The organism is Gordonia sp. p3-SID1431 (assembly GCF_025143765.1).
Classification (GTDB): domain Bacteria; phylum Actinomycetota; class Actinomycetes; order Mycobacteriales; family Mycobacteriaceae; genus Gordonia; species Gordonia hongkongensis.
Window position 1 is genome coordinate 1 of the sequence record NZ_JAMBDT010000037.1, and the last position, 44400, is coordinate 44400.

The following is a 44400-nucleotide window of genomic DNA, read 5'->3' on the forward strand; positions in this document are numbered from 1 at the left end:
CGGTCCCGGGGTCCCGACGGAAGATGCCGGCGACGATCGATTCCGCGCTCCGCGCCTCCTCCTCGGGTTCGGCGGGCCAGAGCAGCAGGGCGAGAACGGAACAAATGAGGAACCGTGCATCCGCCGGATCATCGGGATCGACGCCGACCAGATCGGCGGCCACCGCGTGCACCGCGGGAGACGACAGGACGGTCGGCGTCGCGTCGATGAGGTTGTCGGGCCGGAGGAACTGCCGGATGACCCGGTCGCCGCGTAGTGCGCGCAGGGTCTCGATGATCGCCGTCCGGGCGCGATCGGGCCCGGTGAGATCCGCGACGGTCGCACGGATGGCGGCGAGCACCGGTGCCGACGTGGTGGCCAGCACGGACTCGATCAGTGCGGCCCGACCGCCGGCATGGCGGTAGATCGTCGCCCTCGAACAGTGCGCCCGACGACCGAGCTCGTCGAGGTCGAACCCGTCGAGGCCACGGCGTGCGATCAGGGCCGCCGCGTGCGCGATCAGACGCTCGCGTGCAGCATCGTGCCGGTCTCCGTCGACCAGCCAGTCCCGGGCCATCGCTCCCCCGTTCTCATGGTGAGACGAACCATCTTGTCGATGAAGGACGTTCCAGCTGTTCACGAGGCTAGCCTGAGACACCGGATGGTGTCGTGACTTCTCACCGATCTCGACTTCGGGGATATGCGTGCATCGACGGCCCGGGGTCGCCCACGCTGGACTCCATGGACACCACCGCCGACCCCACGACCTTCTACTCGCGTCTGCACACCGGTTCGCCCGTGCAGCGGATCGGGGAGTCATCGTTCTTCGCCGTCGGCTCCTGGGACCTGATCGCCGACGCGGTCCGACGCCCCGAGGACTTCTCGTCGAACCTGACCGCCACGATGGTGTGGCACGGCGACGGCACGGTCTCGGAGTTCCCGGTCGCCGGCCTGGGCGACGCGATGCACGTCCTGGCCACCGCCGACGGGGCCCGGCACCGCGATCATCGGAAGCTCGCCATGCGGTCGGTGTCTCCGGCACGCATCCGCGAGCTCGAACCGACCATTCGTCGATGCCTCACGGAGGCATGGGCCGACGATCTCCGTGGTGGCCGGATCGACTGGGTGAGCGCTGTCGCGCAACGGATTCCGATGGAGGTCGCCACGGCGGTGATCGGATTGCCGGTCGCCGACCGTGCCACGCTGACCCGGTGGGCGATCGCGACGAACGTCCTGATCGACGGCGTCATCACGCCGGACCAGCTGACGACCGCGACCGCGGCGGTCGGTGAGCTGACGGCCTATCTGTCGGCGGCGCTGAGGCACACTGACACTGACACTGACACTGACACTGACACCGGCGCCGGCGCCGGGAGCGAAGAGAGCGGGCCGACCGCGCTGGGAGAGGTGGCACGCCGTGTCGCCGACGGCAGTCTCGATCACGAGACCGCGGTGATGATCCTGTTCCAGCTGGTCGCGGCGGGGGCGGAATCGACCACGAGCCTGCTCAACAGTGTCGTCTGGCTGCTGGACCGGCACCCCGACGTCGCCGGACGGTTGCGCCGGGATCCCGATCTCATCCCGGTGTTCGTGGAGGAGGCGTTGCGGCTCGAGACGCCGTTCCGCGGCCACTTCCGGCATGTCGTCGCCGACACCACCCTCGGTGACGCGCACCTGCCCGCGGGGTCGCACATCTTCCTGATGTGGGGCGCCGCCAACCGGGACCCCGCCCATTTCGTCGACCCCGCGGCGATCGACCTCGATCCGGCCGCGCGCCGGTCACATCTGGCGTTCGGGAAGGGCATGCACCTGTGTGTCGGGGCCGCGCTGGCGCGTCTGCAGGCGCGTCTCGCGGTCGAGCATCTGCTGCGCTCCACGACTGCGTTCCGGGTCGATCTGACGCAGGCGGCGTGGGAGCCCGGGGTTCTCGTCCGTCGTTTCACCACGCTGCCGCTGACGATCACCCGCTGACAGCAGAATCCCGACTTCCGCTCGCTCAGCAGCCCGATGGAACCGATATGCCGTCCGATGCGTCGAAGGAAGACCGAGGAACCCGGCCCGTCGCCGGACCGGTGATCGCCCATCGAACGGAGTACTTCATGGCCCGCGCCCTTCTGTTCCGGCTGCTGCTGACACTCGCGGTGAGTGCGCTCGCGTGCCTCCTGGTGTTCGCACCGGCCGCGGCAGCACCCACCACCGACACGCAACGCATCACGATCACGCTGATCTCCGACCACGAGCACAACGGCGCCGCAGCGTGGACGGACGCAGACGGAAGACTCCGCACACAGTCCGAAGTGCCGCTGTCGCAACGAGATCCAGACGGCAAGTTCAAGGCGTCGTTGGTGTACACGCGGGCCGCGGCCGAGGCACCGGTCGACGCGCTGTTCCAGTCCGGCGGGCGGTTCGCACGGTGTGAGATCACGGTCGACAGTGAACGGGTCGCCGACCACACCGCGCACGGGTCCCGTCCCACGAGTTCATGTCATTCCGGTTGACGCAACCCGGCGTGGGTTCCGCCCCCGCGTCGGTGAGAGGAATCGCCACCGAGACCGTACTCTTGAACTCGTCATGAGCACCAGAACACAGCCGGTCGAACGCCCGCGGGAGCGGTTGCGGGTCTTGGAGATCCGGCACGCGGAGTCCGAACCACCCGGCGCCTACGGACCCGCCCTGCACGCGATCACCGAGACGACCACCCTGCGGATCTGGCGCGAACCCGCGACCGTCGACCCAGCGGATTTCGACGCCATCCTCGTTCTCGGCGGAGCGATGGGAGTCGGTGACGCGGACCGCATCCCGTGGATCGCCGACGAGATCGACCTGCTCCGCCGAGCCCGTGAACGGGATGTGCCCATCTGGGGTGTCTGTCTGGGCGCACAGATGCTGGCAGCGGCTCTCGGTGGCGAGGTGCACACGAGCGACACACCGGAACTCGGTGTACGCCGGGTGCGTCTCAACGAGGCAGGGATGGCCGACCCGGTGTGGGGCGGTGCGGTCACCGCACCCGCACCACGCGACATCGACACCGTCCAGTGGCATTTCGACACGTTCACCCTGCCACCCGGGGCCACCCTGCTCGCGTCCTCCGACGCCTGCGTCAATCAGTTGTTCCGCGTGGACAACTGCTACGGAGTGCAGTTCCACCTCGAAGCCGGCGGCGATCTCGTCAGGGGGTGGCTGTCACACCCGGAATCACGGTCCGCGGTGGCCGAGGTCCTGGGCGCGTCGGCCACCGACCGCTTCCCGATCGACGCCGCGGCCGCCGAGAAAGTGACCGTGCCGACGGCGGAAGCGGTGATGCGGCGCTGGTTGCACGATGTCTCCGGCAGCGCACGGCCCCGCTGGTAGCGTGCGGCCGATGACCCCGACGTGGACTCGTCGTACCGCGTGCGCGCTCGTCGCCGTACTGACCGTCGGAGTGCTCGGCCTCGTCCTTCGCGTCGGCCCGGCCGTGGCCGTCCCGCTGCCGACCGTACCGCCTCCGGCGATCACCACGCCGGTCACCGATCACTGCCCGCACAAGATCTCCACACCTCCGGCCGTCGACGAATCCGAGGTCGTCGCACCGGGTTCGACGACCCCCGCTCCCCTTCCGGTTCCCTCTCCCGCCGTCGGGGGTGCCGATCTCGCCGGTTGCGGGGTCGTCGCCGATCCGTCGGCGGGTCCCGTTCCGCCACGGCTGACCTCCGCGGGTTGGTTGATCGCCGATCTCGAGTCCGGACAGGTCATCGCCGCCAAGGATCCCCACGGCCGTTACCGGCCCGCGTCGACGATCAAGGTGCTGCTCGCACTCGTCGTCCTCGACGAACTCGACCTCGCGGCGCCGATCGTGCCCACCGTCGAGGACTGGAGCACCGAAGGCGACTCATGCGGCATGGGGCCCGGTGGTGTCTACACCGTTCGCGACGTGCTCACCGGACTGTTGTTGGTGTCCGGCAACGACTGCGCGCATGCGCTCGCGCGTCAGCTCGGGGGCGTCGACGCGACACTCGAGAAGATGAATGACCGGGCCGCGCACCTGGGCGCGACGGACACGCGTGCTGCCAGCCCGTCCGGACTGGACGCCGCCGGGATGTCCTCCTCGCCCTACGATCTGGCGCTGCTGTTCCGGGCCGCGATGACCGAGCCGACCTTTCGCGAGATCATCGCGATGCCCACGTTCCGCTTCCCGGGCTACCCGCGGCGTCCAGATGTGCCCGGCGACAAGGATCATCCGCCCTACGACATGTACAGCACCAACCGCCTCCTCGTCGATGGGTATCCAGGAATGCTCGGCGGCAAGACCGGTTACACCGACGACGCACGGAAGACGTTCGTGGGTGCCGCCGAACGCGACGGCCGGACGGTGATCATCGTGCAGATGTTCGGCCTGTCCGTCGACGGGGATCCGTACTGGGACCAGGCGAAGGCGATGTTCGACTACGGATTCCGAACCGACCCCGCCATCTCGGTGGGCCGCCTCGTCGAGCCGTCGGCCGCGTCCGGACCGTCCTCGACACCAGCGCCGACGCAGACCGAGAACCGCGCCGTCGCAACAGGTTCCGACCAGGCGTCGTCGACCTCGGTCCAGATCCTCATCGGGCTCGTGGCCGCACTCGCGGCGGTCATCCTCCTGCTCATCGGGTTGAAGCTCTCCGGACGCCGCTGATCAGACGACCAGCGCCGGAGGTCAACGCCGCCGAAGGGCTCCGATCAGCGCGGCCGCGACTGCGCCCAGTCCGACGGCGGCCGCGAGGGCGCCGGGCCGGGGCGCCGGGCTCACCTCGACCGTCGGCGAGATCTGGACCGGCCGGTGCAGTTCCGCGTCCGGCTCTTCCACGACCTGGTACTTGCTGTTGATGGGGTCGGTCGCGCACCACGCGGTGGCATACAGCACGATCCGCGACGCGAGGTACGCGAAGACGAACACACCGAAGATCGGACCGAACGCCACCCCGGCCGGCGAGCCCAGGACCGATTGGAGATACAGCCCGCCAAGGGATTTCATCAGCTCGAACGCGATCGCGATGACCAGTCCGGCCTTCATGGCGTGCGTCATGGGCAGCGGCACCAGCGGTAGCCGCGCCAGCACGAAGGTGAAGAGCAGCCAGCTGGCGAACACCGACACGACGATGGCGACGGCCCGCACCACGACCGGGGCCCATGACGCGTCGTCGAGGCCCACCCAGGAGAGCATCGTGGTGGTGAGCCCGCTGTTGCCCAGCGTCGTCAGCGCCATCGTCACGGCGAAGGCCATGCCCAGCAATGCGAACGTGAGGAGATCCCACACCTTCGACAGCACGGGGTTGCGGTCGACGCGGCCCCCGTACATCTCGGTGAAGGCGACCCGGACGCCGGAGATCCACCCGATCCCGGTGAAGGCGGCACCGATCAGACCGACGATCCCGACCGCGGCGCGGGAGGAGATCGCCGAATCGATGACCTCACTGAGCTGCTCGCCCATCTTGCCGGGCGCGGCGTCGACCACCGCCTGTTGCAGGTCCTCGAGCAGCTGTGGTTGATTCGCCAACACGAACGCGGCGACCGAGAACACCACCATGATGATCGGGACGAGCGCGAGGATGCCGTTGAAGCTGATGGCCGCCGCATACACGTTTCCGCGCCGGTCGTTGTAGCGTTCGACGGTCTGCACCAAGTGCTCGACGGCGGGCCACTTCTCCCGCGCCGCGGCGAAGGCCGACTTGCCCTTGTCGACGGTCGTCATCCCGTTGTCCACAGCTGATTTCGCCGTGTCCACCGGTGATCTCGCCGAGTCTCGCGCGGAGGTCATGGATGGCCTTCCTGGTCGGATCGCGGGACGGCGTCCGGCGGATGCGGTCTCACCGGCCAGGCGCCAGGAACCCCACCTTGTCATAGACCGACGCCAGCGTCTCGGAGGCGATGGCACGCGCGCGGGCCGCGCCCCGAGCCAGGATGGCGTCGAGTTCGGCCGGGTCGGACAGGTACTCCTCGACCCGCCCGCGCAGCGGGGTGACGAACTCGGTCAGCACCTCCGCGGTGTCGACCTTCAGGTCGCCGTATCCCTTGCCCTCGTATTTGGCGATCAGATCGTCGACGCCGACACCGGACAGGGCCGACTGGATGGTCAGCAGGTTGGAGACACCGGGCTTCTCGACGACATCGAACCGGATCTCCGATCCGGTGTCGGTGACAGCCGACCGGATCTTCTTCGCCGAACGTTTCGGATCGTCGAGCAGGTTGATCAGACCCTTGTCGGTCTCGGCGGATTTGCTCATCTTGGCCGTCGGGTTCTGCAGGTCGTAGATCTTGGCGAACTCGGCGACGATGTGCGCCTGGGGCACCTTCAGCACCTTGCCGAACCGGGAGTTGAATCGCTGGGCCAGGTCTCGGGTGAGTTCGAGATGCTGCCGTTGGTCCTCCCCGACCGGAACCCGATCGACCTGAAAGGCGAGGATGTCCGCGGCCATCAGGATGGGGTAGGTGAACAGGCCGACGCCCGCCGCGTCGACGCCCTGCTTGGCCGACTTGTCCTTGAACTGGGTCATCCGGCTGGCCTCGCCGAAACCGGTGATGCACGACAGGACCCACGTCAGCTGGGCGATCTCGGGGATGTGGGACTGCACATAGATCGTCGACCGCTCGGGGTCCACACCGACGGCAAGCAATTGCGCGACGCTCAGGCGGGTGCGTTCGGCGAGGACCTTCGGGTCGAACGGCACCGTGAGTGCGTGCATGTCCGGGATGAAGTAGAAGGCCTCGAAGTCGTCCTGCAACGCCACCCACTGCCGGACCGCACCGAGATAGTTCCCGAGGTGGAAGGAGTCACTCGTCGGCTGGATACCGGACAGCACACGCGGACGGGTCGGCATCGACTCGGCCGTGGGGTCTCCGTTGCGCTCTACGTCGCTGGTCATGACGCCCAGTTTGTCAGACCCGGTCACTCGTACCGCACGGTGACCGGGGCGTGGTCGGACCAGCGGAGGTCGTAGGCGGCGGCACGTTCCACCTCGGCCTTGGTCGCCCGGCCGGCCAGCATCTTGTTGGTGAGCTGATAGTCGATTCGCCATCCCGAATCGTTGTCGAAGGCCTTACCGCGCCACGACCACCACGAGTAGGGCCCGGCGTCGTCGGGGAAGAGTTCGCGCGTGACGTCGCGCCACCCGGCGGCGAGCAGGTCGGCCACCCAGGCCCGTTCGTGCGGTAGGAAGCCGGGGCTCTTGAGATTGCCCTTCCAGTTCTTGATGTCGGCTTCGGCGGGCGCGATGTTCCAGTCGCCACCCACGACGACGTGGCGGCGTCGACGGACCAACCGATCCAGGTATGCGCCGAACTCACGCATGAAACGGACCTTCTCGTCGTGCTTGGCGATGTCCTTCTCGGCGTCGGAGAGCGCGGCACCCTTCGGCAGGTACAGGCTTCCCGCGGTCAGCGGTCCCAGGTCGGTGTCGACGTCGACTTCGAGATAGCGGCCGAGGTCGTCGAACTCCGCGCTCCCGAATCCGACGCGCACCGCCGACGGCGCGCTACGTGTCAGCACACCGACGCCCGCGTGACCCTTCACCGAGGACTCGCTCATCGTCAGATGCCATCCGGTGTCGAGCACCGGCGCCAGCGCGTCGCGGGCGAGTTCCTCGCTCGCGCGGACCTCCTGCAGCAGGACCACATCCGGTCCAGATGTGTCGAGCCAGGGCAGCAGGCCGCGGTTGGCCTCCGATCGATGTTTGACCGCTGCGCGGATTCCGTTGACGTTCACCGTGGAGATCGTGAGTGGCACGGGGCCACATCCTACGGCGGCGGTCCGACAGCCCATCGGCCGTGATCGCGCCACTCGGACAGCGTCGATAAAAGGTAAGGCAACCCTTGTGCGGACACCCTAAAATATGTAAGCATTGCCTAATCCAGGCACGAAGGTGAGTTTCCGAGATGTTCGTTTGCATATGCCGCGCCGTCACCGTGGACGAGGTCCATGCGCACTGCGATGCGGGCGCGTACACGGTCGACGCGATCAGCGACCGCTGCGGCGCGGGCGAAGGCTGCGGGACCTGCCTGGACGAACTGCACACCATCCTGAGCGAAAGGGCGTCAACCGCGACGACCGCTGCATGACCTGACCTCCGACCCGACGAACCTCGCGCGAGACGACGCGCGGGGGGTTTTGTCGTGTTACGGTTCGAACGGACATACACGGGAAATGGGAGGCGGACAGATGCGTGGCGACCCCGAGGTCATCGACCTCCTCAACGAACAGCTCACGAGTGAGCTGACCGCGATCAACCAGTACTTCCTGCACGCGAAGATGCAGCAGAGCTGGGGTCTCACCGAGATCGCCGCGAAGACACGGGCCGAGTCGATCGAGGAGATGACTCACGCCGAGGTCCTGACCGACCGCATCCTGTTCCTCGACGCCCTGCCCAACTATCAGCGCCTGCTGCCGCTGCGTATTGGGCAGTCGATCCGGGAGCAGTTCGAGTCGGACATGTCGATCGAGGTCGAGGTGGTGGAACGACTCCGCCCCGGAATCGCGATGTGCCGGTCCAAGGGCGACATCACCAGCGCCAACCTCTTGGAGCAGATCCTCGCCGACGAAGAGGAACACATCGACTATCTCGAGACGCAACTCGAGCTGATCAACAAGCTCGGCGAGCAGCTCTACCTGTCGAAGACGATCGCCACACCGCCCACGAACGGCTGATTGCACCGACTCGACGACACGAGGGCCGACCGGACTCATCCGGTCGGCCCTCGTCGTAGGTAGAACGGCCGCGCTCGTTCAGGACCCGACGGGCTGGTGCCGCGCGGTCGCCAGGGCCACGACGGTGACCGCGATACCCGCCACCGCGAGCATCACCCCGACCACCGACGGCGCCAGGTATCCGTAGCCGGCACCGACCACCACGCCACCGAGCAGCGCTCCGGCCGCGTTGGCGATGTTGAGCGCGGAATGGTTCAGGGCCGCGGCCAGGGTCTGTGCATCGGCCGCCACATCCATCAGCCTGGTCTGCAGCGCGGGTAGCATCATCGATCCCGTGAGCGCCACGAGGTAGGTGAGGATCAATGCCGCCCAAGCATTCTCGGCCAGCACCGCAAAAGCGCCGAGGGAGAGTGCGGTGGCGGTGAGTCCGCCGAGGATCGCCACCGCCACGCTGCGGTCCGCGACATAACCGCCGACGAAGTTGCCGGTCACCATTCCCAGTCCGTACAACATCAGGGCGAACGGCACGACCGACACCGACAGCCCGGTGTCGGTGGTCAGCGCGGAGTTGAGATACGTGTAGAACGCGAACATCCCACCGAACCCGACGGTTCCGATGACCAGTGTGAACCAGACCTGGGACCGCTTGAGTGCACCGAGCTCGGTGAGCGGGTCGGTGGTCTTCACCCCGCTGAGCGTGGGAAGCACCCGGATCAGCGCGACGACGGTGGCGATTCCGATCACGACCACGATCGCGAACGCGGACCGCCAGCCGAGCGTCTCGCCGAGCCAGGCGGCCGCCGGTACGCCGAGGACGTTCGCGACGGACAGACCGAGCATCACCTGTCCCACGGCCTTGCCACGGTTGCGCGGGCCGGCCAGATGAGCGGCGACCAGAGCCGCGACACCGAAGTAGGCGCCGTGCGGGAGGCCGGCGACGAATCTCGCCACCAGCAGCAAACCGTAATCCGGTGCGAGGACGGTCGCGAGGTTGCCGACCGTGAACGCCACCATCAAGCCGATCAGAAGCGTCCGACGGGACATCCGCGCGGTGAGCGCCGCGATCAGCGGCGCACCCACCACCACACCCATCGCGTAGGCCGAGATGACATGTCCGGCAGTCGGTTCCGAGACACCCAGAGATCCGGCGATGTTGGGCAGGAGGCCCATGGCGACGAACTCGGTCGTCCCGATCCCGAATCCACCCAGCGCAAGGGCGAGGATCGTCCACCGACGCACCCGGCGGGACACCTCGGCCGATTCGGCCCGCGCGGGGCTGCGGAGTTCCCCGGCGGTGGACGGACCCGTCAGTGAGGGGTCGGCCGGGGCTTCGGTCGTCGAGAGAGCATCAGGCACGGTTGATGCCAACCCGCGCCCGTCAGCGCTGATTCCTCAGCCGGTGGTGAGTTCATTCACACGCGCAGTGTCCTCAGCATCGCGCGGGGTGTCAGTCGCCGGCTTCGGAGCCCCCATCGCTGTCGGGCTCGGACGGATCTGGGGAGGGCCCGTCTGGATCCGAAGCCGTGTCGGACGAGCCGGCCCTCTCGCCGTCCTCTCCCCCGTGACCGTCGGTTCCAGACGTCTTGACATCGCTTCCCGAGGGATCGGTGACGGCCGGCGAGTCGTCGTCGCGAGGCGGGGCAGGCGCGGGCTCCGCGTCCGGCGTACCGGTCTCGGCATCGGTGCCCGTGTCGGCACCCGAGGACGTGTCGGTCGTGTCGCCCACCGGGGGCTGCTCGGCCGGTGACGGGTCGGTGGCATCCGGTTCGGCAGCCCGGGCCGCCGACGGCTCGGACGAGGGGCCGGACCCGCCCACTTCTTCAGCGCGGACCGGCCCCACGGACTCGTCGGGTACGGCCGCCAGTCGCGCGAACGTGGACGATCGCAGGTGCGACGTGTCCGCCGCGAGAATCGTGACGGCGCCGCCCTCCGACGCCACCGGCCCGATGATCGCGCCCGCCCAGTACCGGACGAAATTGACCGGCAGCAGGACGATGCTGCGGAGACTGGCGGCCAACGCTCGCGCGCCGCCGACGAACTGCGCCGGCGACAGCGTCAGAATGCCGTCCAGGATGTCCTCGAAGACGAACAGGTCCGGCAGATACGCGCCGTATCCGAGTTTCGGCAACGGTGGCAACAGATCCTGCACGAGCCGGACCACCGGCTGCAGGTTCGCGAGTTCGATGCCGTACGGCAGGTCGATCGTCGGACGCCCGGACAGGAAGTCGCCGATCGTACCCCGGTATCCGAGGTCGCGAGCCCAGTCCTGGATCAGTTCAGCGAAGGCGGAGTCCGCTGCGACGATGCAGACGGCAGTCTCCGGATCGCACTCGACCGCCCGCCCGTCGTTCCAGGCGGGCTCCTTCGGGTCCCGGTACATCTGGAACGGATACCGGCTGTGCTTCGTGAAGTAGCCGAGCAGACCGTCGATCGCGCCGATCGGGTCGTGGATCGGGTCGGGCAGGTCGCAAATGGGATCACCGTCGATACAGACCGACACCACCTCGCCTTCGAGCTCACCGAACCCGCTGTCGGTCTCTGATTTCCCCCGCGGGCCGGACATCGTCAGACCGGGGATGATGCCGATCAGCGAGAGCTCGATCCCGCGGCCGGTCTTGTCTCCCGCCCGACGGGGGTCGGAGTACAGCTCGCCGGAGATCCCGCCCGGCTCGATGGTGACGAGAATTGGTTCGCCGTTCTCGTCGAGCATGACCTCGCCGTTCTCGTCGGTCGCGACCACCTGTTCGGCGCGCCCGTTACCGATGTCGGCGAGCACGTCGCCGGCGACCCGGGCGCCCTGTGAATAGCCGGCGACGACTATGTCCGACTCGACGCCGCATCGCGCCTGGTAGCCGGCGATCGCCGACGCCGTCGCACTTCTCCCCTGCGTCGTGCTGTCGTCGTATCCCGCGGCGCCGAGTGGCCACAGCGTGGTCGGATAGTCGACGTAGATGACATCCTTCGGCGTTGCCAGGTAGTCACTGTCAGGGTCGTCCACGATGACCACGTCACCGTCCACCACCGTCGGCATCTTTCCGGTGTAGCGCTGTGTGACGCCGACGAGATGCGCACTCTCCGGGTCATTCGTTCCGGCGACGATGATGACCGCGCCGGTGTCGCTGCATTCGGCGGCCCCCGCCGGGGCGACACCGGACAGGCAGAGCGCGCCCGCCACCGCAAATGCGGTGAGGCCGGCGACCGTGAACGAGGCCCGTCGGGTCCGGAGATGAGCCATCACGGCCATGAGCGCTCCTGTGCGAACCCGGACCACCTGAGCGGAGCATTCCGGTGCAGCCGGGGCTGGTCGAACAGTAGATCCGCGATTGCGGAATCGACAGCACGCTGAGCGTCGCTAACTACCTTGACCAGCTGTTTTGTATCTGAACACACCCGATTTCACTCGGTCGGAGGACAGCCACCGGCACCCTTCCGGTGCACTTCTCAAGGGTTGGGCGCGGCCTGACCGGGACGGTTCTCGGGCCCTCACATCCGTGTTATATCCTTGTCGCCAGGTCATGAGTATCAGTGCGAAGCCCCGGCTGGCTGATCGGCAACCCTCCTTCCGCGGTGGGGTGCTCCGGGTGATGACCGGGTTGCGGGATCGCAGTGGCGATCCCCGGCAAGCGCGGGTCCGAAGGTCGGACCCCAACAGGGTCGAGTTGGCCCTGCCGACCGTAGAAAGTGATGAATCGCCATGTCTGATGTCCCTGACGGCACCCTCGACAGCAACGATCCCAGCGAGAACTGGAGCTTCGAGACGAAGCAGATCCACGTCGGGCAGTCCGCGGACGCGGTGACCAATGCCCGTGCGCTGCCGATCTACCAGACGACGTCGTATGTCTTCAACGACACCCAGCACGCGGCCAATCTCTTCGGTCTCGCCGAACCGGGCAACATCTACACGCGCATCATGAATCCCACGCAGGATGCCGTCGAGCAGCGGATCGCCGCGCTCGAGGGCGGCGTCGCCGCGCTGCTCGTCGCATCGGGACAGGCCGCCGAGACCTACGCGATCCTCAACGCCGTCGAGACCGGCGGGCACGTGGTGTCCAGCCCCCGCCTCTACGGCGGCACGTACAACCTCTTCCACTACACACTGCCCAAGCTCGGGGTCGAGGTGAGCTTCGTCGAGGACCCCGAGGACCCGGCGTCGTGGCAGGCCGCCGTCAAGGACAACACCCGCGCGTTCTTCGGTGAGTCGATCTCCAACCCCAACAACGAGATCCTCGACATCTCGGGGATCGCGGAGGTCGCGCACCGCAACGGCGTACCCCTCATCATCGACAACACCGTCGCCACCCCCTACCTGATCAGCCCGCTGGCCCACGGCGCCGACATCGTCGTGCACTCGGCGACGAAGTACATCGGCGGTCACGGCACCGCGATCGGCGGCGTCATCGTCGACGGCGGCACCTTCGACTGGCGGGTCCAGCGCGACGGGAAGGACCTGTTTCCCGGTTTCACCACGCCGGACCCGAGCTACCACGGTGCCGTCTTCGCCGACCTGGGCGCGCCCGCGTTCGCACTCAAGGCACGTGTGCAGTGGTTGCGCGACACCGGCGCGGCGATCTCCCCGTTCAACGCGTTCCTTCTGGCACAGGGCCTGGAGACGCTGAGTCTGCGCATCGAGCGCCACGTCGCCAACGCGCAGAAGGTCGCCGCCTTCCTCGAGGCACACCCGCAGGTCGAGTCCGTGGCGTACGCGGGTCTGGAGTCCTCGCCCTGGTACAAGCGCGGTCAGGAACTGGCCCCGAAGGGTCAGGGTGCGATCATCGCCTTCGAGATCCAGGGCGGAGTGGACGCCGGCAAGAAGTTCGTGGACGCGCTCAGCCTGCACAGCCACGTCGCCAACATCGGCGATGTGCGGTCGCTGGTCATCCACCCCGCCTCGACCACCCACAGCCAGCTCACCCCCGAGGAGCAGCTCGCCGCGGGCGTGGCCCCGGGACTGGTCCGGCTCGCCGTGGGCATCGAGGGAATCGACGACATCTTGGCCGATCTCGAACAGGGATTCGCGGCGGCCAAGTGAAACAGGTGAGGCAGCTTTGTCGGTGAGTATCGACCTGAATGCGACAGCATCTGATCAGCCCGACTGGGAGACCCTCCCGGACGGGGAACTCGTCGGCATTCCCATCGGCTCGTTGCCTCTCGACAGCGGAGCACGGATCGACGACGTCACCCTGGCGTTCCAGCGCTGGGGGACGTTGTCGCCGTCCCGCGACAACGTCATCCTCACGCTCCACGCATTGACCGGCGACTCGCACGTCACCGGACCCGCCGACGCCGACCACGACTCGGCCGGATGGTGGGACGGGCTGATCGGCCCGGGACAGGCCATCGACACCGACGAATGGTGCGTCATCTCCGCCAACGTCCTGGGCGGATGCAAGGGCTCTACGGGTCCGGGCTCCATCGCCCCCGACGGTAGGCCCTGGGGCTCACGCTTCCCACAGATCACCGTGCTCGACCAGGTCCGCGCCGAGGTGGCACTGCTGGACCGCCTCGGAATCCGCAGCGTTGGTGCGGTTCTCGGCGGTTCGATGGGCGGCGCCCGCGCGCTCGAGTGGGCCATCGAGTACCCCGACCGCGTCCGCAGCGCCCTCGTGCTCGCCGTCGGCGCCCGCGCGACCGCGGATCAGATCGGTATCCAGTCCGCACAGATCGCCGCGATCAAGGCCGACCCGGACTGGTGCGGCGGCGACTACCACGGCACCGGCCGCATTCCGTTGCAGGGCATGGGGATCGCGCGTCGGATCGCCCATCTCATGTACCGCAGCGAGCCGGAGCTCGACTCCCGCTTCGGCAACGACGCCCAGGGCGACGAGAATCCCCTGACCGGCGGGCGCTACGCGGTGCAGAGCTATCTCGACCACCAGGCGTCGAAGCTGATGTCCCGCTTCGACCCGGCCAGCTACGTCGTCCTCACCGAGGTCCTCAACCACCACGACGTCGGCCGTGGTCGCGGCGGAGTCGCCAAGGCGCTCAACAATTGCCGCGTTCCGGTGATCGTCGGGGGGATCGACTCCGATCGTCTCTACCCGATCCGGCTACAGGTCGAACTCGCCGACGAACTGGGCAACTGCGTCGGCGGGCTCCAGGTCGTCAACTCCGAGACCGGCCACGACGGATTCCTGACCGAATTCGATGCCATCAGCGATCTACTCAAGCGCACGGTCGAACTCGCGCGTCGCGACGCCTGACGGACCGTAGCCCAGCTGTCGGCGGCGTCTCGTCAGCGCGGCGCCGGCACCGACGGAACCGGGCTGCCGGACCGAGGTACCGGGGTCACCGGTGAGCCCGACTCCCCGTCAACGGACTTCCCCGGTTCGGCTACACCCGGAATCTCAGTCGACCCGGTGGCGCGAGTACTGCTCGGGCGCGGCGGGCCGCTGGGCGCGGAGCGCAACGTCGACGTCGAGTACGTGGGCGGCGGCGGAGTGGGCGCCACGCTCGGCGGACGCATACCCGGGGGCAGCAGGTCCGGCGGGATCGTCGGTGTCGAACCGGGCGGGAAGGTCAGGTCCGGCCACGGGAACGGCGAGAGGGTGCGGGTGCTGGTACTCGTGGACGGCCGCGTCGGCGGCAACTCCGTCGTCGCCCATGCCGGCGGGTCGTTCCAGCCGGTCTCAGGCGCGGGCCGTTGCGTCGGAACGGGAGTGACGACGGTGGGCTCGACGGGTTCGGCCGGGATTCGGGTGATCGGCTGGGAGGTGGGCCGCGGGGTGGACGGCGGCTCCTCCTCGCTGGTCGCCGCCGCGGGGGGCACACTGCTGACCGACGGCTGCGGCTCGACGGCCGGACGGTCGGCGAACGACGAGCTCACCGCGTAGATGGTCATCAGCGCGGCCGCGATGACCGCCCCGGCAACCGCAATCGGGGTCGCGGAAAGCCACTCGCGCTGCGGCTTGCCACCGATGAACGCCAGACGCGCTGCGCCCGAATAACTCTGGAGGGCCAGCAAGGCTGCGCCGGTGGCCACGACCAGCTCCGGCGCCGTCGGGTTCACGACCTCGAGCTCATGCTCTGCCGCGATCGCGCGCACCGCGGGGAGGTTGGCGAGTCCGCCGATGAACACCACCGCGTCCGGTCGTACGCCGCGTGACCTGACGGCCGCTACATAGCGGGCGAACACTTCTTTCGCATCACCGATCATCGGCGCGATCGCCTGCTCGACCTGGGTCGCGGACAGCGCCACACGACCGGTGTTCGCCGAGACCGCGACGACCGACTCGGCGGCCGCGACGCCGCCGTAGGCGATCTCTTCTTTCGCGGTCCGGCACGCGCTGCGCAACTCGCTGCGCTCCGCCCGCGTCCGAGTGGCGTCGCCCAGGACGGGATTGTCGGCGGTCAGCTGGTCGACGATGGACCGGTCGAGACGGCGACCGCTCAGCACGGTCGAGTGCTCGGCGTCGCCGATGCGACCCTCGCGGGGATCGACGGTGTACAGCGACATGCCGGTGTCGCCGCAGTCGACGATTACGGCCGACGAGAAACGGTCGATCTCTCCGGTGTCGGTCAGGTAGGCCAGCACGGCCTCGTCTTCGCCGGCGAGACGGACCTGACGCCGGGGTCCGCTGCCCCGTGAACGCAACTGCCGACGCTGGCTCCCCGTGCGTGCGGCGACCCCGATCGGGCCCACTCGCGTCCCGGTCTCGCGGGCGGCGCCGAGCATCACGTCGATCCCGGCGTTGACCCGGCCGGCGGAGTCGAGGCCGTCGGTGGGATCCACGTCGATCACGCGGGAATCGACCACACTGCGACCGAGATCGTCACGCGTCAAGAGGACGTAGTGGATCATGCCAGCCCCTGCTGACACGCCCATGGACGTCACTTCATTCACGGTGCCGTCGGTTGGTGATGCGGTGATACAAACTCCAGCGGTCGGTGTGTCTGCGCAGAGCAGCGGAAAATTGCCTGGTTGAGCGCATGACTGGCCCGCCAGGTCACGCTCAGGTCTCTATTGTAATCAATCCGTGCCCAAAGAGTCGATCGACGCCGCCAGCCACAGCATCACACCGCCGACCGTGGCCATCGCCGTCACGTCAAACGATTTGCCCCTGACCTGCAACAGACCTGCCTGCGACGACGGGATGAAGGCGCGGAGTACGGCTCCGACGAGCAGAGCCGCCCCGAAGACGAAGGACCCACGCCGCCAGCGATCGAACATCACGAGCAGCGCAGCGGCCAGCACACCCAGCATCACCAGCAGGTACGGGAGCTGGACAAGCACCGCCCGCAACCGGGAGGAGTCGGCGGCCCGACGCCCCCGGTGTCCGGGACGGGCGTCCGCGGCGCCGGGCGACTCGGAGTGAGCGGACTCACTCTGGTGCTCCTCTCGGGTCACGCGTCGCTGCCACTCCCCGAGGCGAGCATCTGCTCAGCGCGTTCGACCACATTGACCAGCAGGAACGCCCGCGTCAGCGGACCCACACCTCCGGGGTTCGGCGAGACGTGGCCCGCGACCTCCCAGACATCGGGATGAACGTCGCCGGCGAGACGACCCTCGTCAGTACGGCTGACGCCCACGTCGACCACCGCGGCGCCGGGTTTCACCATGTCCGCGGTGATGAGGTGCGGTACGCCCGCAGCGGCGATCACGATGTCGGCGCGCTCGATCTCCGACGCCAGGTCGGTGGTACCGGTATGGCACAGGGTGACCGTCGCGTTCTCGCTCCGGCGGGTCAGGAGCAGCCCGATGGGCCGGCCGATGGTGACCCCGCGCCCGACCACCGTGACCCGGGCGCCGGCCAGCGGGACGTCGTAGCGTCGCAGGAGGTGGATGACCCCGCGCGGGGTGCAGGGCAGCGTCGACTCCTTGCCCAGCACCAACCGCCCGAGGTTGATCGGGTGGAGTCCGTCGGCGTCTTTCAGCGGGTCGATCCGCTCGAGGGCGGCATTCTCGTCGAGATGCCTGGGCAGCGGCAACTGCACGATGTAGCCCGTGCAGGCCGGATCGGCGTTGAGCTCGTCGATCGCCGCGTTGAGCTGCTCGGTGGTGGCATCGGCCGGCAGGTCCTTGCGGATGGAGGCAACGCCGATCCGGGCGCAATCGGCGTGCTTTCCCTTGACATAGGAGTGCGAACCCGGATCGTCGCCGACCAGAACGGTACCCAGACCAGGCGTGATACCCGCCAGCCTGAGCTTCTCCACCCGCTCGGCCAGATCAGCGAAGATCTCGTCGCGCGTGGTCTTGCCATCGAGTCGTATCGCCGTCACGCCGACATTCTTCCACGGCGCTACTGTCGGAACGGTGACCGTGGTGCGCAGCGACGTCGACCTCGCCCGCGCGGCGATCGCACCCCACCTCCGACGCACCCCGGCGCTGCGCACGACCATCGACACCGTCGACGGGCCGGTCGAGGTGGTTCTCAAACTCGAGTACGCCCAAGTCGGCGGGTGTTTCAAACCGCGCGGCAGCCTCTGGGCAACGCTGCACGCCCAAGACCAGGGATTGCTGACCGACGCCGGTGTGCTCGTCGCCTCCGGCGGCAACGCCGCGATCGGCGCGACAATCGCGGCGCGGATCGTCGGCGTGCCGGTCACCGTGGTGATCCCCGAGACCGCGCCGCCGGTCAAGATCGACGCGCTGCGCGCCGCGGGAGCGCGCGTCCACCTCATCGGACGGCGCTATTCCGAGGCCGCCGACGCCGCCGTCGCGCTGGCGGAGCAGACCGGCGCGCTCGCGCTGCACGCCTACGATCTGCCCGATGTCGTCGCGGGCGCCGGCACCATCGGCCTCGAGATCATCGACGACGTGCCCGGACCGCTCACCACGGTTGTCTGTGTGGGCGGGGGCGGGCTACTGGCGGGCCTCACCGCCACACTGCGCCCGGGCGACCGCATCGTCGGCGTCGAACCACTCGGTGCGTCGTGTCTGCATCAAGCCCTCGCCGCGAGAGCTCCCGTACCCGTCGAACTCGAGAGCATCGCCGCGGACTCGCTCGGCGCCACCAGCGTCGGCGAGCTCTGTTGGAAGGCCGTCGCCGGGAACCCGGCGGTCGGCAGCGTCCTGGTGACCGACGAGCAGATCATCGCGGCGCGACGGATGCTCTGGGACACCCACCGCATCCTCGTCGAACACGGCACCGCCACCGCGGTCGCCGGTGTGGTCTCGGGAGCTGTTCGGCCGCAACCCGATTCGACGCTGTGCATCGTGCTCTGCGGGGCCAACACCGCGCTCGCCGTGTGACCGGCGCGATCGCGCGCATCTGCGACGGTCGTCACCGACTACGCTGGCACCATCATGTTCCGAATCATGTTCTACCAGCCGTGCATCCCGCCGAACACCGGCAACGCGATCCGGCTGGCCGCCAACACAGGGTGCGAACTGCACCTCATCGAACCGCTGGGGTTCTCGATGTCCGACGCACAGGTGAAGCGCGCGGGACTCGACTACCACGAGATGGCCAATGTCACCGTGCATCCGAACCTGGTGACCGCCTGGACGACGCTGAAGCCGGAACGGGTCTTCGCGTTCACCGCCCATGCCGAGCGCTACCACACCGACGTCGACTACCAGCCGGGCGACGTGTTGCTGTTCGGCCCCGAGCCGACCGGGCTACCGGCGGAGGTCCTCGACGAACCCGAGGTGACCGACCGCGTCCGCATCCCGATGCTCGCCGGACGTCGTTCCCACAACCTCGCCAACGCCGCGAGCATCGTCGTCTACGAGGCGTGGCGGCAGCACGGTTTCGCCGGCGCGGTCTGATCAGCCGACGCGGTAGCGCTTGGTGCGTGCCGTGGCACCGCCGATGAGCGCGATCTTGCTCTTCGGGACCCCGAGGTGGGCGGCGAGCAGTTCGGAGACGGCCTTGTTCGCCCGGCCATCGGTGGCCGGCTCGCGGACGTAGACGGTGATCGCGCCGCCGGGACCCGTCTCGACCAACGGGCCCTTGCTGCTCTTCGGTTTGACGGTCACCACGACCTGTTGCGGCATGACTCTTCCTGTTCTTCGTGAACACCGATCCGGCTCGGACATCCCGGCGCGTCCGCCGGAGGACTACTGCCAGTCCCGGGATCTGCTCCCCACCCGAAGATCCATGCGCTGCAGTCGATCTGCGACGACGGTCACAGCGCCTTCGGCGTTCTGCACCCGGCCGCGGATCAGCAGAGCGGGTGCCGTCTGAGCGAGTACACGGTACCGCGCCCACAAACCGACCGAACACACCACGTTGACCATCCCGGTCTCGTCCTCGAGGTTGATGAAGGTCACCCCGGACGCGGTGGCGGGACGCTGCCGATGGGTCACCGCGCCACCGACCAACACGCGCGAACCGTCGGGCACCGACAGCAGGCGATCAGCGGCCAGCACACCCATCGCGTCGAGCCGGGGACGCAGGAACTGCGTCGGATACGACGTGGGGGTGATCCCGGTGGCCCAGGCGTCGGTGGCCGCCAGCTCGACGTCGGAGAGACCCGGAAGCGTGGGGGTCGCCTGCGCCGATTCCAGGGCCAGCTGATCGTCGCGCACCGTCGCGGCGGCCCCGGCCTCCCACAGGGCCTGACGCCGGCTGAGGCCGAACCCGTCGAAGGCGCCGGCGCCGGCGAGCCCCTCGAGTTCCTTGGTCGTCAACCGGGCGCGCCGGGAGAGATCGGTGATGTCGAGGTAGGGACCGTCGGACCGACGGTCGACGATGCGCTGCGCCGCCTCCTCCCCGACGCCGCGCACCCCGTCGAGACCCAACCGGACATCGAGACCCTCGTTCTCCAGGGTGGCGTGCGCGAGTGAGGCATTGATGTCGGGGCGATGGACCGCGACACCGTGCCGTCGGGCGTCGGCCACCAGGGTCTGCGGTGAGTAGAAACCCATCGGTTGCGCCCGTAGCAGCGCGGCGCAGAACGCCGCCGGGTGATGCAGCTTGAACCACGACGAATAGAACACCAGCGACGCGAAGCTCTGCGAATGACTCTCCGGGAAGCCGAAATTGGCGAACGCGGCCATCTTCTCGAAGATGCGGTCGGCGGTGTCCCCGGTGATGCCGTGCAGGTTCTCCATGCCCTCGTAGAAACGTTGCCGCAGGCGTTCCATCTTCTCCGGCGACCGTTTGGAACCCATCGCCCGGCGCAACTGGTCGGCCTCGGAGGCGTCGAATCCGGCCACGTCGACGGCCAACTGCATCAGCTGCTCCTGGAACAGCGGCACCCCCAGGGTGCGTTCGAGCGCCCTGCTCATCGACGGATGCTCGACCGTCACCGGCTCTTCCCCGTTGCGCCGTTTGATGAACGGATGCACCGAGCCGCCCTGGATGGGGCCGGGCCGGATCAGGGCCACCTCGACGACGAGATCGTAGAAGCAGCGCGGTTTCAGCCGCGGGAGGGTGGCCATCTGCGCACGGGACTCCACCTGGAACACGCCGACCGAGTCGGCGCGACAGAGCATCTCGTACACAGCGGGTTCAGCGAGGTCGAGGGTGGCGAGGTCGACGTCTATCCCCTTGTGTTCGGCGACCAGGTCGATCGCATAGTGCAGCGCGGAGAGCATGCCGAGACCCAGCATGTCGAATTTGACCAGCCCGATGGCGGCGCAGTCGTCCTTGTCCCACTGCAGCACGCTGCGGTTCTCCATCCGCGCCCACTCCGTGGGGCAGACATCGGCGATCGGCCGGTCGCAGATCACCATGCCGCCGGAGTGGATACCCAGATGCCTTGGCATTCCGAGGATCTCACCGGCGAGTTCGGCGACGTCGGCGGGAGCGGTGTCGGGCATCTTGGCCCAGGCGTCCTGCTGGCCGGGCGCGTACCCGAGCGCCCGGGCCATGTCCCGGATCGCCGACTTCCCCCGGTAGGTGATGACGTTGGCGACCTGCGCGCTGCGCTCCCGGGTGTAGCGGCGGTAGACGTACTGGATGGCCTCCTCGCGTCGGTCGGACTCGATGTCGATGTCGATGTCGGGCGGGCCGTCGCGCTCGGGGGCCAGGAACCGTTCGAAGAGCAGCGTGTTGGCGACCGGGTCGACGTTGGTGATCCCGAGGGCGTAACAGACGGCCGAGTTGGCCGCACTCCCCCGGCCCTGGCACAGGATGTCGTTGGCCTTGCAGTAGTCGACGATGTCGGCGACCACCAGGAAGTAGCCGGGGAACGTGAGCGTCTCGATGATGGCGAGCTCGTGCTCGATCTGCCGGTAGGCCTGCGGATGTTCGGCGGGGGTGCCGTACCGGCGGCGTGCCCGGGTCATGGTGAGTTCGCGCAACCAACTCGCCTCGGTGTACCCGTCGGGGACGTCGAAGGGTGGCAACTGCGGTGCGATGAGGCCCAGGTGGAATGCGCAGTCCGCGGCGATGCCCACCGCGTTGTCGATGGCATCGGGATGTGCGGGCAGCAGCCGCGCCATCTCGTCGCCGCTGCGCAGATGTGATCCGGCGACGCCGGGCATCCACCCGGAGATGGTGTCGATGTCGGTGCGGGCCCGGACGGCGGCCATCGCCATCGCCAGCCGTCGGCGCCGGGGCGCGGCGAAGTGGGCGCCGGTGGTGGCCACGGTCGGCACGCCCGCCCCGGCGGCGAGGCCGGCGAGCACCGCGTTGCGTTCGTCGTCGTCGGCCATGCCCTGCGCGGTCAGCTCGACGACGATGTTGTCGTGGCCGTAGGTCTCGATCAGTTCTCGCAGCGCCTGCTCGGCGGCCGGGACGCCGCCGCGGTCGAGGGCGCGTCGGAGGGCACCCTTCCGGCATCCGGTGAGGATGAGCCAGTGCCCGCCGCCGGCCGCGGCGAGCGCTTCGCGGTCGTAGCGGAGCAGACCCTTCTCCCCTGCGACCATGTGCGCCTCGGCGATGGTCCGTGACAGACGGCGGTAGCCCTCACCGTCCCGGGCGAGGACCAGCAGATGCTCGCCCGGTGGATCGTTCTGACCCGTCCGCGCGATGTCGGGTTCCAGTGACAGCTCAGCACCGAAGACGGTCGGCATGCCGAACTCACGGGCCGCCTCGGCGAAGCGCACGATGCCGTAGAACCCGTCGTGATCGGTGACGGCCAGTGCGCGGAGTCCGAGCCGTTGCGCCTCCTCCACCAGCTCCTCCGGCATCGACGCACCATCGAGGAAGCTGTACGAACTGTGGGCGTGCAGTTCGGCGTAGGGCACCGCCGACGAGCCGCGCGCGATGTCCTCGGCCTGATAGGCGCCGCGTTTGCGCGACCAGGCCGGACTGTCGCCGCCATCCCCGGGGAACGGCGCCCATTCGCTGAGGTCGGGACCGAACTCGGTGCCGGGCCGGTCGGCACTGCCGGGCGCTCGGCCGGCGAGCACCCGTTCCATCTCCGACCACGTCGGTGGTCCTTGATCCCAGCCCACCCGCCAAGCTTATCGAACACAAGTTCGATGCAACAGCCGGGGAGGACTCAGCTGTTGGCCCGGCCCCGCTCGACAATGCCGGACCGACGATCGGCCACCCGAGCGGGGTCGAAACCTGCCATCCACTCGACCGACATGTCGTTCTCCACGTCGAGCGCTGGGCCGACGAGATGCTGCTCGGCACGTCGATACGAGTCGAGCATGGTCCGCACCGCGAGCTGGTCACTCCCGGCCATGGACACCGCGAGTTCCATCGCCGCGGCCATCAGCTGATCGTGGGCCACCACCTCGGTCACCAAACCGACCCGCAGCGCCGTCTGAGCATCGACGAACTCCCCGGACAAACTCATGCGGCGCGCGAAACCCCGGCCGACCGCTTCCGGCAATCGGGACGTCAGACCCCAGCCCGGCAACACCCCGACCCGCGAGTGGGTGTCGACGAAGCGGGCCCGTTCGGACGCGATCAGGACATCGCACGCGAGGGCGAACTCCAGACCACCGGTGGCGGCGACACCGTTGACGGCGCCGATGATCGGCTTCGAGATGGGGCGCCACGGATGCCCGACAGGTACGTCCGCATGATCGAGCAGTCGAGCGCTCTCGGTCGACGAGCCCAACTCGGCCAGGTCCAGGCCGGCGCAGAATGCCGAGCCCGCGCCGGTGAGGATGACGACGTCGACGTCATCGGCCCGGTCCGCGTTCTCCAATTCGGTACGGAGAGCCTCGATCAGGCCGGAGCTGAGCGCATTCCGGACCTCCGGACGGTTGAGGACCAACGTCCGCACCCGTCCGGATTGCCCGATCAACACCAACGGTTCTCCGGGGGCGGATGCTCGATCACTGTCATGCGATGCCTTTCGGTGCCGTGGAGTCCGCGCCTGGCGCTGATGAGCATTGTGGCACCGGAACCGTGCGCCCCGGCTCAACCCGCGGACTGTGGACGTTCGGAGAGCCCGAGACGCAGGTGTTCGCTGTGATAGACCGCCTCATCGAGCAGCTGGGCGACATGGCTGTCGTAGAGGCTGTAACTGATCGACCGACCCGACCGGGTGCCGGTGACCAGCCCGAGGTTGCGGAGCAACCGGAGCTGATGGGAGACCGCGGACTGCTCCATGCCGACGGCGTCGGCGAGATCGGTCACCGAGCGCGGTCCGGACCGCAACTCGGTGAGGATGAGCAGCCGGCTCGGGGTCGCCAGCGCCTGCAGGGTGGTGGCGACGTGCACGGCCGATTCCGGATCGAGCCGCGCAGCCGGCCGCATCCCTTCATCGATGCCGTGTCCCATGCAGCGGATGCTACCGGCTGGACATCATATGAAAATATCTTCATATGAACTGTTACTGTCTGAGAGGTGGTTGTCGGCAAGTGGCTTCGACTCGGCGCCTCGCTCGCGCTCGGTGCCGGCTCAACCAGCAGGAGGGCGGCTGTCGACGAGTGGCTTCGACTCGGCGCCTCGCTCGCGCTCGGTGCCGGCTCAACCAGCAGGAGGACGGCTGTCGGCGAGTGGCGTCGGCTCGGTGCCGGCTCAACCAGCAGAAGGGCCGACAACAGATGGGAGACACGATGGGTACGGCGGAGACGACGGAACGAACGGCCCGCGACTCGACGCTTACGGGAGCAGACCGCGGGACCACCCCGCCGTCGATCTTCCGGACGGGACTTCGGCTACCCGAGGTGCGCTGGGCGGGCCTCGCGCTGGCGCTTTTTCTCGCGGGTTGGCTGCTCCAGATCAGCCAGGCGCCCGAATGGTCCTGGTGGACCGCATATCTCGCGTGTTATCTGGCCGGCGGATGGGAACCGACCCGATCGGGCCTGCAGGAACTGCGGGAACGACGACTCGACGTCGATCTGCTGATGATCGTCGCCGCCGTCGCCGCCGCGTCGATCGGGCAGGTCTTCGACGGCGCGCTGCTGATCGTGATCTTCGCGACCTCGGGAGCTCTGGAGGTCGTCGTCACCCAGCGCACCGCCGATTCGGTGACCGCCCTGCTCGGACTGGCCCCCGAACGGGCCACCCTGTATGCGCCCGACGGCATGACACGCGAGATCGACTGCCGCGAACTCGAAGTCGGCCAGCGCATCCTCGTCCGCCCGGGTGAACGGGTGGGCGCGGACGGCGTCGTCGTCGACGGCCGCAGCGAGGTCGACCAGCAGGCCGTGACCGGCGAGTCGGTTCCGATCGTGCGGGCGGCGGGCGACGACGTGCTGTCCGGGACCGTCAACGGCACCGGCGCGCTGATCGTCGAGGTCGCCCGTCCGGCGTCGGAGTCGGTGATCGCCCGCATCGCGACGCTCGTCGCCGAGGCATCCGAGACGAAGGCACCGACCCAACTCTTCATCGAGAAGGTCGAGCAGACGTACTCCGTCATCGTCGTCGCCGCCACCCTGCTGGTGCTGAGCATCCCGATGATGTTGTTCGGCAACACTTTCGACGAGGCGCTGCTTCGTGCCATCGTGTTCATGATCGTCGCCTCGCCTTGCGCCGTCGTCCTGTCGACGATGCCGCCGCTGCTCGCGTCGATCGCCAATGCCGGTCGGCACGGCGTCCTGGTCAAGTCCGCCGCGGTGATGGAGTCGGTGGGACGGACCTCGGTCGTCGCGTTCGACAAGACCGGCACCCTCACCGAGGGACGCCCGCAGGTCGTCGACGTGACGGCGTTCGACGGTCACGACCCGCCACAGGTGTTGGCGCTGGCCGCCGCGGTCGAGTACCCCAGCGAGCATCCCCTCGGTCGCGCGATCGTGACCGCCGCCGCCGACCGCGGACTGGGCGTCGAATCGGTGGAGGATTTCCGCGCACTTCCCGGACGCGGGGTGACGGGGGCGGTCGGCGGGCGCCGCGTCACCGTGGAGCGCGCCGTCGCCGGCTCGACCGGGACGGTGGTCGGCGTACTCGTCGACGGGCGGGAGATCGGCCGGATCGAACTCGTCGATCGCCTGCGGGACGACGCCGCCGAGGCGGTGCGGCTGATCGGCGACGTCACGTCGGGTTCGGTCCTGCTGCTGACCGGCGACCGGCCATCGGTCGCCGCGGACGTCGCCGACCGGACCGCAATCCGCGAGGTACACGCCGACCTGCTGCCGGAGGACAAGGTCCGGATCGTCGGCGAGATCGAGGGACACGTGCTCGTGGTCGGCGACGGCATCAACGACGCACCGGCACTCATGGCGGCCGGGACCGGCATCGCGATGGGTCGTCGCGGTGCGGACCTCGCGGTCCAGACCGCCGACGCGATCATCGTGCGTGACGACCTCACCGCGGTCCCCGCGCTGATACGGCTGTCCCGCCTCGCCCGCCGTTACGTCATCGCCAATCTGTGCATCGCCGCCACCGTGATCCTCACCCTCGTGACCTGGGATCTCATCGGCACCCTGCCGCTCCCCCTGGCCGTGGCCGGGCACGAGGGTTCGACCGTGCTCGTCGCGCTCAACGGCGCGCGCCTGCTCCGGAGGTCGGCCTGGTCGGGCGATCGCCGTGCACAATCGACGGGATCGAACGCACAGTCGACGGAATGAGACGCACGATCGACGCATTCGGGCGCGCGACGCCGCGCGCGTAGTCGTTGCCATCGCCGCAAGTTAGTGTCACCCTGAGTACCAGACAGATCCGCGGCCCGCGGGCCGTGGACAGCCAGCGGGCCGTCGGCCCGCCCATCTGATGGGATCTCTTCCATGACGAGCTACTTCATCACCGGGGGCAGCGGGTTCATCGGGCGACGCGTACTCGAACGCCTCCTGACCGTCGCTCCCGACGCCACCATCCACGCACTGGTACGTGAGACCTCGCGCGCGGCGTTCCTCACCATGCTCGACGACCTCGACGCGGGCGACCGCGTCACCCCCGTGGTCGGCGACCTGACCGCACCCGGACTCGGTATCGCACCGGACACCGTCCCCGCGATCGATCACGTCATCCACCTCGCGGCGGTCTACGACATGGCCGCCGATGCGGAGTCACAGCGCGCCGCCAACGTCGTCGGGACCTCGCGCGCCGCCGACTTCGCGATCGCGCACGATGCGCTGTTCCACCACGTCTCCTCGATCGCCGTGGCCGGTGACCACCGCGGGCGGTTCACCGAGATGGACTTCGAAGTCGGACAGGGCTTTCCGACTGCCTACCATCGCACCAAGTTCGAGGCCGAACGTGTCGTGCGCGAACGCGAGGGACTCCGCTGGCGCGTCTACCGGCCGTCGATCGTGGTCGGCGACTCGCGCACCGGCGAGATGGACAAGATCGACGGTCCCTACTACTTCTTCGGCCACCTCGCGACGCTCGGCCGACTGCCCTCGATGCTGCGACTGCCGATGCCCGATCTCGGGACGCTCAACATCGTGCCGGTCGATTACGTCGCCGCCGCGATGGTCGCCCTCCTCGGCGTGAACCCCACGCGCAGCGGTTTGGTGTTCCATCTCAGCGACCCGAAGTCGCTCACCACCACCGAGATGTACAACGCGCTGGCACCGGCGTTCAAGGCGCCGAAGGGGTTCGACGCCATCCCACGGGCTGCGGTGGAACCCGTGATGACGTTGTCCGGCATGGGGATCGCGCGCGTCGGACGCAACCTCGTAGCCGCCCAGCAGGGGATCCCCGGGGCAGTACTCGACGCGGTGACGCTGCCGGTCGACTTCCGCGCCGACACCACCGTGGCGGTCCTGGGTGACCTCGGCATCACCGTGCCCGACTTCGCCGACTACGCCCCGCGCCTGTGGACCTACTGGTCACGACACCTCGACCGGTCACGCAACCGGCGCACCGATCCGCGCGGGCCGCTCGTCGGCAAGAACGTTCTCATCACCGGCGGGTCGAGCGGGATCGGCAAGGCCACCGCACGGATGTGCGTCGCACGCGGGGCCAACGTCCTCATCGTCGCCCGCAACGCCGACGAACTGGAATCGGCGACCGAGGAATTGAACTCGACGACGAGCAAGAAAGGCATCCCGCCCGGTCAGGTGACCGCATACCAGTGCGACATCACCGACGAGGAATCGGTCAATGCGCTCGTCAAGACCGTGCTCGCCGCGCACGGTCATGTGGACGTCCTGGTCAACAATGCCGGCCGGTCGATCCGTCGTGCCACGATCAACTCGGTGGATCGGTCTCACGACTACCACCGGGTGATGGCGGTCAACTACTTCGGCGCGGTGAACCTCGTCCTCGGACTGCTGCCGCACATGATCGCCCGGCAGGCGGGTCATGTGGTGAACGTGACCTCGATCGCGGTGCAGTCGCGTGGCCCGCGGTTCGGTGCCTACGCGGCGTCAAAAGCCGCTCTGGAGGCCTTCAGCGACGTCACCGGCACCGAAACGGTGTCCGACCACGTGACCTTCTCCAATGTCCGTCTCCCCCTCGTGAAGACGCGGATGATCGCGCCCACCGAGGCCTACGACAACCAGCCCGGGACCTGGAACGTCGACCGGGCCGCGGCGCGCGTGCTGCACGCGATCATCGATCGACCCAAGCGCGTCGACTCGCTGGTCGGGCTCGTCGCCGAGATCGGGCACCGCGTCACCCCCGGACTGACCACCCGCATCCTGCACCAGGAGTACCTGGTCTTCGGCGAATCGGCGGCGGCGCTGGGCCGTTCGGATCGTGACGCCGGCGGGCGGGACGCGTGATCGACACCCCGTATCTCGAGGTCGACGTCGACCGCATGACGCGCAACCTCGCGGTGCTCGCCGACCGCGCGCGATCGGCGGGCGTCGACTTCCGGCCGCATGCGAAGACCCACAAATGCGCCGAGATCGCGCGGATGCAGATCGATTCCGGTGCCACGGGGCTCGCGGTGGCCACCATCGGCGAGGCCGAGGCCTTCGCCGACGCCACCGACATCACCTCGTGCACCGACATCTTCATCGCCTATCCCATCTGGCCGACCCCGGCGAAAGCCGCCCGGTTACGCGCCCTCGCAGACCGGGTGTCGCTACGGGTGGGTGTCGACTCGGCGGAGGGCGCACGGCATCTCGGGGCGCTGCTCGGCGGGCAGCGGGTCGAGGCACTCGTCGAGGTCGACTCCGGGCAACACCGCACCGGGACCGCACCCGGGGACGCCGGAGGCGTCGCGGTGGCGGGCGTGTCAGCGGGGCTCGACGTCGTCGGCGTCTTCACCTTCCCCGGCCACGGCTACGGCGTCGGCGACACCCGCCGGCGGGCCGCGGAACAGGAGGTGGCGGCACTGCGTACGGCGGCGGAGAGTCTCCGAGCGCAGGGCATCGATCCGCGGGTGCGCAGCGGCGGATCCACACCCACCGTCGAATTCGTCGGCGACCCCACGTATGCGGGCGTGCTCACCGAGATCCGTCCGGGCGTGTATCCCCTCAACGACGCCCAGCAGGTCGAGATCGGCACCTGCGGATTCGACGACGTCGCTCTGACCGCGGTGGCAACCGTGGTGCGGAGCGAACCCGGACGGATCGTCCTCGACGCCGGCAGCAAGATCCTCGGCGCCGACCGAGCCGCCTGGGCGACCGGCCACGGACGCCTCCTCGATCACCCCGACGCCCGCGTCGTGCAGTTGTCCGAACATCACGCGGTGGTGGAGTTCCCGGCGGAATCGACGTCAGCCCCCCGGTTGGGCGACGTGATCCGGGTGGTGCCGAACCACGTCTGCACCGCAGTCAATCTCGTCGACGAACTGGTGGCGATCGATGGCTCGGACAGCCGGTGGCCGGTCATCGCGCGGGGGCGCAACAGTTGAGTCAGATCGGTCGGATGCCTTCACGGACCAGGAATTTGCGTGCCCGTCCGAACTTGCGGTCGGTGGAGAACGCATACCACTGCTGACTCACACCCGCTTCGTGGACGACGTCCCGGAACCTGCGGAACGCACCTCGTCCCTCGATCGCGCGCTCCAGACGGTTTCGCAGGTCGGGATCGGTGGTGCGCGTGGCGAAATCGGCCATGTCCCGCCAGCTGTCGCGCGAACCGATGCAGTCGAAGCGCAGCCAGCGGTCCGGGTCCTCCTCGACGTCGATCTCCTCATCGAGCACGCCCGGGTCGAGCATCTCGTCGTTGTACACGAAGCCGGTGCTCAGGTCGATGAGTCCGCCGGTTGACCGGTTCGGATCACCCTCCATCTCGTCGCTGAGCATCTCGAGATCCACCGCGATCGGCCGTCCCGGCGCGGGTTCCCCGCGCAGGCTCGCGAGTAGTTCCTCGGCGAGTTCGGCGTCGCCGGCCTCTCCCCGTCGGTTGAGTTGTTCGACGATCGACACGGCCACCGGTTCGGCTCGCTCGCGGCGCTTCTGCAGTGCCATCGGTACCCCGGGGCCGACCTGCTGGAGTGCGTCGTGCAGATCGCATCCGATGACGGCATCCAGGAAACGATCGGCATCCGACGACGCGATCGACCCGCGTACCTCGCCCAGATCGAGTGCGCGTATCTCCTTCTGCGCGGGCCACTGGCCGACGAGCATCGGATGAGGAACAGTGGGGCGTGGTGGCGTCTCGTCGTCCCCATCGGCCGTCCGTCGACCGTACTGATCCGGGATGTCGCCCCAGCCGAAGTACGCCAGCGGCGCCTTCGGCTTGATGCCCAACACGTCCACCGGGTCGACCTTCAGATCTCCCACGACGCACCGATGGGTCCACTCGTCGCCGAGATCGAAGGTGTACTGGAACTCAGAGCCGGTCGCTGCGAACGCGGCGACCTTGGCCGTGGCGATGTCCACGGGCTCGGAGATCGGGCCGCCGATACCACCGGCCAGGTCGGAACCGAGCGCGGCGTCGGCGACCACCCTGCCGTCGTCCAGGGTGAACAGTGACAGATGGGAACGATCCCATCGAGCGAACGCGTCATCGATGGCGGTCGCCAGATCCTTGAACGTGTGCGCCGGTCCGACCGCGAAAACCCTTCCGGGCCAGGGCCACAACTCAACGCCGCGACCACCGAGCAGTTCCACTGTCACCGACAACCAGGTACGTGCCATGCGTCGAGAGTGGCATCTCAGAGGCGAACGCGCACGCTTTCGGTCGCGGCGTTTCTTCTCGAAGGCCACTCCGCGGGACGCAGTCACTCGTAGACACCTTCGACGATCCACTCCCCGGCGCGGTAACACAGCAGCAGGGCGCGCGAATCGTCGAGCAGCACCTGCGCCCGCGCGGTCAGTCCGGTCTCGGCGGCTCCGATCGGCACCGAGGCCCCAGCTGGCCGGTCGGCGCCTCCGACCGGCCAGGGCCCGGCCCACCAGCACAGGCCCCAACTCGACCGGCGCGCCCGGGACGAGGCCAGCGCGACGGTCACCGGTTCGGCGGTGAAGGCCCCGCGATCGGTCACCTTCACCGGTTGCCCCACGGCGTCGAGCACGTGGATCGCGGTCTCCACCAGCACCGTCGGGCTGGGTTGTGGCAGGCGTCCGGGCCATGGCGCCGACGGATCCCGGCGCGGCACCGGCTCGTCGCCCAGTGAGACCATGGTGATCCGTTCGGCGGGTCCACGACCACCGCTCAGCACGGGAATACGGACCGCATCCCCGCCCAGCAGCCCCTGTATCCGCACCAGCGAACGCCGGGCGCGCTCCTCCACATCCGGTTCACCGGCCAGCCCGCCACGGGAGAGATCGTCGGTGAGCTGATAGTGCAAGGCCCCGGCCTCGACGACCTCGACCGGTTCGAGCCGCAGCCGGACGATCGGCGAGTCGGGTCGGGCACTGCTCCTCGCTGCGCGCGGCTCGACCCGCGGGGAGGTGGGCCGCGCCGCGCCGGTCAGCCACCCCTCGAGTTGCCATCGGACACGATCCGCGGTCGTCTCCGGCGTCAGCGGTTGGGCACATCGCCAGGTTCGCGAATGCTGTTGTCCGCGTTCGGTGGTCGCGATGATGGTGAGTCGCGTGCAGGCCACCGCGGCATCACGCAGGCGTCGGTGCAGCACGTCGGCGAGGGTGCGACCGATGAACGCCGCGACGTCGATGCGGTCGACCGGCGGGTCGCAGGTGTGGTCGACGTCGAGTTCGGCCGGCACACCACGTGACGACGGGACACGCCCCGGCAGCGCATTGGCCAGCCGGTGCGCGACGACCGCATCCCGGGCGAACCGGGTGGCGACGTCGGTGACGGACATGTCGGCGAAGGCGCCGATCGTGCCGATCCCCAGCCGGCGCAGCAACTCCACGAGATCGGCACGGGACGGATCGCTCATGCTGGGTTCGACGGCGAGGTCGGCGACGGGGCGGCCGGCGAGGTACTCCCGGTCACCCCCGGGCTCCACCTGATGTCCGTGCCGGGCGGCGAGGACGGCGGTGAAGATCTCGTCGGCGATGCCGACCTGCGACTCGATGCCGCACGCCGACACCACGTCGACGAGCTCCTCCGCGAGGGCCTCCATCCCGCCGAAGTAGCGGGCGGCACGGTCGCCGGCGATCACCAGGAGACCCGGCCGGAGCACTTCGAGGGCGGGGATCACCTCGGCGACCGCGGCGACCACCGGTTCGAACAGCCGGCCGTCCCGGTTCTCGTCGGCGGCGACCACGGTCATCTCCGTGCACGCCGCCTGCGCCTGTCGCTTCCGCATTCCCCGCCGCACACCGGCGGCCCGTGCCGAGGCCGAACAGGCCACCACCCGATTCGCCGACAGCACCGCGACCGGATGCAGCGGGGGCAGATCCGCCTCGGCCGCCGCGGCCATCGCCGGCCAGTCCGGGCACCAGAGCGCGAGGATACGCCGGGACCCCGGCTCTCCGGAGGGCATCAGTTCGCCACCGCGAGCACCGGGGAGACGGTCGTCGCCGCGACCATCTCGACCGTGCGATCGGCACCGTGGCCCGTCGCCCGGAGCTCGACCTCGGTGCTCTCGGATTGCCGGCCGCGACCCGACACCGTGACCTGCAGCCGCATCCCGCCGATGCGGCCGTAGCCGCTGCGTGCGGAGTCGAGACCGGCCGCGCTGGAGGCGGGAGCAGACCGGCCGGGCAGGACCGGACTGTGCCGGTAGGTGAGGACACGGGCCTCGAGGGCCAGTTGCGCACCCGGCCATGCACCACCGGTCACCAGCAGCACCGACGACTGCTTGCGCACGCGGCCCATGACCACCCGGGCACGCGAGGGGGCCACCATCTCGTTCCGCGGGCGAGCACCCTCGCCACCGCTCCCCAGGTCCAGGATCACCAGGTCCATACCGTCGAGCAGCACCGCTGCCACCTCGACGGGGTCGGGACCGGGATCGGGGATGGTGGCGATGCGGGACAGGTCGGCGCCCATCTCCGCCGCGGGCAGCAGACTCAACCGGGGCAACCCGACGATCCCCACCTGTCCACCCGCACGGGTCACCGAAGCGATCATCGCGATCAGCACCGAACGGGCGCCGTCGAGCCGGGCCACCGACCCTCGCGGAATACCGTTGTGCGGCAAGATGTCCGACAACGATTCCGGCACGGGAAGGACACCCACCGACCGGTCTCGGACCTCGACCACCCGCTGGTCGGGCCGACCGGACATGGCCGCCATCCGCCGGCGCAGACCCGCCAGCTCGTCGGCCCGGCCACCGGCCGCCGTATCGGTCACGGCATCGGTCACGGCCACACCAGCAGAGACATCCATTCCGGCACCCTCCAGTCGACATGAGTAGTTCTCGAGCGAGCCGGGAAGGTGCGCGCCATCAGGGTTCTCGACACAGTTCCCGAACGATCCCGAGGAGGCCCCTCGTCCGCCGATCATTCGAACACTGTTTCGATTGTTCGAGAGTAGAACCAACCACCGACAAGCGTCAACCGAAGCCGAAAGCCGTTGCGCAGCACAGGATGTTTGCATCCACGCCGAAAACAGCCCAGCTCAGGGGCGCGGTCAGGACGGCACGGGTCAGAACAGGGTGAGGGCGTGCTGCAGCTCGGGCGCGGCCACCGTCGCCGGCGAGTCGGGGCCCGATTGCCGGAGACCGCCGGAACCGGCCAGGCCATGCCGGTGCACGAGCGGCTTCATCCGGTCACGCAGCCACGAGGAGTACTCCGGGGTGACATAGGCGCCACGCCCGTAGAGCCCCCGGTACCGGCGGATGAGCGCCGGATGCTCCTCCGCCAGCCACTCGAGGAACCACGGCTTGGTCGAGGATCGCAGATGCATCGGGAACGCGGTCACACCAGACGCGCCCGCCTCGGCGAGTGCCTCGAGCAACGAGTCGAGATGCGCGGTCGAATCCGTGAGGTACGGGATGACGGGGGCCACCATCACATGCGGCGCGATGCCGGCATCGGCGAGATCGCGGATCACCGACAGCCGCGCCTGGGGCGACGGCGTCCCCGGTTCGATCTTCTTCTGCAGGTCCTGATCGAGGATCGCCAGCGAGATCCCGACGCTGACCGAGACCTCCCCCGCAGCCTGACGCAACAGCGGAAGATCCCGACGGATCAAGGTGCCCTTGGTCAGGATGGAGAACGGCGTCCGGGACTCGGCGAGCGCGGAGATCACGCCCGGCATGAGTCGGTACCGCCCCTCGGCACGCTGATACGGGTCCGTGTTGGTGCCCAGCGCCACCGTCTCCCGGGTCCACGACCGGCGTTTGAGTTCCTTGCGCAACACCGCCGCGACGTTGAGCTTCACCACGACCTGGGTGTCGAAATCGGTGCCCGCGTCGAGGTCGAGGTACTCGTGCGTCGGACGGGCGAAACAGTAGCGGCAGGCATGCGTGCACCCGCGAAAGGTGTTGACCGTGAACTGGAACGGGAGCTGCGAGGCCTCCGGCACGCGGTTGAGCGCACTCTTGGCCAGCACCTCGTGGAATGTGACACCCTCGAAATCGGGCGTACGCACCGACCGCACCAGACCCGAGCGGCTCAGCCCCGGAAGCGACCCGTCGTCGACCTCGACCGCCTGATCCGACCATCGCATGATGGGAGTCGAACATACGTACGAGATGACTGTCAAGTGCGGTGCCCGCGGCGTCGACCTCGCCGCTATCATCTCCGTATGTCGACGACCGCCGGAACCCACCATGCGCCGGGTCCCCAGTACCTGGTGGCCGGCCGGTACCGTCTGAAGTCGCGCATCGGCGGCGGCGGCATGGGAACCGTGTGGCTCGCCCGCGACCAGCTCCTCGACCGTGACGTCGCCGTCAAGCAGGTCGTCTCCACCGAGGGCCTCACCGAGGACTCCGCCGACAACGTGCGCAAGCGGGCCATGCGGGAGGGGCGGATCGCCGCGAAGCTCTCCCACCGCAATGCGATCGCCATGCACGATGTCGCCCTCGACCGGGGTGAGCCCTGGCTGGTCATGGAATACCTACCCTCCCGCAGTGTGGCCCAGATCTTGCACGCCACAAAGACTCTCGCGCCCGCCGAGGCTGCCCAGATCGGCGCCCAGGTGGCCGATGCGATGGTCGAGGCCCACGCCGCGGGGATCGTGCACCGCGACATCAAGCCCGGCAACATCCTCATCGCCGAGGGCGGACAGCAGACCGGCCTGGTCAAGATCACCGACTTCGGGATCTCGCGGGCGAAGGACGATGTCACTCTCACCCAGACCGGCGTGATCACCGGAACGCCTGCGTATTTCGCTCCCGAGGTCGCGCGGGGCGCCGATCCGCAGGAGGCCTCGGACGTCTACTCGCTGGGCGCGACCGTCTACACGATGGTGGAGGGTCAGCCGCCCTTCGGTGTCGACGACAACTCGATCGCGCTGCTGCACAAGGTCGCACGCGCACGCATCAATCCCATGCAGAATGCCGCCGAGCTCGAGCCGATCCTGCTGCGCCTGTTGGAACCGAGCCCGACCAAACGCCCGACGATGAGTCAGGCACGAGACATGCTCACCTCGTTCGCGGCCGGTTCCCGAGGCACCCGCGACCAGGTCCTGACCGGCCTCATCACCCGGCCCGGAGCGGGCACGCCGGCCTGGTCACAGCGTTCCGCACGGTCGTCGACGACCGGTTCGCATCGTCCGGCCGGTGCCACCCTGCCCCCCTACGCCCCGACGATGTCCGCCGATCGCGGCTCCCGCGACCTGCCGGACACACGTCGCGGCATCTCCCCGACCCTGATGTCGACGCCGCAACCACTGTCGTCGACACCGAGACCGCCTGCCTCCCAGCAGTACTCATCCGGATCCCGGCAACCGAACCCCGGTCCGCCGGCGCCGGGCACGTCGAGCACGGCACTGGCGGTGTCGATCTTCGTGTTCTTCGCCGTGCTCGCGGTCGTCGTCGTACTCGCGATCGCGCTGTTGCGCTGAGCCGGCGCCACTGCGGTCAGCCGATGTGACGGGTGGCCGCCCATCGGGTGAGGGCATTGCGGTTGGACTGCTGGGTCTTCCGCAAAACGTTCGACGCATGTGTCTCGACCGTCTTGATCGAGATGAACAGCTCCTCGGCGATCTCCCGATAGGTGTACCCGCGCGCCAGCAGGCGCAACACCTCCAGTTCGCGCCTGGTCAGCGAGTCGAGTTCCGGGTCGAGCGGCGGTTCGGGTGCCGAGGATTTTCCGGTGAACGAGTCGAGGACGAAACCCGCGAGACGTGGGCTGAACACCGCGTCGCCGTCGGCGACCCGGCGGACCGCGTCGGCGAGTTCCGGGCCCGCGATCGTCTTGGTCACGTAACCGCGGGCACCGGCCCGGATGGTCGCGATGACATCCTCAGCCGCGTCCGACACACTCAGGGCCAGGAAGACCGGCGGTGTCGAACCCGTTGCATTCGAACCCGTTCCGTTCGATCCGAGTCGATCGAGCACCCCGCGCAGGACCGCCACCCCGCCGCCGGCCGGCATGTGCACGTCGAGCAGGACCACATCGGGAGCCGCCGCCACGATCCCGTCGATTGCCTCGGGTACGGTGCCCGCCTCGCCGACGACGCGCAGGCCCGGCTCGTCGGCCAGTTCGGCACGGACCCCGGAGCGGAAGACCGCATGGTCGTCGACGAGATAGACGGTCACCGGACCGGGGCCGGTCGGGTCGGAACTCGGGGAACTCGGCGTCATCGTGCCTTCCTGTTGTCGGTCGGGGCGACCGCGTCGACGGTCACCTCGGCAGAGCGTCGGGTGTCGTCCGCTCTCTCGTCGATCGATCCCGATCCCCCGTCACCACGCGGCATCATCAGACCCACGTTCGTCCCGCGCCCGGGGGTCGACGTGATCCGCACGCGGCCGCCCATCCTCTCCACACGTGCGCGGATCGACCGGGAGATGCCCTGGCGGTCAACGTCGACGGAGTCGGGGTCGAAACCGATTCCCCGGTCACGGACATACACCTCGACCTCGTCGTCGGTGATCTCGCCGTACACGTCCACGGTGCGTTCACCGGAGTGCTTGGCGGCGTTGACCAGCGCCTCGCGGGTGGCCCCCACGAGAGCCGACCAGCGTTTGGCGTCCCGGGTGTTGTCCGGACGCAGATCGCCGACGGTGATGATCTCCACCTCGATACCGTAGGCGTCCTCGACCTCGGCGCCGACACTCCGGAGTGCGGCCGCGAGCGAGCCGCGTTCGGTGGCCGGGTCGCCGAACAGCCAGGCCCGCAGCTCGCGTTCCTGACTCCGGGCCAGGCGTGCCACCTCCTCGGGGCGGCCCGCCTTCTTCTGGATCAGGGCCAGGGTCTGCAGGACCGAGTCGTGCAGATGCGAGGCGATCTCCTCGCGCTCGGCGTTGCGAATGCGGGCCGAGCGCTCCTCGTTGATGGTGCGCAGCATCCGCATCCACAGGGGCACGGTCAACAGGACGACGCCGATCAGGGTCGCCCCGACCGCGAGGATCGTGGAATTGAGACCGCCGAAGCTGCGATCCCCGGCCACCACCACGACCACGAGGCCGCCGACAACGAGCGCGACGCCGCCGATCAACCGCGTCCAAGTGCGCAGTGGGGTGCGGGGTGCGCGCGGGGATGTGTCGAATTCGCGCCACACGAGGGCGGCGCCCAACGCGATGAAGACGAACGGGATGAGGTACTCCGCCGGGGTCCCCGACGCCGCGAATCCGACCACGCCCATGGCCACCAGCCCGACCATCGCCAGACCGAGGGATTGACGACGCTCTCCCGGTGCCGGTGACGCGGTGTCGTCGCCCTGCGGGCAGAAGAACCACAGCAGCCCGTAGGCGGCGACCCCGGCGCCGGCCAGCGCGGCCAGGACCACGAAGACGATCCGCACGCGGAAGACCTCGACCCCGAGATGATCGGCCAATCCGCCGGCGACACCGGCGACGACGCGGCCGCCGTCGCGGCGCACCAGTTTCGGGACCGGCTCGACCTCCATTCGACTCACTCCTCGATCGTCCCATGCGATCGGCTTCGCGACATCGGGGTCAACCCCGGTTCATGCGCCGCGATCTCAGGGTGTGTCCGCTCCGCCGCCCCCGGGCCTGGCGGATTCTCCGGGGGACAATTCAGGGGATCACCCGATGTGTCCGGGGCCGGACGGGGGCACGATGATCGTCATGGACACCAAGGAGTTCCAGCAGCAGATCCAGGGCCTGTGGGCGACCCGTCCGTATCGGCCCGACGATCGGACGATTGCCGGCGTGTGCACCGGCATCGCCGCCCGGTATCGCGTCGACCCGACTCTGGTGAAGGTCGCGTTCGTGGTGGCCGCCTTCTTCGGCGGCAGCGGACTCATCCTCTACCTCGCGGCCTGGGTCGCGTTCCCGGGCGCCGGACGCGCCCGCGCCGATGCGCTCCGTGTCGATTCCCCCCGGGCCGGTCACACCGCGTCGCACAACTCGATGCACGGCCTGGGGAATCCGCAGGTGATCCTGCTGGTCGTGCTCGCGATCGTCATGGTCACCTCATTCGGCCCCAATCGCACCTGGGGCTCGGGCGGGCTCGTCGGCGCGATCCTGATGCTCGGCGGCTGGTACCTGCTGTACCTGCGGACCCCGACTCCACCGGCCGGTACCAGCATCGACACCGCGGCGGTCACCGACATCGTCGTCCCGCCACCGGCGGCCGGGCAGTTCGAACGGTGGGTGCCGCGCGCGATGAGCCACCCGGCCCCCGGCGCGGTCACCCCCACGGACGGCCCCCAGACCCCAGGAGTATCCATGACCAAAGCACCGGGCACGTCCGCGATCGGCGGGAATCCGGCCACCGAACACCCGGCCACCCCGGCGCCGGGAGTTGAACTGTCGAAGAGTGAACCACTCGAGGCGAGTCCACCCGCGTGGGATCCGTTGGGAGCGGCGCGGTTCGCCTGGGATCTGCCCGAACCGACCCGCCCGGCCGAACCGGCCGTCCGTCGGCACCGTCGCTCACCGCTGACCCTGATCGTGGTCGGTCTGGCGACCATCGTGGGTGCGATCGGTGCGGGCCTGCACCAGATGGGTGTCGAGTGGTTCACCGTCCCCCACATCCTGTCGCTCTCCCTCGCCGTGATCGGAGCCGGACTCCTCGTCGCGGCCGTCGTCAAGCGTCGCACCGGCGAGCACAGCACGGGCCTGGCGCCCATCGCGGTCTCTCTCGGTGCCGCGGTCATCGTCACCACCGTGATCTCCGGGGTCAACGGCCTGTCCGGCCCGCTGCCGCCCGGCGGGGTCGGTGACCGCGAGTGGAAGCCGTTGACCGAGAACGACATCCAGGCCGAGTACTCACTCGGCATCGGCGAGATGGCCCTGGACCTGCGCGCGGTCGAACTCACCGCCGACCGGACCGTACGACTCGAGAGCGGGGTCGGCAAGATCACGGTCCACGTGCCGGAGACCATGAACGTGCGTGCCGACTGCCAGACCGGTGTCGGCGACTACAACTGCCCCACCGGGCTCGACGGCGGACGTGACGGCACCGATGGCCCGGTCCTGCAGATCGAGGCCCGCACCGGATTGGGAGAGGTAGAGGTCCTGCGATGAGCACCGAGATGAACGCTTCCGGCACCGATGACGACCGAGGTTGTGGCGCCACCCATCGCGCTCCCGGTCTGGGGATGCTCGGAATCGCCGCCCTTGCGGTGGCCGGGTGGGGGCTCGCCGACGGGCCGGCACTTCCCGACGCCGCCGACCTCGGATGGGTCGTCGTCGGGATCGGGCTGCTGGTCGGACTCGTGCTGATCGTGTCCGGCACGCGTTCCCGGCACTGAGACCCGGCACGCGCTGACGAAAGCGGCCGTTGGCATCTGCCACCGGCCGCTCACTCAGCTCATTCCCACTCGATGGTGCCCGGCGGCTTGCTCGTCACGTCGAGCACCACCCGGTTGACCTCGGCGACCTCGTTGGTGATGCGGGTGGAGATGATCTCGAGGACCTCGTAGGGCACCCGCGTCCAGTCCGCGGTCATCGCGTCCTCGCTCGACACCGGGCGCAGCACGATCGGGTGGCCGTAGGTGCGGCCGTCTCCCTGCACGCCCACACTGCGCACGTCGGCCAGCAACACGACCGGACACTGCCAGATCTGCGAGTCGAGGCCGGCGGCGGTCAGTTCCTCGCGCGCGATCAGGTCGGCCTTGCGCAGCGTCTCCAGTCGGTCGCCGGTCACCTCGCCGACGATGCGGATCGCCAGGCCGGGCCCGGGGAACGGCTGGCGGGCGACGATCTCCTCGGGCAGCCCCAGTTCGCGGCCGACCGCACGCACCTCGTCCTTGAACAGCAGACGCAGCGGTTCCACGAGACTGAATTCGAGGTCGTCGGGCAGACCGCCGACGTTGTGATGACTCTTGATGTTCGCGGTGCCGCTGCCGCCGCCGGACTCGACGACGTCGGGGTACAACGTGCCCTGGACGAGGAAGTCGACCTTCTCCCCCGCCTCGGCCTCCTCGCCGAGGACCTCGCTGACCGCACCCTCGAACGACCGGATGAACTCGCGGCCGATGATCTTGCGCTTGGTCTCGGGGTCGCTGACGCCGGACAGCTCACGCAAGAAGGTGTCGGCGGCGTCGACCGTCACCAGCTTCGCCCCGGTCGCCCCGACGAAATCGTGCTGTACCTGTTCGCGTTCTCCGGCGCGCAGAAGACCGTGGTCAACGAAGACACAGGTCAGACGATCGCCGATGGCGCGCTGCACCAGCGCGGCGGCCACCGCGGAATCCACGCCGCCGGAGAGCCCGCAGATGGCCCGCCCGTCACCGATCTGGTCGGCGACCGCGTCGATCAGCGCGTCGGCGATGTTGGCCGCCGTCCAGGTGGCCTCGAGACCGGCGATCTCGTACAGGAAACGGGTGAGGATCTGCTGGCCGTGCGGTGTGTGCAGCACCTCGGGGTGGTACTGCACACCGGCCATCCGGCGCTTCAGGTTCTCGAAGGATGCGACCGGCGCGCCGGGAGTCGACCCGGTGACGGTGAACCCCTCCGGCGGGGACTGGACGGCGTCGTTGTGGCTCATCCAGACCGGCTGGGTGTCCGAGAGACCTTGGTGGAGAACGCCTTCGCCGTTGGTCGTGAACGTCGTCCGGCCGAACTCGCGCCCGCCGGTGTTGGCCACCTCGCCGCCCAGCTTGTCCGCCATCGCCTGGAAGCCGTAGCAGATGCCGAAGACCGGGACGTCGAGGTCGAAGAGGGCGGGATCGAGGTCCGGCGCGTCCTCCGCGTACACCGACGACGGTCCGCCCGACAGGATGATCGCGACCGGATCCTTCTCCTGGATCTCCGCGATCGGCGCCTCGTGCGAGATCACCTCCGAGTAGATCCGCGCTTCCCGCACCCGACGCGCGATCAGCTGCGCGTACTGCGCGCCGAAGTCGACGACGAGCACCGGCCGCGGGCCCTCGAGGAAATCCTCGGGAGAGGACGAGTTCGCAGAAGAAGTGTCTGTCACCGGGCCGAGTCTAGTGGGCGGACCGGCGTCGATACCTGGTCACCCCGCCCGGTGGGTGCGGCTGCGCCGCCGCCGCGTGAAATACTCCGGAATCGACATGACTGCATCGCCGAAATCCCCCAACCGCTGGTCGCTGAGCATCGGCGACCTCACCCAGGCCGCCGTGTTCGCCGCGCTGATCGCCGCGCTCGGCCTGCCCGGGACCATCAACATCGGCACCAGCGGTGTGCCGATCACGTTCCAGTCGCTCGGGGTCATCCTCGCCGGGGCGGTCCTCGGCCCGAGGAAGGGCACGCTGGCCGTGGTCATCTTCATGGTGCTGGCGATCGCCGGACTCCCGATCCTCTCGGGCGGACGCAACGGCCTCACCGCGCTGTCCTCCCCGACGGCCGGATACTTCATCGGGTTCCTCCCGGCGGTCATCGTCATCGGGGTGCTGACCGCACTCATGGTCTCGACCGGCGGGAAGACGGGCTCCGGGAAATATCGCGTGCTGTGGGGCATCGGCATCAACGCGCTCGGCGGCATCGTCGTCCTCTACGCCTGCGGGGTGCTCGGCCTGCTGGTGCGGACCGACCTGACACTGTGGGCGGCCATCGCGACCAACGGTTCGTTCATCCCCGGCGACATCGCCAAGTGCGTCATCGCGGCCCTGGTCGCGGCCCAGGTCCACCGCGGCCGGCCGGGCCTCATCGAACCGTTGCGCGCGCGCCGATCCGGCACCGTGGCCGGCTGAGAAGCCGCCCCACCCCAGCGGCGATGATCGAATTCACCGATGTCACCCACGCCTACGGCGACCGCGTCGTCCTGCGCGAGGTCTCACTGACGTTGTCGGAAAACCGGATCGGGATCGTCGGCGCCAACGGCAGCGGCAAGTCGACGCTGGCGCGGATGATCAACGCGCTCGTCGTGCCCGACTCCGGGACCGTCATCGTCGACGGGCTATCGGTCGCGAAGAACAAGCGTGAGGTCCGACGCCGGGTGGGCTTCATCTTCTCCGACCCCGACCGTCAAATCATCATGCCGACGGTCCGCGAGGACATCGAACTGTCGCTTCGTCGAACCGATCTCGACAAGTCCGCGCGCGCCGAGCGTGCCGGCGAGGTGCTCGCCCGATTCGGCCTCGCCGACCACGCGGACCATCCGGCCCAGCGGCTCTCCGGCGGGCAGAAGCAGCTCCTCGCCCTGGCGTCGGTGTTCGTGACCGACCCCGCGATCATCGTCGCCGACGAACCCACCACCCTGCTCGACCTGCGCAACACCCGCATGCTCACCGACGTGTTCGCGACCCTCGACGAGCAACTCGTCGTCGTCAGCCACGATCTCGACATCCTGGCCGACTTCGACCGCGTCATCGTCATCGACGAGGGGCGGGTCGTCGTCGACGACGAACCTCGGCCTGCGCTGGCCGCCTACCGCGGGATGATGTCGTGAACGTCCTCGGCGTCTACCGTCCCGGCAACACGCTGCTGCACCGACTGCCCGCAGGCGTCAAGTTCGTCGCGATGGGCGTGGTGATCCTGGTGCTGTCGCTGACGGTCCGGTCGCTCACCGCGCTCGGCATCGCGACAGCCGGGGTCGCGGTCGTCTACGCGCTGGCGGGGATCGGGCCGCGCGAGGCGTGGCGGCAGCTGCGGCCACTGATGTGGTTGCTGCTGTTCATCTTCGCGTTCCAGGTCGTCTTCACCGACTGGCGGCGGGCGGTGGTCGTCTGCGGCGTCCTCGCGCTGTCGGTCGCGCTCGCCGCGGCCGTCTCGCTGACCACCCGCACGACGGACATGCTCGACACGATCGTCCGTGCGCTCGGCCCCCTGAGACGGCTCGGGGTGCGCGTGGACCTCATCGCCCTCGCGCTGGCACTGACCATCCGGGCGATCCCGCTGATGGTCGAGGTGGTGCGGGAGGTCGACGAGGCACGCAAGGCGCGCGGGCTCCGGCCCGGTCCACGCATCCTCGTCGCCCCGGTCGTCCTCGCCGCCCTGCGCACCGCCGACGGTTTCGCCGACACCCTCACCGCGCGCGGACTGGACTGAGGCGACCTCTCAGAGCAGATCGGAGAGTGCGTCCTCGAGCCGTGGAAAGCTGAATTCGAAACCGGCGTCGGCGAGCACATCCGACCGCGCACGGCGCCCCGTGAGTCCGAGGGCCGGGTCCGTGCGCAGCACCACCGCACCGAGTTTGAGCAACCACGCGGGCGTCGGCGGCGCGGGCGGCCGTCCGATCTCCGCGCGCAGCATCGCCATGAGTTCGGAGTTACGCACCGGATGCTGACTGGCCGCCACGACGACACCGTCGGGCAGCGTCACCCCTTCGTCGACCCGCAGTGCCGCGCGGGCGATCGCGAGCCAGTCGTCGATGTGAATCCAGCTGAACCACTGTCGGCCGTCGCCGACCCGCCCGCCGAGACCGAACCTCGTGAGCCCCACGAGGCGTCGGATGGCCGGCGAATCAGCATCGAGCACGATCGAGGTACGCAGCACGGTCAGATGGTCGGTGTTCGCGCCGTCCACCGCCTCCTCCCAGGGCCGTGCGACGCCGGTCATCTGCGGGAGGCCCACCGGGGTCGGCGTCGATTCGGTGCACCACAGTTCACCCGCGTCGCTCCAGATCGCGGTCGTGCTGGACTGCAGCCAGTACGAGATCGGCGTCGTGCGTTCGCGCGATGCGGTGACGAGTGCGCGCGTCGCGTCGACCCGGCTGTCCCGCAGTGCCGCGATGTTCTCGGCGCTGGGGCGGCAATCCACGAGCTTGCCCGCGAGGTTGACCACCGCCGTCGGACGGTCCGCGGTCAGCGCTTCGGCCCAGTTGCCCTGGGTCCTGCCGTCCCAGACCACCT

Annotated in this window: 40 protein-coding genes and 1 riboswitch; of the genes, 19 read left to right on the forward strand and 21 right to left on the reverse strand. The window is 68.9% G+C overall.

Going from position 1 to position 44400, the window contains the following annotated elements; translation table 11 throughout:
* A partial coding sequence (locus tag M4D77_RS11430; protein WP_259936235.1) for a TetR/AcrR family transcriptional regulator occupies positions 1 to 556 on the reverse strand: 556 nt, incomplete at its 3' end.
* 164 nt (positions 557 to 720) lie between these two features.
* On the opposite strand from M4D77_RS11430, the gene M4D77_RS11435 reads away from it, so the two are divergent.
* The 4 genes from M4D77_RS11435 (at position 721) to M4D77_RS11450 (ending at position 4630) form a co-directional block, all read left to right on the forward strand.
* Positions 721 to 1950: a cytochrome P450 gene (locus M4D77_RS11435; protein WP_259936236.1), complete on the forward strand. Its 1230-nt coding sequence runs from the start codon at positions 721 to 723 to the stop codon at positions 1948 to 1950.
* 47 nt (positions 1951 to 1997) lie between these two features.
* The gene (locus M4D77_RS11440; protein ID WP_259936237.1) at positions 1998 to 2477 is read left to right on the forward strand and encodes a hypothetical protein; all 480 of its coding nucleotides are present in this window, start codon (positions 1998 to 2000) and stop codon (positions 2475 to 2477) included.
* A gap of 73 nt (positions 2478 to 2550) precedes the next feature.
* A complete protein-coding gene (locus M4D77_RS11445) occupies positions 2551 to 3330 on the forward strand; it encodes a type 1 glutamine amidotransferase (RefSeq protein ID WP_259936238.1) in 780 nt (259 codons plus the stop codon).
* Between the two features lie 10 nt (positions 3331 to 3340).
* Positions 3341 to 4630, forward strand: a complete 1290-nt coding sequence (locus M4D77_RS11450; protein WP_259936239.1) for a D-alanyl-D-alanine carboxypeptidase family protein — start codon at positions 3341 to 3343, stop codon at positions 4628 to 4630.
* 21 nt (positions 4631 to 4651) lie between these two features.
* Here the strand turns inward: M4D77_RS11450 and M4D77_RS11455 are convergent, their stop codons facing one another.
* The 3 genes from M4D77_RS11455 to M4D77_RS11465 are packed head-to-tail and all read right to left on the reverse strand — an operon-like array spanning position 4652 to position 7717.
* Positions 4652 to 5752: a YhjD/YihY/BrkB family envelope integrity protein gene (locus M4D77_RS11455; RefSeq protein ID WP_159370492.1), complete on the reverse strand. Its 1101-nt coding sequence runs from the start codon at positions 5750 to 5752 to the stop codon at positions 4652 to 4654.
* Between the two features lie 49 nt (positions 5753 to 5801).
* The gene (gene trpS, locus M4D77_RS11460) at positions 5802 to 6857 is read right to left on the reverse strand and encodes a tryptophan--tRNA ligase (protein WP_259936240.1); all 1056 of its coding nucleotides are present in this window, start codon (positions 6855 to 6857) and stop codon (positions 5802 to 5804) included.
* A gap of 23 nt (positions 6858 to 6880) precedes the next feature.
* Positions 6881 to 7717, reverse strand: a complete 837-nt coding sequence (locus tag M4D77_RS11465; RefSeq protein ID WP_065630711.1) for an exodeoxyribonuclease III — start codon at positions 7715 to 7717, stop codon at positions 6881 to 6883.
* 149 nt (positions 7718 to 7866) lie between these two features.
* On the opposite strand from M4D77_RS11465, the gene M4D77_RS11470 reads away from it, so the two are divergent.
* Complete coding sequence (locus M4D77_RS11470; RefSeq protein ID WP_058250667.1) at positions 7867 to 8049, forward strand: bacterioferritin-associated ferredoxin; 183 nt, start codon at positions 7867 to 7869, stop codon at positions 8047 to 8049.
* A gap of 100 nt (positions 8050 to 8149) precedes the next feature.
* Entirely contained in the window at positions 8150 to 8635 is a 486-nt protein-coding gene (gene bfr / locus M4D77_RS11475) for a bacterioferritin (RefSeq protein WP_058250877.1), read from the forward strand.
* A 78-nt stretch (positions 8636 to 8713) separates the two neighbouring features.
* On the opposite strand, the gene M4D77_RS11480 is transcribed toward bfr, so the two are convergent.
* Together M4D77_RS11480 and M4D77_RS11485 are read right to left on the reverse strand one after the other, a co-directional pair.
* Positions 8714 to 9991: an MFS transporter gene (locus M4D77_RS11480; RefSeq protein ID WP_058250668.1), complete on the reverse strand. Its 1278-nt coding sequence runs from the start codon at positions 9989 to 9991 to the stop codon at positions 8714 to 8716.
* Between the two features lie 91 nt (positions 9992 to 10082).
* Complete coding sequence (locus tag M4D77_RS11485) at positions 10083 to 11879, reverse strand: cutinase family protein (protein WP_259936241.1); 1797 nt, start codon at positions 11877 to 11879, stop codon at positions 10083 to 10085.
* Positions 11880 to 12146: 267 nt separating this feature from the next.
* A riboswitch (SAM riboswitch) is annotated at positions 12147 to 12267 on the forward strand.
* Between the two features lie 62 nt (positions 12268 to 12329).
* Between M4D77_RS11485 and M4D77_RS11490 the strand changes: the two genes are divergently transcribed.
* Both M4D77_RS11490 and M4D77_RS11495 read left to right on the forward strand, forming a co-directional pair.
* The gene (locus tag M4D77_RS11490; protein ID WP_065630708.1) at positions 12330 to 13664 is read left to right on the forward strand and encodes a bifunctional o-acetylhomoserine/o-acetylserine sulfhydrylase; all 1335 of its coding nucleotides are present in this window, start codon (positions 12330 to 12332) and stop codon (positions 13662 to 13664) included.
* 16 nt (positions 13665 to 13680) lie between these two features.
* The gene (locus tag M4D77_RS11495) at positions 13681 to 14835 is read left to right on the forward strand and encodes a homoserine O-acetyltransferase (protein WP_058250670.1); all 1155 of its coding nucleotides are present in this window, start codon (positions 13681 to 13683) and stop codon (positions 14833 to 14835) included.
* 32 nt (positions 14836 to 14867) lie between these two features.
* Here the strand turns inward: M4D77_RS11495 and M4D77_RS11500 are convergent, their stop codons facing one another.
* The 3 genes from M4D77_RS11500 to M4D77_RS11510 form a co-directional block, all read right to left on the reverse strand.
* Positions 14868 to 16433 (reverse strand): Hsp70 family protein, encoded by a 1566-nt coding sequence (locus M4D77_RS11500; protein WP_065630707.1) that lies wholly within the window; start codon positions 16431 to 16433, stop codon positions 14868 to 14870.
* A gap of 168 nt (positions 16434 to 16601) precedes the next feature.
* A complete protein-coding gene (locus M4D77_RS11505; protein WP_068971771.1) occupies positions 16602 to 16874 on the reverse strand; it encodes a DUF3017 domain-containing protein in 273 nt (90 codons plus the stop codon).
* A 101-nt stretch (positions 16875 to 16975) separates the two neighbouring features.
* Positions 16976 to 17851: a bifunctional methylenetetrahydrofolate dehydrogenase/methenyltetrahydrofolate cyclohydrolase gene (locus tag M4D77_RS11510; protein ID WP_175401122.1), complete on the reverse strand. Its 876-nt coding sequence runs from the start codon at positions 17849 to 17851 to the stop codon at positions 16976 to 16978.
* 40 nt (positions 17852 to 17891) lie between these two features.
* Here M4D77_RS11510 and M4D77_RS11515 point away from each other — a divergent pair, with 40 nt between their 5' ends.
* Entirely contained in the window at positions 17892 to 18824 is a 933-nt protein-coding gene (locus M4D77_RS11515; RefSeq protein ID WP_065630706.1) for a serine/threonine dehydratase, read from the forward strand.
* Between the two features lie 54 nt (positions 18825 to 18878).
* The gene (locus tag M4D77_RS11520; protein WP_058250672.1) at positions 18879 to 19343 is read left to right on the forward strand and encodes a tRNA (cytidine(34)-2'-O)-methyltransferase; all 465 of its coding nucleotides are present in this window, start codon (positions 18879 to 18881) and stop codon (positions 19341 to 19343) included.
* Here the strand turns inward: M4D77_RS11520 and M4D77_RS11525 are convergent, their stop codons facing one another.
* The 4 genes from M4D77_RS11525 to M4D77_RS11540 form a co-directional block, all read right to left on the reverse strand.
* Entirely contained in the window at positions 19344 to 19571 is a 228-nt protein-coding gene (locus M4D77_RS11525) for a DUF167 domain-containing protein (RefSeq protein ID WP_065630705.1), read from the reverse strand. It lies immediately after the preceding gene.
* Between the two features lie 63 nt (positions 19572 to 19634).
* The gene (locus M4D77_RS11530) at positions 19635 to 22922 is read right to left on the reverse strand and encodes an error-prone DNA polymerase (protein ID WP_065630704.1); all 3288 of its coding nucleotides are present in this window, start codon (positions 22920 to 22922) and stop codon (positions 19635 to 19637) included.
* 47 nt (positions 22923 to 22969) lie between these two features.
* A complete protein-coding gene (locus tag M4D77_RS11535; protein ID WP_396266577.1) occupies positions 22970 to 23734 on the reverse strand; it encodes an enoyl-CoA hydratase in 765 nt (254 codons plus the stop codon).
* A 110-nt stretch (positions 23735 to 23844) separates the two neighbouring features.
* Positions 23845 to 24207 (reverse strand): metalloregulator ArsR/SmtB family transcription factor, encoded by a 363-nt coding sequence (locus M4D77_RS11540; RefSeq protein WP_259936243.1) that lies wholly within the window; start codon positions 24205 to 24207, stop codon positions 23845 to 23847.
* 278 nt (positions 24208 to 24485) lie between these two features.
* Here M4D77_RS11540 and M4D77_RS11545 point away from each other — a divergent pair, with 278 nt between their 5' ends.
* The 3 genes from M4D77_RS11545 to M4D77_RS11555 all read left to right on the forward strand — a co-directional run bounded on the left by M4D77_RS11545 (position 24486) and on the right by M4D77_RS11555 (position 29617).
* Positions 24486 to 26438 (forward strand): heavy metal translocating P-type ATPase, encoded by a 1953-nt coding sequence (locus tag M4D77_RS11545; protein WP_259936244.1) that lies wholly within the window; start codon positions 24486 to 24488, stop codon positions 26436 to 26438.
* Between the two features lie 156 nt (positions 26439 to 26594).
* The gene (locus M4D77_RS11550) at positions 26595 to 28538 is read left to right on the forward strand and encodes an SDR family oxidoreductase (protein WP_259936245.1); all 1944 of its coding nucleotides are present in this window, start codon (positions 26595 to 26597) and stop codon (positions 28536 to 28538) included.
* Entirely contained in the window at positions 28535 to 29617 is a 1083-nt protein-coding gene (locus M4D77_RS11555; RefSeq protein WP_259936246.1) for an alanine racemase, read from the forward strand. The genes M4D77_RS11550 and M4D77_RS11555 overlap by 4 nt, the downstream gene beginning before the upstream one ends.
* A gap of 1 nt (position 29618) precedes the next feature.
* Here the strand turns inward: M4D77_RS11555 and M4D77_RS11560 are convergent, their stop codons facing one another.
* The 4 genes from M4D77_RS11560 to M4D77_RS11575 form a co-directional block, all read right to left on the reverse strand.
* Complete coding sequence (locus M4D77_RS11560; RefSeq protein ID WP_259936247.1) at positions 29619 to 30848, reverse strand: UPF0158 family protein; 1230 nt, start codon at positions 30846 to 30848, stop codon at positions 29619 to 29621.
* 83 nt (positions 30849 to 30931) lie between these two features.
* Positions 30932 to 32605: a DNA polymerase Y family protein gene (locus tag M4D77_RS11565; RefSeq protein WP_259936248.1), complete on the reverse strand. Its 1674-nt coding sequence runs from the start codon at positions 32603 to 32605 to the stop codon at positions 30932 to 30934.
* Positions 32605 to 33453 (reverse strand): hypothetical protein, encoded by an 849-nt coding sequence (locus M4D77_RS11570; RefSeq protein ID WP_259936249.1) that lies wholly within the window; start codon positions 33451 to 33453, stop codon positions 32605 to 32607. Before M4D77_RS11570 ends, M4D77_RS11565 begins: the two co-directional genes overlap by 1 nt.
* A gap of 258 nt (positions 33454 to 33711) precedes the next feature.
* Positions 33712 to 34737, reverse strand: coding sequence for an Rv2578c family radical SAM protein (locus M4D77_RS11575; protein WP_058250682.1), 1026 nt, complete (start codon positions 34735 to 34737; stop codon positions 33712 to 33714).
* Between the two features lie 78 nt (positions 34738 to 34815).
* Here M4D77_RS11575 and M4D77_RS11580 point away from each other — a divergent pair, with 78 nt between their 5' ends.
* Complete coding sequence (locus M4D77_RS11580; protein ID WP_259936250.1) at positions 34816 to 36075, forward strand: serine/threonine-protein kinase; 1260 nt, start codon at positions 34816 to 34818, stop codon at positions 36073 to 36075.
* Between the two features lie 16 nt (positions 36076 to 36091).
* Here M4D77_RS11580 and M4D77_RS11585 read toward each other — a convergent pair whose 3' ends face one another.
* Complete coding sequence (locus M4D77_RS11585; protein WP_226512910.1) at positions 36092 to 36817, reverse strand: response regulator transcription factor; 726 nt, start codon at positions 36815 to 36817, stop codon at positions 36092 to 36094.
* Positions 36814 to 38082 (reverse strand): ATP-binding protein, encoded by a 1269-nt coding sequence (locus M4D77_RS11590; RefSeq protein ID WP_259936254.1) that lies wholly within the window; start codon positions 38080 to 38082, stop codon positions 36814 to 36816. Before M4D77_RS11590 ends, M4D77_RS11585 begins: the two co-directional genes overlap by 4 nt.
* A 172-nt stretch (positions 38083 to 38254) precedes the next feature.
* Here M4D77_RS11590 and M4D77_RS11595 point away from each other — a divergent pair, with 172 nt between their 5' ends.
* Together M4D77_RS11595 and M4D77_RS11600 are read left to right on the forward strand one after the other, a co-directional pair.
* On the forward strand, positions 38255 to 39667 hold the full coding sequence (locus M4D77_RS11595) for a PspC domain-containing protein (RefSeq protein ID WP_259936251.1): 1413 nt from the start codon (positions 38255 to 38257) through the stop codon (positions 39665 to 39667).
* Entirely contained in the window at positions 39664 to 39894 is a 231-nt protein-coding gene (locus M4D77_RS11600; protein WP_259936252.1) for a hypothetical protein, read from the forward strand. Before M4D77_RS11595 ends, M4D77_RS11600 begins: the two co-directional genes overlap by 4 nt.
* A 59-nt stretch (positions 39895 to 39953) precedes the next feature.
* On the opposite strand, the gene guaA is transcribed toward M4D77_RS11600, so the two are convergent.
* Positions 39954 to 41501 (reverse strand): glutamine-hydrolyzing GMP synthase, encoded by a 1548-nt coding sequence (gene guaA / locus M4D77_RS11605; RefSeq protein WP_058250688.1) that lies wholly within the window; start codon positions 41499 to 41501, stop codon positions 39954 to 39956.
* Positions 41502 to 41661: 160 nt separating this feature from the next.
* On the opposite strand from guaA, the gene M4D77_RS11610 reads away from it, so the two are divergent.
* From M4D77_RS11610 to M4D77_RS11620, 3 genes are read left to right on the forward strand one after another with little or no spacing between them, the layout of a single operon-like run.
* Entirely contained in the window at positions 41662 to 42300 is a 639-nt protein-coding gene (locus M4D77_RS11610; RefSeq protein ID WP_058250881.1) for a biotin transporter BioY, read from the forward strand.
* A 23-nt stretch (positions 42301 to 42323) separates the two neighbouring features.
* Positions 42324 to 42998, forward strand: a complete 675-nt coding sequence (locus M4D77_RS11615) for an energy-coupling factor ABC transporter ATP-binding protein (RefSeq protein WP_058250689.1) — start codon at positions 42324 to 42326, stop codon at positions 42996 to 42998.
* Positions 42995 to 43597: an energy-coupling factor transporter transmembrane protein EcfT gene (locus M4D77_RS11620; protein ID WP_065629895.1), complete on the forward strand. Its 603-nt coding sequence runs from the start codon at positions 42995 to 42997 to the stop codon at positions 43595 to 43597. Before M4D77_RS11615 ends, M4D77_RS11620 begins: the two co-directional genes overlap by 4 nt.
* A gap of 9 nt (positions 43598 to 43606) precedes the next feature.
* On the opposite strand, the gene M4D77_RS11625 is transcribed toward M4D77_RS11620, so the two are convergent.
* Positions 43607 to 44400: DUF1731 domain-containing protein (locus tag M4D77_RS11625; RefSeq protein WP_259936253.1), on the reverse strand; the 794-nt coding region annotated here is incomplete at its 5' end.

Excerpts from the sequence above, each read along its gene's own strand:
- M4D77_RS11435 (WP_259936236.1), top strand. The coding sequence starts at position 721 with ATGGACACCACCGCCGACCCCACGACCTTCTACTCGCGTCTGCACACC.
- M4D77_RS11440 (WP_259936237.1), top strand. The coding sequence starts at position 1,998 with ATGCCGTCCGATGCGTCGAAGGAAGACCGAGGAACCCGGCCCGTCGCC.
- M4D77_RS11445 (WP_259936238.1), top strand. The coding sequence starts at position 2,551 with ATGAGCACCAGAACACAGCCGGTCGAACGCCCGCGGGAGCGGTTGCGG.
- M4D77_RS11450 (WP_259936239.1), top strand. The coding sequence starts at position 3,341 with ATGACCCCGACGTGGACTCGTCGTACCGCGTGCGCGCTCGTCGCCGTA.
- M4D77_RS11455 (WP_159370492.1), bottom strand. The coding sequence starts at position 5,752 with ATGACCTCCGCGCGAGACTCGGCGAGATCACCGGTGGACACGGCGAAA.
- trpS (WP_259936240.1), bottom strand. The coding sequence starts at position 6,857 with ATGACCAGCGACGTAGAGCGCAACGGAGACCCCACGGCCGAGTCGATG.
- M4D77_RS11470 (WP_058250667.1), top strand. The coding sequence starts at position 7,867 with ATGTTCGTTTGCATATGCCGCGCCGTCACCGTGGACGAGGTCCATGCG.
- bfr (WP_058250877.1), top strand. The coding sequence starts at position 8,150 with ATGCGTGGCGACCCCGAGGTCATCGACCTCCTCAACGAACAGCTCACG.
- M4D77_RS11485 (WP_259936241.1), bottom strand. The coding sequence starts at position 11,879 with ATGGCCGTGATGGCTCATCTCCGGACCCGACGGGCCTCGTTCACGGTC.
- M4D77_RS11490 (WP_065630708.1), top strand. The coding sequence starts at position 12,330 with ATGTCTGATGTCCCTGACGGCACCCTCGACAGCAACGATCCCAGCGAG.
- M4D77_RS11500 (WP_065630707.1), bottom strand. The coding sequence starts at position 16,433 with ATGATCCACTACGTCCTCTTGACGCGTGACGATCTCGGTCGCAGTGTG.
- M4D77_RS11520 (WP_058250672.1), top strand. The coding sequence starts at position 18,879 with ATGTTCCGAATCATGTTCTACCAGCCGTGCATCCCGCCGAACACCGGC.
- M4D77_RS11525 (WP_065630705.1), bottom strand. The coding sequence starts at position 19,571 with ATGCCGCAACAGGTCGTGGTGACCGTCAAACCGAAGAGCAGCAAGGGC.
- M4D77_RS11540 (WP_259936243.1), bottom strand. The coding sequence starts at position 24,207 with ATGGGACACGGCATCGATGAAGGGATGCGGCCGGCTGCGCGGCTCGAT.
- M4D77_RS11545 (WP_259936244.1), top strand. The coding sequence starts at position 24,486 with ATGGGTACGGCGGAGACGACGGAACGAACGGCCCGCGACTCGACGCTT.
- M4D77_RS11550 (WP_259936245.1), top strand. The coding sequence starts at position 26,595 with ATGACGAGCTACTTCATCACCGGGGGCAGCGGGTTCATCGGGCGACGC.
- M4D77_RS11560 (WP_259936247.1), bottom strand. The coding sequence starts at position 30,848 with ATGGCACGTACCTGGTTGTCGGTGACAGTGGAACTGCTCGGTGGTCGC.
- M4D77_RS11565 (WP_259936248.1), bottom strand. The coding sequence starts at position 32,605 with ATGCCCTCCGGAGAGCCGGGGTCCCGGCGTATCCTCGCGCTCTGGTGC.
- M4D77_RS11570 (WP_259936249.1), bottom strand. The coding sequence starts at position 33,453 with ATGGATGTCTCTGCTGGTGTGGCCGTGACCGATGCCGTGACCGATACG.
- M4D77_RS11575 (WP_058250682.1), bottom strand. The coding sequence starts at position 34,737 with ATGCGATGGTCGGATCAGGCGGTCGAGGTCGACGACGGGTCGCTTCCG.
- M4D77_RS11580 (WP_259936250.1), top strand. The coding sequence starts at position 34,816 with ATGTCGACGACCGCCGGAACCCACCATGCGCCGGGTCCCCAGTACCTG.
- M4D77_RS11585 (WP_226512910.1), bottom strand. The coding sequence starts at position 36,817 with ATGACGCCGAGTTCCCCGAGTTCCGACCCGACCGGCCCCGGTCCGGTG.
- M4D77_RS11590 (WP_259936254.1), bottom strand. The coding sequence starts at position 38,082 with ATGGAGGTCGAGCCGGTCCCGAAACTGGTGCGCCGCGACGGCGGCCGC.
- M4D77_RS11595 (WP_259936251.1), top strand. The coding sequence starts at position 38,255 with ATGATCGTCATGGACACCAAGGAGTTCCAGCAGCAGATCCAGGGCCTG.
- M4D77_RS11600 (WP_259936252.1), top strand. The coding sequence starts at position 39,664 with ATGAGCACCGAGATGAACGCTTCCGGCACCGATGACGACCGAGGTTGT.
- M4D77_RS11610 (WP_058250881.1), top strand. The coding sequence starts at position 41,662 with ATGACTGCATCGCCGAAATCCCCCAACCGCTGGTCGCTGAGCATCGGC.
- M4D77_RS11615 (WP_058250689.1), top strand. The coding sequence starts at position 42,324 with ATGATCGAATTCACCGATGTCACCCACGCCTACGGCGACCGCGTCGTC.